Source organism: Microbacterium rhizophilum, from assembly GCF_039605615.1.
Taxonomy (GTDB): domain Bacteria; phylum Actinomycetota; class Actinomycetes; order Actinomycetales; family Microbacteriaceae; genus Microbacterium; species Microbacterium rhizophilus.
On record NZ_JBCNUN010000009.1, the window covers coordinates 1 to 52233 of the forward strand.

At 72.3% G+C, this 52233-nt stretch carries 43 protein-coding genes and 1 pseudogene; 20 read left to right on the plus strand and 24 right to left on the minus strand.

Annotated elements, in window-relative coordinates; genetic code table 11:
* Positions 1-128: 128 nt before the first annotated feature.
* Positions 129-857 (minus strand): LysR substrate-binding domain-containing protein, encoded by a 729-nt coding sequence (locus AAD528_RS13715; RefSeq protein WP_345752647.1) that lies wholly within the window; start codon positions 855-857, stop codon positions 129-131.
* A 114-nt stretch (positions 858-971) separates the two neighbouring features.
* Between AAD528_RS13715 and AAD528_RS13720 the strand changes: the two genes are divergently transcribed.
* Both AAD528_RS13720 and AAD528_RS13725 read left to right on the plus strand, forming a co-directional pair.
* Positions 972-1676 carry a hypothetical protein gene (locus AAD528_RS13720; RefSeq protein WP_345752648.1) on the plus strand — a complete coding sequence of 235 codons (705 nt, stop codon included), beginning with the start codon at positions 972-974 and terminating at the stop codon, positions 1674-1676.
* 153 nt (positions 1677-1829) lie between these two features.
* Positions 1830-3236, plus strand: coding sequence for a MinD/ParA family ATP-binding protein (locus AAD528_RS13725; RefSeq protein WP_345752649.1), 1407 nt, complete (start codon positions 1830-1832; stop codon positions 3234-3236).
* Positions 3237-3305: 69 nt separating this feature from the next.
* Here AAD528_RS13725 and AAD528_RS13730 read toward each other — a convergent pair whose 3' ends face one another.
* The 4 genes from AAD528_RS13730 to AAD528_RS13745 form a co-directional block, all read right to left on the minus strand.
* Positions 3306-4091, minus strand: coding sequence for an HpcH/HpaI aldolase family protein (locus AAD528_RS13730; RefSeq protein WP_345752650.1), 786 nt, complete (start codon positions 4089-4091; stop codon positions 3306-3308).
* On the minus strand, positions 4084-5403 hold the full coding sequence (locus AAD528_RS13735; protein WP_345752651.1) for an MFS transporter: 1320 nt from the start codon (positions 5401-5403) through the stop codon (positions 4084-4086). Before AAD528_RS13735 ends, AAD528_RS13730 begins: the two co-directional genes overlap by 8 nt.
* A 59-nt stretch (positions 5404-5462) precedes the next feature.
* Positions 5463-6557: a zinc-binding dehydrogenase gene (locus AAD528_RS13740; RefSeq protein ID WP_345752652.1), complete on the minus strand. Its 1095-nt coding sequence runs from the start codon at positions 6555-6557 to the stop codon at positions 5463-5465.
* A gap of 136 nt (positions 6558-6693) precedes the next feature.
* A complete protein-coding gene (locus AAD528_RS13745) occupies positions 6694-7470 on the minus strand; it encodes an IclR family transcriptional regulator (RefSeq protein WP_345752653.1) in 777 nt (258 codons plus the stop codon).
* Positions 7471-7552: 82 nt separating this feature from the next.
* On the opposite strand from AAD528_RS13745, the gene AAD528_RS13750 reads away from it, so the two are divergent.
* A complete protein-coding gene (locus AAD528_RS13750; protein ID WP_345752654.1) occupies positions 7553-9025 on the plus strand; it encodes an aldehyde dehydrogenase family protein in 1473 nt (490 codons plus the stop codon).
* Positions 9026-9102: 77 nt separating this feature from the next.
* On the opposite strand, the gene AAD528_RS13755 is transcribed toward AAD528_RS13750, so the two are convergent.
* Positions 9103-9513, minus strand: a complete 411-nt coding sequence (locus AAD528_RS13755; RefSeq protein ID WP_345752655.1) for an LbetaH domain-containing protein — start codon at positions 9511-9513, stop codon at positions 9103-9105.
* 162 nt (positions 9514-9675) lie between these two features.
* Here AAD528_RS13755 and AAD528_RS13760 point away from each other — a divergent pair, with 162 nt between their 5' ends.
* On the plus strand, positions 9676-10314 hold the full coding sequence (locus tag AAD528_RS13760) for a YitT family protein (protein WP_345752656.1): 639 nt from the start codon (positions 9676-9678) through the stop codon (positions 10312-10314).
* Positions 10315-10318: 4 nt separating this feature from the next.
* On the opposite strand, the gene AAD528_RS13765 is transcribed toward AAD528_RS13760, so the two are convergent.
* From AAD528_RS13765 to AAD528_RS13775, 3 genes are all read right to left on the minus strand, one after another.
* A complete protein-coding gene (locus tag AAD528_RS13765; protein ID WP_345752657.1) occupies positions 10319-11110 on the minus strand; it encodes a DNA-formamidopyrimidine glycosylase family protein in 792 nt (263 codons plus the stop codon).
* Positions 11103-15740 carry an ATP-dependent helicase gene (locus AAD528_RS13770; RefSeq protein WP_375339627.1) on the minus strand — a complete coding sequence of 1546 codons (4638 nt, stop codon included), beginning with the start codon at positions 15738-15740 and terminating at the stop codon, positions 11103-11105. Before AAD528_RS13770 ends, AAD528_RS13765 begins: the two co-directional genes overlap by 8 nt.
* A 175-nt stretch (positions 15741-15915) precedes the next feature.
* Positions 15916-16566 carry an alpha/beta hydrolase gene (locus AAD528_RS13775; protein WP_345752658.1) on the minus strand — a complete coding sequence of 217 codons (651 nt, stop codon included), beginning with the start codon at positions 16564-16566 and terminating at the stop codon, positions 15916-15918.
* A gap of 118 nt (positions 16567-16684) precedes the next feature.
* On the opposite strand from AAD528_RS13775, the gene AAD528_RS13780 reads away from it, so the two are divergent.
* Positions 16685-17308: an NUDIX hydrolase family protein gene (locus AAD528_RS13780; RefSeq protein WP_345752659.1), complete on the plus strand. Its 624-nt coding sequence runs from the start codon at positions 16685-16687 to the stop codon at positions 17306-17308.
* A gap of 30 nt (positions 17309-17338) precedes the next feature.
* Here the strand turns inward: AAD528_RS13780 and AAD528_RS13785 are convergent, their stop codons facing one another.
* From AAD528_RS13785 to AAD528_RS13795, 3 genes are all read right to left on the minus strand, one after another.
* Entirely contained in the window at positions 17339-17902 is a 564-nt protein-coding gene (locus AAD528_RS13785; RefSeq protein WP_345752660.1) for a TetR/AcrR family transcriptional regulator, read from the minus strand.
* A gap of 73 nt (positions 17903-17975) precedes the next feature.
* On the minus strand, positions 17976-18818 hold the full coding sequence (locus AAD528_RS13790) for an alpha/beta fold hydrolase (RefSeq protein ID WP_345752661.1): 843 nt from the start codon (positions 18816-18818) through the stop codon (positions 17976-17978).
* A gap of 139 nt (positions 18819-18957) precedes the next feature.
* Positions 18958-20028 (minus strand): threonine aldolase family protein, encoded by a 1071-nt coding sequence (locus AAD528_RS13795; protein WP_345752662.1) that lies wholly within the window; start codon positions 20026-20028, stop codon positions 18958-18960.
* A 229-nt stretch (positions 20029-20257) separates the two neighbouring features.
* Here AAD528_RS13795 and AAD528_RS13800 point away from each other — a divergent pair, with 229 nt between their 5' ends.
* Positions 20258-21478, plus strand: a complete 1221-nt coding sequence (locus AAD528_RS13800; RefSeq protein ID WP_345752663.1) for a sensor histidine kinase — start codon at positions 20258-20260, stop codon at positions 21476-21478.
* Complete coding sequence (locus AAD528_RS13805) at positions 21475-22131, plus strand: response regulator (protein WP_345752664.1); 657 nt, start codon at positions 21475-21477, stop codon at positions 22129-22131. Before AAD528_RS13800 ends, AAD528_RS13805 begins: the two co-directional genes overlap by 4 nt.
* Before the next feature lie 6 nt (positions 22132-22137).
* On the opposite strand, the gene AAD528_RS13810 is transcribed toward AAD528_RS13805, so the two are convergent.
* Positions 22138-23025, minus strand: a complete 888-nt coding sequence (locus tag AAD528_RS13810; RefSeq protein WP_345752665.1) for a LysR family transcriptional regulator — start codon at positions 23023-23025, stop codon at positions 22138-22140.
* Positions 23026-23097: 72 nt separating this feature from the next.
* On the opposite strand from AAD528_RS13810, the gene AAD528_RS13815 reads away from it, so the two are divergent.
* Positions 23098-24036, plus strand: a complete 939-nt coding sequence (locus AAD528_RS13815) for an EamA family transporter (protein WP_345752666.1) — start codon at positions 23098-23100, stop codon at positions 24034-24036.
* Between the two features lie 6 nt (positions 24037-24042).
* Here AAD528_RS13815 and katG read toward each other — a convergent pair whose 3' ends face one another.
* Together katG and AAD528_RS13825 are read right to left on the minus strand one after the other, a co-directional pair.
* Positions 24043-26277, minus strand: coding sequence for a catalase/peroxidase HPI (katG, locus tag AAD528_RS13820; protein WP_375339628.1), 2235 nt, complete (start codon positions 26275-26277; stop codon positions 24043-24045).
* 30 nt (positions 26278-26307) lie between these two features.
* Positions 26308-26769 (minus strand): Fur family transcriptional regulator, encoded by a 462-nt coding sequence (locus AAD528_RS13825; protein WP_345752667.1) that lies wholly within the window; start codon positions 26767-26769, stop codon positions 26308-26310.
* 163 nt (positions 26770-26932) lie between these two features.
* Between AAD528_RS13825 and AAD528_RS13830 the strand changes: the two genes are divergently transcribed.
* The gene (locus tag AAD528_RS13830; RefSeq protein WP_345752668.1) at positions 26933-27709 is read left to right on the plus strand and encodes an ABC transporter ATP-binding protein; all 777 of its coding nucleotides are present in this window, start codon (positions 26933-26935) and stop codon (positions 27707-27709) included.
* Positions 27706-29169: an ABC transporter permease gene (locus AAD528_RS13835; RefSeq protein WP_345752669.1), complete on the plus strand. Its 1464-nt coding sequence runs from the start codon at positions 27706-27708 to the stop codon at positions 29167-29169. The genes AAD528_RS13830 and AAD528_RS13835 overlap by 4 nt, the downstream gene beginning before the upstream one ends.
* Before the next feature lie 221 nt (positions 29170-29390).
* Here AAD528_RS13835 and AAD528_RS13840 read toward each other — a convergent pair whose 3' ends face one another.
* Entirely contained in the window at positions 29391-29918 is a 528-nt protein-coding gene (locus AAD528_RS13840; RefSeq protein ID WP_345752670.1) for a GNAT family N-acetyltransferase, read from the minus strand.
* Positions 29911-30423 carry a hypothetical protein gene (locus AAD528_RS13845; RefSeq protein WP_345752671.1) on the minus strand — a complete coding sequence of 171 codons (513 nt, stop codon included), beginning with the start codon at positions 30421-30423 and terminating at the stop codon, positions 29911-29913. Before AAD528_RS13845 ends, AAD528_RS13840 begins: the two co-directional genes overlap by 8 nt.
* Before the next feature lie 217 nt (positions 30424-30640).
* Here AAD528_RS13845 and AAD528_RS13850 point away from each other — a divergent pair, with 217 nt between their 5' ends.
* Complete coding sequence (locus tag AAD528_RS13850) at positions 30641-31273, plus strand: 2-phosphosulfolactate phosphatase (protein WP_345752672.1); 633 nt, start codon at positions 30641-30643, stop codon at positions 31271-31273.
* A 99-nt stretch (positions 31274-31372) separates the two neighbouring features.
* Here the strand turns inward: AAD528_RS13850 and AAD528_RS13855 are convergent, their stop codons facing one another.
* Complete coding sequence (locus AAD528_RS13855) at positions 31373-32770, minus strand: cation:dicarboxylate symporter family transporter (RefSeq protein ID WP_345752673.1); 1398 nt, start codon at positions 32768-32770, stop codon at positions 31373-31375.
* Between the two features lie 172 nt (positions 32771-32942).
* Here AAD528_RS13855 and AAD528_RS13860 point away from each other — a divergent pair, with 172 nt between their 5' ends.
* Together AAD528_RS13860 and AAD528_RS13865 are read left to right on the plus strand one after the other, a co-directional pair.
* Positions 32943-34646, plus strand: a complete 1704-nt coding sequence (locus tag AAD528_RS13860) for a sensor histidine kinase (protein WP_345752674.1) — start codon at positions 32943-32945, stop codon at positions 34644-34646.
* The gene (locus AAD528_RS13865; RefSeq protein WP_345752675.1) at positions 34643-35335 is read left to right on the plus strand and encodes a response regulator; all 693 of its coding nucleotides are present in this window, start codon (positions 34643-34645) and stop codon (positions 35333-35335) included. The genes AAD528_RS13860 and AAD528_RS13865 overlap by 4 nt, the downstream gene beginning before the upstream one ends.
* A gap of 34 nt (positions 35336-35369) precedes the next feature.
* On the opposite strand, the gene AAD528_RS13870 is transcribed toward AAD528_RS13865, so the two are convergent.
* From AAD528_RS13870 to AAD528_RS13890, 5 genes are all read right to left on the minus strand, one after another.
* On the minus strand, positions 35370-35858 hold the full coding sequence (locus AAD528_RS13870) for a SprT-like domain-containing protein (RefSeq protein ID WP_345752676.1): 489 nt from the start codon (positions 35856-35858) through the stop codon (positions 35370-35372).
* Positions 35859-35868: 10 nt separating this feature from the next.
* Positions 35869-37059 carry an MFS transporter gene (locus tag AAD528_RS13875; RefSeq protein ID WP_345752677.1) on the minus strand — a complete coding sequence of 397 codons (1191 nt, stop codon included), beginning with the start codon at positions 37057-37059 and terminating at the stop codon, positions 35869-35871.
* Positions 37060-37064: 5 nt separating this feature from the next.
* Positions 37065-37655, minus strand: coding sequence for an ArsR/SmtB family transcription factor (locus AAD528_RS13880; RefSeq protein WP_345752678.1), 591 nt, complete (start codon positions 37653-37655; stop codon positions 37065-37067).
* 159 nt (positions 37656-37814) lie between these two features.
* Positions 37815-38342 (minus strand): hypothetical protein, encoded by a 528-nt coding sequence (locus tag AAD528_RS13885; RefSeq protein WP_345752679.1) that lies wholly within the window; start codon positions 38340-38342, stop codon positions 37815-37817.
* 86 nt (positions 38343-38428) lie between these two features.
* Positions 38429-39289: a spermidine synthase gene (locus AAD528_RS13890; protein WP_345752680.1), complete on the minus strand. Its 861-nt coding sequence runs from the start codon at positions 39287-39289 to the stop codon at positions 38429-38431.
* Between the two features lie 87 nt (positions 39290-39376).
* Between AAD528_RS13890 and AAD528_RS13895 the strand changes: the two genes are divergently transcribed.
* Complete coding sequence (locus AAD528_RS13895; protein WP_345752681.1) at positions 39377-40522, plus strand: benzoate/H(+) symporter BenE family transporter; 1146 nt, start codon at positions 39377-39379, stop codon at positions 40520-40522.
* A gap of 5 nt (positions 40523-40527) precedes the next feature.
* Here AAD528_RS13895 and AAD528_RS13900 read toward each other — a convergent pair whose 3' ends face one another.
* A complete protein-coding gene (locus AAD528_RS13900; RefSeq protein WP_345752682.1) occupies positions 40528-41469 on the minus strand; it encodes a GNAT family N-acetyltransferase in 942 nt (313 codons plus the stop codon).
* Between the two features lie 419 nt (positions 41470-41888).
* Here AAD528_RS13900 and rpoB point away from each other — a divergent pair, with 419 nt between their 5' ends.
* The 6 genes and pseudogenes from rpoB to AAD528_RS13930 all read left to right on the plus strand — a co-directional run.
* The gene (gene rpoB, locus AAD528_RS13905; RefSeq protein ID WP_345752683.1) at positions 41889-45380 is read left to right on the plus strand and encodes a DNA-directed RNA polymerase subunit beta; all 3492 of its coding nucleotides are present in this window, start codon (positions 41889-41891) and stop codon (positions 45378-45380) included.
* A 36-nt stretch (positions 45381-45416) separates the two neighbouring features.
* Positions 45417-49292, plus strand: a complete 3876-nt coding sequence (locus AAD528_RS13910) for a DNA-directed RNA polymerase subunit beta' (RefSeq protein WP_345752684.1) — start codon at positions 45417-45419, stop codon at positions 49290-49292.
* A 149-nt stretch (positions 49293-49441) separates the two neighbouring features.
* Positions 49442-50533, plus strand: coding sequence for an acyltransferase family protein (locus AAD528_RS13915; RefSeq protein WP_345752685.1), 1092 nt, complete (start codon positions 49442-49444; stop codon positions 50531-50533).
* A gap of 74 nt (positions 50534-50607) precedes the next feature.
* Complete coding sequence (locus AAD528_RS13920) at positions 50608-51033, plus strand: DUF6121 family protein (RefSeq protein WP_345752686.1); 426 nt, start codon at positions 50608-50610, stop codon at positions 51031-51033.
* A gap of 26 nt (positions 51034-51059) precedes the next feature.
* A complete protein-coding gene (locus AAD528_RS13925) occupies positions 51060-51725 on the plus strand; it encodes a spermidine/putrescine ABC transporter substrate-binding protein (RefSeq protein WP_345752687.1) in 666 nt (221 codons plus the stop codon).
* Positions 51726-52020: 295 nt separating this feature from the next.
* Positions 52021-52233 (plus strand): annotated as a pseudogene (locus AAD528_RS13930) (30S ribosomal protein S12); the annotation flags it as partial.

Consider the following 52233-nt stretch of genomic DNA (forward strand, 5'->3'; position numbering starts at 1 on the left):
TGTCACCGATGTCCTGATGCAGGAACCGTCACCGATGTCCTGATGCAGTTCCGTCACCGATGTCCTGAGACATCACAAGCGCCGATTCCGCGTGTCCTCGCTGAGAACACGTGTTGTCGGCGGAGAGGTCAGCGGGACGAGTTGGAGGTGCGGCCGCGGACGATGCCCACGAAGGCGTCGACGTCGGGGGTGGTGCGGTCGGCGTGCCAGGCCAGGGCGACGGTCGAGACGGGGGCGCCGCGCAGCGGGCGCGACTCGACGTCGCGGCGGTGATGCAGGCGGGCCAGCGACATCGGCACGACCACGATGCCGACGCCGGCCGCGACCGTGGCGATCGCGTCGGCCGTGGTCTCGGGCGCGTCGAAGCGCGGCGGCTCGGTGCCCGGCAGATCGAGGGGCCCCAGGACGTCGTCGCGCGGCACGATCAGGATCTCGCCGGCCAGGTCATCCGGATCCAGCTCGTCGGCCGCGGTGAGCGCGGAGTCGGACGAGGCGACCACCACGGCGGTCTCGTCGTAGAGGCGGATGACGTGCAGGTCCGCGGCGTCGAGGGGAAGCCGGATCAGCGCGGCGTCGACGTCGCCGGACAGGATCGCGGCGCGCTGGGTCGCGACGTCGAGGGGCACGAGCTCGAGCGTCACGTGGGGCAGTCGCTCGCGCCACCGGTCGATCCACTTGCCCGGCGTCGCGCCGGGGACGGCCCCGAGCCGGAACGCGCGGGGCGCCTCGGGCGCCGACGCCTGCTCGGCGGCGGGACGGGCTCGCCGGGCGGGCGCGGCGCGCTGACTGGCACCGCGCTGGCCGGCCGCACCGCGCGGAGCGGTGGGGCGTCGCCCGGATCGACCCTTCTGCGCCATTCCGCCAGATTACGCGGATCTCCTGGGCAGCCCTGCCCCGGTGCGCGGCACGCGACGGCCAGTAGGGTTGCGCGGAAGGGGCCCAGCCCCTGCTGACAAGGCCTGGAGGATCGCATGGGTGTCACGGATTGGGTGAGGTCGCTGTTCGGGGGCGCGAAGAAGGTCGCGACCGAGGCGAGCGCCAACGTCAGGGAGTTCGTCCCCGAGGCGACCGAGAGGGTCAGGGACTTCGCCGGCGACGCGGCCGAGAAGGCCAAGGAGGTCGCGGCCGACGTGCGGGAGTTCGCGGGCGAGGCCGTCGAGAAGGCCAAGGACGTCACGGCCGACGTCACGGAGAAGGCGAAGGATGTCGCGGGGGACGTGACCGACCGGGTCAAGGACGCACTCGACCGCGACGAGCCGGACGGGGCACCGGCGGCGACGGCCGGGCTGATCGAGCCCATCGAGCCGTTCGAGCCACCCACCCCCGCGGAGCCCGCCGAGCCGGCCGCCGCGGCCGCGGGGACCGACCCCACGGCCCCGGATCCCGCCGACCCCACGGCCCCGGATCCCGCCGAGCCCGGGGCGCCGGTCCCGGCGGAGCCCACGGTGCCGACCCCTGACGAGCCCACGGTCCCCACGCCGGCGGAGCCGACGGTGCCCGTGCCCGCCGAGCCGGGCGTGCCGTCGGAGCCGGAGACCCCCGGCCCCGGGGAGCCGCCCGTGCCCACCGAGCCCGTGGGGCCGGCCGAGCCGGTGCAGCCGGGCGTCCCGACCGAGCCCGGGCAGCCCGTCGCCCCGTCCGCCGACGGCGAGACCGAGCGGTCCGCGACGGCGTGATGCGCTGATCCGGATGAGGCCGCTCCGCCCGGCGGGCGGCCCGTTCCGCGCGCGGCCCCCGTGCGCGCGCGGGTTACGGTTGAACCCGAGTTCCTCCGGCCCGTCCTTCCCGCGACGCGGAAACGACCGGTCGACACCATTGCAAGGAGACCAGTGACCGATCGCGAAGAGATCCCCGACCGGCCCCGCATCTCGGTCGTCACGAACGACGACGGCACCGGGACGGTGACCGTCGACGGGGCGACCCGCGCCGTCAAGGCCCGCGACGCCGCGGGTGCCCGCAAGGCCGTGCTCGCCCTCGTCGTCGAGGTCGCGCAGGAGTACGCCCGCCCGGTGCGCGTCGCGGCGAGCGGCAGCGACGGCGTGCGGATGCTCGTGGTCGCGCCGGACGGATCCGTCGAGGAGGGCGTCGGATCGCCCGCCGAAGCGCCCGCTCCCGTTGCCGTTCCCGAGGCCCCGGGCGCCCCGACGATCCTGCCGGACATCGTCACGAGCGTCCCCAAGTCGGCTCCGGGGGCGGATCCGGAGCCCGCTGCGCCCGCGCAGGCCGCCGCTCCGCTTCCGGCGCCGGCCGCCGCCGCGCCTGCGCCGCGCGCGGAGGCCGAGCCGTCGCTCACCCGCCGCGGCGCGCGCCTGCTGACCGCGCGCGACTTCGCCGAGTCGGCCAAGCCCGTGCTGCCCGTGACCGCGACCGAGGGGTTCCGCGGCGGGATGAACAGGCTCGGGTTCCGGATGAAGCCGGGCAAGGCCGAGCAGGCCAAGCGTGATCGGCGCGAGACCGTGCAGCGCGCGTTCTCCGGCCGCAAGACCATCGCCGTGATCGGCGAGAAGGGCGGCGTCGGCAAGACCACGACGACCTACCTGCTCGGCGCGACGCTCGGTCGCGTCCGCGGCGGCAGCGTGCTCGCGTGGGACAACAACGAGTTCAAGGGCACGCTCGGCATCCGCTCGCTGCCCTCGCCCGACCACGATCACACCGCGATCGACCTGCTCGGTCACGTGCAGTCCGTCGGCACGGGCGAGCTCAGCTCGGCCGACCTGATCGACTTCGTGCGCGCGCAGGGCGAGAACAAGTTCGACGTGCTCGCATCGCAGAGCCTCGACGGCGACAGCGACGTGATCGACGAGGAGGCGTTCGGGCTGCTGCACGAGACGCTCAGCCGCTCGTACCGCGTCATCATCGTCGACACCGGCAACAACTCGAAGGCCGGCACCTGGCAGTCGGCGGTGGCGGAGGCGGATGTCCTCGTGCTCACCACGATCGTCAAGGAGGACAGCGCCCGCACGCTCGCGTCCATGGCCGACACGCTCGTCGCGCACGGCCATGAGGCCAAGCTGCGCAACGCCGTGACGGTGATGAGCCACCCGTCGCCCACGAGCTATCCGGATCTCGAGCGCCGCCTGACGACTCACATGGGCCAGCTCACGCGCCAGGTCGTGTCGGTGCCGTTCGACCCCGCGCTCGATCGCGGCGACGTGATCGACTACGACGCGCTGTCGGATGAGTCGCGCGAGGCCTGGCTCGAGGTCACGGCCGCGGTGGCCGCGGGGCTGCGCTGACCCGAGCCCTGCTGCCACCCGCGGCAGCAGGGGCTCGGCGACCGACCTCTCCCTCGGAGGCGACGCGCGTCAGTACGCGCGCACCTGCGGAGCGGACCGCAGACCGCGCGCGAGCGCCAGCTGCGCCCCGACGTCCGCACGCAGCGAGGCGATGTCGGTCGCGGCGGTGATGAACGTGAAGCCCTGCGCGGCGCGCACGGCCGCCTGGGTGCCGTCGGCGCAGTGCACGCCGGCGATCTTCCCGCGCTCATGCGCGGCGACGGCGATCCGCCCGAGCGTGGCGTCGAGCTCGGGCAGGATCACCTCCTCGAACGGCATCGCCGCGCCCAGCGCGAGCGACAGATCGTATGGGCCGACATAGACGCCGTCGACGCCCTCCACGTCGAGGATCGCGTCGAGCTGCTCCAGCCCGCCGCGCGTCTCGATCATGGCGAGCACGGTGACGCCGGCGTCGGTGTCCGAGGGCGTCGCCCCGAAGTGCGGACCCAGGCGCATCGGGCCGTACGAGCGCCGACCCGCTGAAGTCGGGTAGCGCGCGGCCTCGGCCGCTGCCCTGGCCTCCTCGGCGGTGTCGATCAGCGGCACGATCACGCCGCGCGCGCCCGCGTCGAGGACGCGGCCGATCTCGGCGGCGCTGTTCTCGGAGACGCGTGCGAACGGCATCGACCCGCCCGCGGTGACCGCGATCAACGCGTTCAGCATGCCTTCGTAGCCGAGCAGCCCGTGCTGCCCGTCCACGCACACGTAGTCGAAGCCCGCCCGCGCGATCTGCTCGGTGGCGACGGGCGCATCGAGCGTGACCCAGGCGCCCACACGGGGCGCCTGGGCCTGCCCGGCGAAAGCCTGATCAGACATCGAGATCCTCATTGTGGCGCGCCTTCACGAACGACACCGCGATGAACGACAGCACTGCGCATACGACGACGAAGAGGGCCACTGGGATCCAGCTGCCCGAGAAGGCGGCCAGCAGAGCGGTCGCGATCAGCGGGGCGGGGCCGCCGACGACCGCCGCGCCGATCTGGTAGCCGAGCGAAGCGCCGGTGTACCGGATCTCGGGGGCGAAGTTCTCGGCGAGCACGGTGCCGATGAGCGAGCCGTAGGTGGGCCACACGATCGCGAACGAGATGATGATCGCGGCGCCGGCCAGTGCGATGTTCCCGCTCGAGAGCATCGCGAGGTATGGGAACACGAACACCGCCACCGCGATCGAGCCGCCGAGGAAGACCTTCTTGCGACCGATGCGATCGGACAGGCCGCCGTAGAACAGCATGCCGCCGATGCCGATGATCGAGCCGATCAGCACGAAAGTGAGGATTGCCGTGAAGTCGTAACCGAGGCTCGCGGCGTAGCTGACCGAGAACGTGGCGAAGATGAAGAACGTGCTCGTCTCGACGAACTTGGCGCCGGTCGAGATGAGCACCTCGCGCCAGTAGTCGCGGAATACCGTCGCGATCGGCAGCTTCTGGGTCGAGCCCTCGGCCTTCACCTTGCGGAACGACGGAGTCTCGTCGATCCTGCTGCGGATCCAGAGGCCCACGACGAGCAGCACGCCCGATAGCAGGAACGGAATGCGCCAGCCGAAGGTCTCGAAGGCGGCGGCGGGGAAGATCGCGCGGGCGAGGATGGTGACGATGTTGCCGAGCGCGAGACCCGCGAGCGCGCCGATCTGCGGAACGGCGCCATAGAAGCCGCGGCGGTTCTTCGGCGCGTACTCGACCGCGAGCAGCAAGCCGCCGCCCCACTCGCCACCGAGCGCCAGACCCTGGACCAAGCGCAGCAGCGTGAGCAGGATCGGCGCAGCGACGCCGATCGCGGCATACGTGGGCAGCACACCCATCAGCATCGTGCCGACGCCCATCAGCGTGAGGGTGATGACGAGCGTCTTCTTCCGTCCGATCCGGTCGCCGATGTGACTGAAGATCACGCCGCCTACGGGGCGGATCACGAATGCGAGGGCGAACGACGCGAACGCCAGCAGCGAGCTGACCACCGGATCTTCACTCGGGAAGAAGTGCGCGTTGAAGATGGCGGTCGCCATCGTGCCGTAGAGGAAGTAGTCGTACCACTCGATGGTGGACCCGACGGCGCTGCCCCAGAGGGCTCGGCGGCGGTCTCGAGCCGAGACGACGGGAACGGTGACGGCGGATTCGCCGACGGCTGAGGTCATGCTGATCTCCTTTGAAGAGCGGGTGGTGCCTGGTGAGATGGGTGAGAGGTTCGCCCTGCTCAGGGAACGAGGATCGGTCGGCCGATCGCCGCGCTGCGCAGGTGCTCGATCGCCTCGTTCGCCTCGGCGAGAGGGAACGTTTTGTCCAGCAGCTTGTCCAGCGGGATGCGGCCGGCGCGATACAGCCGCAGGATCTCGGGGAGCTGGAGGGGGGTGTTGGACGACCCGTAGAGCGCGCCGACGACGCGCCGGTCGCCTTGAACGAGCAGGTTGATCGGGATCGACAGCTCGTCGCCGACAGCGCCGAGGCCGACGACGATCTCGGTGCCGCGCGCGCGGAGCGCGTCGAAGCCGGCGCGGATGGTCGAACCGCGGCCGATCGCCTCGAGGACATAGTGCGCGCCGCCGCCGGTGATCTCGACCACGCGCGAGGCGAAGTCCTCCCTCGAGGAGTCGATCGTGTGGGTCGCGCCGAGCTCGCGCGCCTTCTCAAGGCGGGCCGGGACGACATCGGACACGATGATCTGGGCGGCGCCGACGAGCTGCGCGGCGATCACGGCGGACAGGCCGACGCCGCCGGCGCCGATGATCGCGATGCTCTTGCCCGCGGCGTCGGGCATCCGGTTCAGCACCGTGCCCATGCCGGTGATGACGGCGCAGCCGACGATAGCGGCGATCTCGGACGGCACCTCGGGGTCGATCTTCACGAGGGACTCCTGCGACACGACGGCGCGCTCGGCGAAGCACGAGTCGCCCATCAGATGGTGGTAACGGACGCCGTCCTTGCTCAGTCGGGTGCCTCCGCGCAGCAGCTCGTTGGTCTGCCCGTGCACGCGGCCGAGGGCGCACTGGGCGGGGACGCCGGAGAGGCAGTACTCGCACTCGCCGCACCGAGGACGCCACATCAGCACGACCTTGTCGCCGGGCCGGATGGCGGTGACGCCGTCGCCGATTTCCTCCACGATGCCGGCGCCTTCGTGGCCCAGCACGATGGGCGTGCGGGCGGGGAGGCCGCCGGTCAGATAGTGGACGTCGCTGTGGCACACGCCGGTCGCCTCGATCCGCACGAGCACCTCGCCGGGGCCGGGCGCGTCCAGCTCCAGATCCTCGAGCACGAGGGGCGCGTTCGTGTCGTACATGACCATCGCCTTCATGCGGGCCACTCCTTCGCGATTGTGTCCGCGGGCATCCCTGCGCGCGACTGCTGCGGTGTGCCCGACAGCGGGCGACCGCCACAAGCTACGGGTGGACGCCGCGAGCGCTCCAATATCGATCCGCTGAGCGGAACAGTCAGAGGCTGCTGAAGGCGGAGTTGGCGCGGATGCGCCGATTCAGGCCCAGCGCCGCGATCTTCACGGCGGGCGCGAGCTGCGCCATGTCGATCTGACCAGCGGGCCCGGTGACTGAGATCGCGGCGATCGGCGTGCCGTCGGCGCGCAGGATCGGGCACGCGGCGCAGGAGATGCCGGGGTTCGACTCCTCGGTCTCGTATGCGACGCCCTCGTCGCGCACGCGCGCGAGTTGGCGGCGCAACGCGGCAGGGTCGGTGATCGTGCCGGGGCCCAATGACATGAGCTCGCCGGCGAGCGCGCGATCCACGATGTCGGGGCCCGAGTGCGCGAGCACCGCTTTGCCGCCCGCCGTCGCGTAAGCGGGCACGCGGCCGCCGATCCGCGAGCGGATGTCCAGCTGTGCGCTGCGGCCCATCAGGATCTCGACGTAGACCTGGTCGGGAACCTTCAGCACGCTCAGCTGCACGGTTAGGCCCGTGGCCTGGCGCAGGTCCGCCATGGCACTGAGGGCGAGCTGGCGCAACTCCTTCGAACGCTGGGCGAGCTCGCCCAACTCGAACATGCGAATGCCGACGCGCACGCCCTGGTCGGCGCGCTCAAGGAAGTCCTCCGCGACGAGCTCGGATACGATCCGCGACGTGACTGACTTGGCAAGCCCTGCTCGCCGCGCGATGTCGGAGACGCGCAGCACGGGATGCTCGGGGCTGAACGCGCCGAGGACGGCGGATACCCGGGCGATCATGCCCGTCCGACTGTTCCGCTCATCGGATCGCATGGGAGCATCGTACGGCGCCCCGGGGTTTGAATGGGCGCGTCGCGGCATCGCCGTCGTGGCGAAGACATCGAGGAGCATCCGCATGACCGACACCACGTCCGCCGCGATCGTCGTCGAGGACGCGACCGAAGAGGCCGTGCTGGCCGTCGCCGCCGCATCCGAAGCCTGGGCGCGGACGTCCGCCGCCGAACGGGCCCGCGTGATCCACGTGATCGCCGATGCGCTCGACGCCGCGGCCGACGACCTGATCGCGATCGCGGAGGAGGAGAGCCGCCTGCCGCAGCCGCGCCTGACCGGCGAGCTGAAGCGCACCACGTTCCAGCTGCGCCTGTTCGCCGACGTGGCCCAGGAGGGCGCGTACCTCGACGCGCGCATCGACCGTCCGGCTGCCGACTGGCCGATGGGCGCGCCGCGGCCAGACCTGCGACGCATGCTCGTGCCGATCGGCCCCGTGCTCGTGTTCTCGGCCAGCAACTTCCCGTTCGCGTTCTCGGTGGCCGGCGGCGACACCGCCGCCGCGCTCGCGGCGGGCAATGCCGTGCTCGTCAAGGCGCACTCCGGCCACCCCCGCCTGTCCGACGCGACCGCGGCCGAGATCGCCGCCGCCGTCCGTGCGGCCGGCGGACCCGCGGATCTGCTGCGCGTGATCCATGGCACGGACAATGGTGTGGCCGCGCTGCGCCACCCCGCGATCAAGGCCGCGTCCTTCACTGGCTCGATCCCCGGCGGGCGGGCCCTGTTCGACATCGCGAACGGCCGCACTGAGCCGATCCCGTTCTACGGCGAGCTCGGGAGCGTGAACCCGGCGTTCGTGGCGCCGTCCGCATCGCGGCGGCGCGCCGCCGAGATCGCCGAGGGCTACCTCGCCTCGCTCACCGGCAGCCAGGGCCAGCTGTGCACCAAGCCCGGCGTGCTGTTCGTGCCGGAGGGGTCGCCAATCCTCGATGAGTTGAGCGCGAAGCCGGTGCCGGGGCCGGCACCGATGCTCAACGAGCGCATTCAGGCCGGCTTCGTCGACGCGTTGCAGGCGCTGCGCGCGCACAAGGGCGTCGACGTGCTGCGCGACAGCGAGTGGAGCCTCGCCGACCCGCCCGAGATCACCCTGCTGTGCACCACGATCGACGAGGTGCTCGCGGCCCCCGACGCCCTCATCACCGAGGTCTTCGGCCCGGCCGGTCTCGTTGTGACCTACACGGATGCGGCGTCGCTCCCCGGCGTGGCGCGCGCGCTCAACGGGCAGCTCACGGCCACGATCGTGGCGGATGACGGTGCGGAAGACGACGTGGATGTGGCGCGCCGACTCGTGCCGATTCTCACCGAGAAGGCGGGTCGGCTGCTGTGGAACCAGTGGCCGACTGGCGTGTCCGTGACGTATGCGCAGCAACACGGCGGCCCGTACCCCGCGACGACCTCGCCCGGCACCACGGCGGTCGGCACGGCGTCGATCACACGATTCGTCCGCCCGGTCGCGTACCAGAACTTCCCGGACGCTCTGCTGCCCGACCCCCTGCGCGACGCCAATCCGCTCGGCGTGCCTCAGCGAATCGACGGCTGAGCGCAGGAAGCCGACGGAATGTCGCGACAGCGTCCGTGACCGCGGGCCCGGCGCCTCAGCATCTGCCGAGCGGTGGCTCAAGCTGCCAGGTGCAGGGTCCCGCGGGCGTCGGTGACGACCGTGCCACCGTCGGGGATCGTCTCGTCGTCGCCGATCTTGGCGTTCTTGGCGACGCGGGCTCCGACGCCGACGCGCGTGCGGACGCCCACGTGGGCGCGGGCGCCGATCGCGGCCTTCGGGCTGATGTGCGCGTTCGCGTCGATGTAGGCGTCGGGACCGACCACGGCTTCCGACTCGATCCAGGCCCCGCGCGCGATGGTCGCTCCCGCGGCGACCTGCGCCCCGGGCTCGACGTACGCGCCCACCTCGACGCGCGCATCCGGATGCACCTTCGCGCCGTGCGCGACGAGGCCGCGCCCGTTCACGTGCTTGCGGTAGCGCAGCGTCTCGCCGTGATCGTTCTCGATGTCGACGTAGTTCTTGCCCACGATGCCTTTCCGCGGCCCCGGTTGAGGCCGGACACCAACATCAACGGGAGGGCCGCGCGTGATATTCCCGGCCTTGGAGCCATCAGATGTCGCGCGTGTTTCGCTCGGCTATGAGCAGAGTGCATCAGCAAAGGCCCATCCGCTTCTCGTATCGTTGTGGGTGTGACGAACGAGACCGCCGCCCGATCCCTGGTGTTCGACTGGGAGCAGACCCGGCACACCGTGGCCGAGGACGTGCAGGGCATCGTGATCGGCACGTTCGTCGCCGCGCTCGGCCTGTATCTGCTGAAGTCCGCGGGCGCGGTGACCGGCGGCACGGCGGGCCTCGCGCTGCTGCTCGATCAGGCCACCGAGCTGCCGTTCTGGCTCATCTTCGCGCTCGTGAACCTGCCGTTCGCGATCCTGGCGCTGTGGAAGAAGGGCCTGCGGTTCACGATCCTGACGTGCATCTGCATCGCCGGCGTCGCGGGTCTGACCGTCGTGAACGCCGCGCTGCTTCCCGTGACCGGACTGGATCCGATCTACAGCGTCTTCGCCGGCAACCTGCTCGCGGGCGTCGGCCTGCTCATCCTGTTCCGCCACGGCGCGAGCGTCGGCGGCGTGAACATCGTCGCGCTGCTGCTGCAGGAGAAGACGGGCTTCCGCGCTGGCTGGACTCAGATGACGCTCGACGTCCTCGTCGTCCTGAGCTCGCTGTTCGTGCTGCCGTGGCCGACCGTGATCCTGAGCGCGCTCGGCGCGGTGGTGATGAGCGTGGTGCTCGCCATGAACCACCGCGAGGGCCGCTACATCGGGCGCTGACGGATCACGTCGACTGGCAGCGCGGGCACCAGTAGACGACGCGCTCCCTCGTCGGGTCGGCTCCCAGCGCGGAGCGCAGGATCGGCGTGCCGCACCGGTGGCACGGGCGGCGGTCGCGGCCGTAGACCCAGCGGTCCTGACCGCGCCGGCTGTCGCCCGTGAAGTTGCGCACCGGGAGCTCGACGTTGCGCCGGATCGTCCGGACGCCGAGATCGAGCAGCGCGGGCACGTCGACCTCGGGCGCGGGGCGCTCGGGATGCACGCCCCGCAGGAACAGCAGCTCGCTGGCGTACTCGTTGCCGAACCCGGCGACGCTGCGCTGATCCTGCAGCGCGACGTGGATCGGGCGCGGATCGGCCGCCACGCGGCGCGCGGCCTCGGCGGCGTCCCAGTCGTCGCCGAGCGGATCCGGCCCCAGGTGACCCACGACGCGCGCCTCGTCGCGCGTGGGGAGCACCTCGACCATCGCGATGTCGAAGCCGACCGTCTCCCAGTCGCGCGTGCCGACGATGGCGCGGGCCTTGAAGGCGGGCTTCCGCCAGCGTGCTGCGTCCCCGTTCGCCGGGGTGCGGTACGCATGCCACTCGCCCTCCATCTTGAGGTGCGAGTGCAGGGTCAGGTCATCGAAGCGGTGCAGCAGGTGCTTGCCGCGCGCGGCGACCTCGCGCACGGTCTGCCCCCGGGCGTCGGCGTTCGCGCTGCCCGGGACGCGGATGTCGAAGCGGATCACCTCGTGGCCGGCGAGCACGGCGTTCAGCCGCCGCGCGGTGCGGTGGACGGTGTCGCCCTCAGGCACGTGCCGCCGCCCCCGCGGTGAGCTTGCGCAGGGTCAGGCCCTTGGTCGATTCCACGAAGCCGGCCTCGCGCAGCGCCCGACCCACGACGAATCCGTAGCCGTCACGGCCGTACACGAACTCGCCGTTCACCTGCTCGACCGTGAGCGTCTCGAGGCGCCGGTCGCGCGCGGTGCGGGCCAGGTCGGCGGCGGCCGCGGCGAGCACCGGCTCGTCGTCCGTGAAGGCCAGCGCGGTGCGCCCGCCCCGCTCGAGGTAGAGCGCGAGCGCGCCGTCGACCAGCACGACCAGTCCGCCGGCCTTGCGGCCCGGGCGATGCTTCACGGCGTCCAGAGCGGGCCAGGCGAGCGCCGCGCCGTACGGATTGGCGGGGTCGGTGGCCGCGAGCGTCGCGGCGCGCAGGGGAGCCGGATCGGCGAGCCCGGCGAACTGCCGCAGCCGGTCGATCGTGGGGGACGTCGCGAACTGCGCGGCGCCGAGCTTCTCGATGAGGTACCCGCGGCGGCAGTGGCCCGCCTGCTCGAGGCTCGCGAGCACCCGGTACGCCTGCGCGAACCCGCCGGGCACGCCCTCGTTCTGCACGGCGCCGCGCGTGACGACGCCGTATCGGTCGAGCAGCAGCGACGCCGTCGCGGTGTGCCGCACGGCGGCATCCGGCTCGGGATCCGGCAGCAGCGACCAGCGTCCGCCCGACGCCTGAGGCCGCGGCGCGGGCGTCGCGCCGCCGGAGAAGGTCGGACGGGCGCCGCGGTACAGCCGCGCCCGGGGCGTGCGGCGCGCGGACCGGTGCGCCTGCGATCCGGCGCCCAGGAGCGAGCGGATCGGGGCGAACGTGTCGTTCGTGACGCGGCCGGCCCAGACGAGGTTCCACAGCGCCTCGACCGTGCCGATCTCGGTCTCGCCCTGCGCCAGCTCTCGCAGCTGGGGCGCGAAGTACGCGCCGCCGCCGGCCAGCGCCGACAGCAGGCGGGCCTCGAGGGAGCCCGGCGCGATCTCGATCTCCGACGGCGGGATGGTGAGCGGCGCCGCGTCCGCGGGATGCAGCGCGATCCAGCCGTCGCGTCCCGGCAGGGAGCCGTGGCCCGACCACACCACCTCGCCCGTCGCGGTGAGCTCGTCGAGCATGCCGGGCGTGTAGTCGCGCACGCGCGACGGCAGGATCAGCGATTCCCACGCGCTGGCGGGGATCGGCACGCCCGCGAGCTGGTCGACCGCGGCCAGGACGCCGTCGATGCCGTCGAGCGGACGCGTGACGTGCTGCCAGTCGGGCAGGAACCGCGCGTACGCGTCGGGCGAGACGGGCTCGACGCTGCCGCGCAGGGCGGCGAGCGAGCGCATCCGGATCCGGCGCAGCGCCTCGGCGTCGCACCACTCGGGCTCGTCGGAGACCCCCGCGTCGGCGAGGAAGAAGCCGCTGACGAGGCGCCCCTGGCCCTCGAGGCGCTGCAGGGCGTGGCGCGCGACGGCGGGCCCGATGCCCAGGCGCTCGGCGACGGACGCGGTGGTGAACGGGCCGTGCGTGCGCGCGTAGCGCGACACGACGTCGCCCAGCGGATCCGGCAGCGGCTCGAGGAACGCGACCGGCACGCCGACGGGCAGCGCGACGCCGAGCGCGTCGCGCAGGCGGCCGGCGTCCTCGATCGCGGCGAACCGGTCGGCGCCGGCGATCGACACGCGGATCGCGCGCCGCGCGTCGACCAGGGCGTCGAGGTGGGCCGCGGCCGGCTCCGGCTCCTCGAGCCGCTCGGCCACCTCCTCGACCGACAGGGGCCCGAGGACGCGCAGCAGGTCGGCTGTGCCCTCGACGCCGCGCGCGCGGCGATCCGGGGCGAGGCGCTGCGCCTCGGCCTCGAACTGCGCGATGACCTCGGGATCGAGGAGCTCGCGCATCTCGACCTTGCCGAGCAACTCGCTCAGCAGCGACGGATCGACCGACAGCGCGGCCGCGCGGCGCTCGGCCAGCGGCGAGTCGCCCTCGTACATGAACGCGCCGACGTAGCCGAACAGCAGGTCGCGCGCGTACGGAGAGGGCTGCGCGGGCTCGGTCTCGACGAGCCGGATGCGCCGCTCGCCGATCGAGCGGACGATGCGCAGCAGCGCGGGCAGGTCGTAGACGTCCTGCAGCACCTCGCGCAGCGTCTCGAGGATGATCGGGAACGTCGGATGGCGCCGGGCGACCTCCAGCAGCTGCGCCGAACGCTGACGCTGCTGCCACAGCGGGCTGCGCTTGCCGGGGTTCTGTCGCGGCATCAGCAGCGCGCGGGCGGCGCACTCCCGGAAGCGCGAGGCGAACAGCGCGGATCCGCCCACCTCGTCCGTCACGATGCGCTCGAGCTCGTCCGGATCGAACACGAACAGCTCGGCGCCGGGCGGCTCGGATTCGGCGTCGGGGATGCGCGCGATGATGCCGTCGTCGCTCGCGACGGCGGATCCCTCGACGCCGAGGCGCTCGCGGATCCGCGCGTTCACGGCCAGCGCCCACGGGGCGTGCACGTGCATGCCGTACGGGGAATGCAGGATGATCCGCCAGTCGCCGACCTCGTCGCGGCCGCGCTCGACCGTGAGCGTGCGGTCGGTCGGCAGGCTGCCGGTGGCCTCCTTCTGCTCGGCGAGGTAGCCGAGCAGGTTCTGCCGCGCGAAGTCGTCCAGGCCCGCGTCGATCAGCCGCTGCTCGGCCTTGGGCGGGGCGAGCGCGCTGAGCTCGCGCGCGAACCGCCCCAGCGCCTCGCCGAGCTCGGCCGGGCGGCCGAGCCCGTCGCCGTGCCAGAACGGCACCTTGCCGGGCTGCCCGAACGCGGGCACGACGTTCACGCGGTCGTGCGTGATCTCGACGATCTTCCAGCTCGTGGTGCCGAGCGTGAAGACGTCGTTCACGCGCGACTCGTAGACCATCTCCTCGTCGAGCTCGCCGACGCGGGCGTTGCGGGTCTCGCCGGCGATGAACACGCCGAACAGCCCGCGATCCGGGATCGTCCCGCCGCTGGTGACGGCCAGACGCTGCGCGCCCGGCCGTCCCTCGATCGTGCCGGCGTCGCGATCCCACACCAGGCGCGGGCGCAGCTCGGCGAACTCGTCGGACGGATAGCGGCCGGCGAGCAGGTCGAGCGTCGCCTCGAACGCGCTGCGCGGCAGCGAGCGGAACGGGGCGCTGCGCCGCACCGTCTCGAACCAGCCCTCGACCTCGATCGATCCGAGCGCGGTGGCCGCGACGGTCTGCTGCGCCAGGATGTCGAGCGGATTCTGCGGCACCGCGATCGCCTCGATCTGGCCCGCGAGCATCCGCTCGGTCACGATCGCGGTGTGCAGCACGTCGCTGCGGTGCTTGGGGAACAGCGCGGCCTTGGAGATCTCGCCGACCTGGTGCCCCGCGCGTCCGACGCGCTGCAGGCCGCTGGCCGCGCTCGGCGGCGCCTCGACCTGGATCACGAGGTCGACCGCGCCCATGTCGATGCCGAGCTCGAGGCTGCTGGTCGCCACGACGCAGCGCAGCTCGCCGGACTTCAGCTGCTCCTCGACGATCGCCCGCTGCTCCTTCGAGACCGAGCCGTGGTGCGCCTTCGCGAGCACGGGATCCGCCCCCGCCGTCTGCCCCGCCTGCGCCATCATCGCCGCCGGGATCGCCGGATCCGGCAGGTCCAGCCCCAGCCGCTCGCTGTAGATCTCGTTCAGCCGCGCGGTCAGGCGCTCGGCGAGGCGCCGCGAGTTGGAGAACACGATGGTCGACTTCGCCCCCAGGATGCGATCGACGATCGCCTCCTCGACGTGCGGCCAGATCGATCCGGTCGCCTCCGGCGTATCGGGCTGGAACCAGTCGTCGGGGTCGCCCGTCTCGGCCGCCGGCGTCGCCCCCGCCGCGGGCGGCGGGTTCTGCATGTCGGCGATCGGCACGGTCACCCGCAGCTCGAACGTCTTCGACGCGCGCGGCGCGACGATGTCGACCGGCGCGGCGCCGCCGAGGAACCGCGCGACCTCGTCGATCGGCCGGACGGTGGCCGACAGTCCGATGCGCTGCGCGGGCTTCTCCAGCAGGTCGTCGAGGCGTTCGAGGCTGACGGCCAGGTGCGCGCCGCGCTTGGTCGCGGCCACGGCGTGCACCTCGTCGACGATCACGGTGTGCACCTCGCGCAGCGTCTCGCGCGCCTGGCTCGTGAGCATCAGATACAGCGACTCCGGCGTCGTGATCAGGATGTCCGGCGGATGCCGCACCAGCCGCTGACGGTCGCTCGAGGGCGTGTCGCCCGAGCGCACGCCGACCGACACGTCCGGCGCGGACTCGCCCCGTCGCCGCGCGGCCTGCGAGATGCCGACGAGCGGCGAGCGCAGGTTCCGCTCGACGTCCACGCCGAGCGCCTTCAGCGGCGAGACGTACAGGATCCTGGTCCGTTCCGATCCCCTGCGCTCGGGCGCCGCGTGATCCTTCTCGCGGAACACCCGGTCGATGGCCCACAGGAACGCGGACAGCGTCTTGCCGGATCCGGTCGGCGCGACGACGAGGGCGTGGCGGCCCTGCGAGATCGCGTCCCATGCCCCGGCCTGCGCGTCGGTGGGCGCCTTGAACGCGCCGCGGAACCACTCCCGCGTCGCGGGAGCGAACCGATCGAGCACATCCACCCGACCATCCTGCATTCTCATAGCGCGCTTCGCGCGCGTCTCGCACGCTTCGGGGCCGCGAGCGGCGCCCTCGCGCACGAGGGCTCGCGCTCCGCGCTCGCCGGCGTGCGCTCCGCGCCCGCATTGGTCGCTGCGCTCCACGCTCGCTCTGCTCGCACGGGGGTCCAGCCCTCGACGACCGGCCTGCGCCCGCCGCTCAACGGCCCGGGACGTCCAGCTGCTTCTCCAGGAACACGCGGACGTCGGCGAGCTCCTGCTCGGAGACCGCGTGGCGGAGGTTCGGGTAGATGCGGCCGACCAGGTCGCTGTGGCCCGGCAGCCAGTCGGTCGTGTGCAGCACGAGCTGCATCGGGATCACCTCGTCGAGCACCCCGCGCCCCCAGAACACGGGCGGACGCAGCTCGGTGAGGTCGGCGTCGCGCGGCAGCTCGCCGGGCATCGCGTACCCGGAGAGGTTCGCGACGAACGCGATCCGCTCGGGGTCCAGGCGCAGCGCCTGCAGGGCCACGGCGCCGCCCTGCGAGAATCCCAGCAGCCCGACGGCGGTGGCCTCGCCGGCGACGATCTCGAGCCACGCCAGGACGGCCTCGGCCGCGCGCGTGACGTGCACCGGATCGCGGCTCTCGAGTCCCTCGATCGGATACCAGGATCGTCCCGGCGTCGGGAACGGCGGCTCGAGCGGCGCGCGCAGCGCCGCGACCGCGAACTCGGACGGCAGGTGCGGCGTCAGCGCGAACAGGTCGTGCTCGTCGGCGCCGTAGCCGTGCAGCAGCACGAGAAGCGGGCGGCCCGCCGGGTCGCCCGACCACAGCACCGCGGCCTCGTCGATGGGGGGAGTGTCGGACACCCGTCCATACTGCCGCGGGTGGCCGACGTTCCTCCACGGGGCGGCGGGATCCGGCCGCGCCCGGGCAGGACGGCCCCGCCCAGGTGGCGATCCGGCCGCCGCCGGGTATACAGGAGGTATGGCCGTGCGCACTCCCGATCCGGATCCCGAAGAGCAGCCCTCCGACGACGCCGACTTCGGCGCGGTGGGCGCGGCCGGATTCGGCGGCGTGCCCGGCGGAGGCGCGAATCCCGCGTGGCTCACGGATGTCGAGCTCGCCGAGATCCGTCGGCGCATGCCGATGCTGTACGTCGAGGCGGTCCCGGTGCGCACGGACGGGACGGGCGCGGTGACGCAGGTGGGCATCCTGCTGCGCGCCACGCCGGTCGGCGAGATCACCCGCACGATCGTGTCGGGGCGCGTGCGCTACGGCGAGACCGTGCGCGACGCGCTGTTCCGCCACCTCGAGAACGACCTCGGGCCGATGGCGTTCCCGCTGCTGCCGCCGTCGCCCGTGCCGTTCACGGTCGCCGAGTACTTCCCCATCCCGGGTGTCAGCGCGTACCACGACGATCGCCAGCACGCGGTGTCGCTCGCGTTCGTCGTGCCGGTGACGGGCACGTGCGAGCCGCGGCAGGATGCGCTCGAGGTCACTTGGATGACGCCCGAGGAGGCGTCGTCCGAGTCGCTCGCGGCCGAGATGGAGGGCGGCCGCTCGACGCTCGTGCGCACCGCGCTCGCCAGCGTCGGCGCCCTGCGCTGATCGGGCCTTCGCCGACCGGGCGGGCGCCGATCAGGCCCGCGCGGTCGCGGCGTCGATGAGGGTCGCGGCGGCCTCGCGCGCGACGCCGGCCGACTCGGACGTGCCGATGATCGCGGCGGTGGTCTGCGCGCCCTCCGCGAGGATCGCGAGCTGCGGTCCGAGCGCGGGTGGCGCTCCGGCCTCGGCGACGAGGCGGTCGACGTAGTCCTGGAACGACACCTTGTGCGCGCGCACGGCCTCCGCGACCGCGGGGCTCGTGGCCCCCAGCTCGCCGAAGGCGTTGATGAAGCCGCACCCGCGGAAGTCGTCGTCGTCGAACCAGTTCGCGAGGTGGTCGTACACGGCGAGCAGCCGGTCCCGGGCGCTGCCGGCCCGCGCGACGGCGCCGTCGATGCCCCGCGTCCACAGCGCGTGGCGGTGCGCCAGCACGCCGAGCACGAGCTGCTCCTTGGACGGGAACTGCCGGTAGATGGTCTTGAGCGACACCCCGGCCGCGTCGCGCACGGCGTCCATCCCGACCGTGCCGATGCCCCGTCCGTAGAACAGGCGGTCGGCGGCCTCCACGATCTGCTCGCGCACATCCACGTCGGTCATGTCGTCTCCTTCCCGATAGATGCTATCGGGGGCGGAGAACCGCAGTTCTCCGCCCCGCGATCCCGCGTGCGGCTCAGGACCGCACGAACGGCAGCAGCGCGGCGTTGACCTCGTCGGCGTGCGTCCACAGCAGGCCGTGCGGGGCGCCCTCGATCTCGACGTACTGCGCCGCCGGAACGGCGTCGTGGAAGCGGCGGCCGGTGGCGTCGATCGGCAGGATGTTGTCCTTCGTGCCGTGCAGGATGAGCGTGGGCAGGCCCGCATCGCGCACGGCCGCGACGTCGGCGCGGAAGTCCTCGATCCAGGAGTCCACGACCGCGTAGGCGGCGACGGGTGCGCTGCCCACGGCCGTGTTCCAGTTGGCGCGCACGACCTCTTCGCTGATGCGCGAGCCCAGCGTCTCGTCGAGGTTGTAGAAGTCCTTGTAGAACTGCGTGAACCACGCATAGCGGTCGCTCTTGGCGGCGTTCACGATGCCGTCGAACACGCTCTGCGGCACGCCGTCGGGGTTGTCGTCGCGCTGGACGAGGAACGGCTCGAGTGAGGCGAGGAACGCGAGCTTCGCGACCCGCTCGGTGCCGTAGAGGCGGGTGTAGCGGGCGAGCTCGCCCGTGCCCATCGAGAAGCCGACCAGGATCACATCGCGCAGGTCGAGCGTCTCGAGCACCGTGTCGAGGTCGGCGGCGAACGTGTCGTAGTCGTAGCCGGCGCCGACCTTCGACGAGGCGCCGAAGCCGCGACGGTCGTACGTGATGACGCGGTAGCCGGCGGCCAGCAGCTCGCGGGTCTGCTTCTCCCAGCTGTCGCCGTCGAGCGGGTAGCCGTGGATCAGCACGACCGGCTGCCCGGCGCCTTGGTCCTGGTAGTGCAGTTCGATCGGGGCCGAGTTCTCGGTGCCGACGGTGATGGAGCCCATGATGTCCTGCTCTCTGTTCGGAGAGAACGTGCGTTCTCGCTTGATCACAGAATAGGGGAACGAGCGTTCTCCGCGCAAGTGCGGATCTGAAACGCATCCGCCGCGCGGATCGTGAGAGCGCCAGGGGCGCCGCGCTCGGTCAGCCCGCGGCGGTCGCGGCGGCGGCGATCGCGGCGACGAACGCGTCGACGTCGGCCTCGGTCGTGTCGAAGCTCGTGAGCCAGCGCACCTCGCCCGTGGCCTCGTTCCAGTCGTAGAACCGGAAGGTCTCGCGGATCCGGTCGGCGGCGCCGGGCGGCAGGGTCGCGAAGACGCCGTTGGTCTGCGTCGGCTGCGTGAACGCGAAGCCGCGGATGGAGCCGTCGGCCAGGCCCGCCTCGATGCCCGATCGCAGGCGCGCGGCCATCGCATTGGCGTGCGCGCCGCTGCGCAGCCAGAGGTCGTCGGTCAGCAGGGCGACGAGCTGCGCCGAGACGAAGCGCATCTTCGACGCGAGCTGCATGGCCGACTTGCGGAGGAAGTCGATCCCGTCCACGGCCTCCGGATCCATCACCACGACCGCCTCGGCGCCGATCGCGCCGTTCTTCGTGCCGCCGAAGCTCAGGACGTCCACGCCCGCGTCGCGCGTGAAGGCGCGCAGCGGGACCCCGAGCGCCGCCGCCGCGTTCGCGATCCGGGCGCCGTCCATGTGCACCTTCAGGCCCAGCGCGTGGGCGGCGTCGGCGATCGCGGCGATCTCCGCCACCGTGTACAGCGTGCCGAGCTCGGTCGACTGCGTGATCGAGACCACCTGCGGCACCGCCTGGTGCACGCCGCGCGACCCCGCGACGGCGCAGATCATGTCGGGCGTGAGCTTCGCGTCGGGCGTCGCGACCGGCACGAGCTTGAAGCCGCCGACCTTCTCGGGAGCGGCGCCCTCGTCGGTGTTGATGTGCGCGAGCGCGGGCGTGATCACGGCGCCCCAGCGCGTCAGCATCGCCTGCAGGCCGACCACGTTGGCGCCCGTGCCGTTGAACACCGGGAACGCCTCGACGCCCTCGCCGAGCAGCCCGGCGAACAGCTCCTGCAGGCGCGCGGTGTACGGGTCCTCGCCGTACGAGACGGCGTGGCCGCCGTTCGCGGCGGCGATCGCGGCGATCACCTCGGGGTGTGCGCCCGCGTAGTTGTCGGACGCGAAGTGACGGCGGGACGCATCGTGCAGGGGATCCACCGGATCAGCCTACGGCGGGGGATGCGCGCGTCGACGCGGGCTGCACGACGCAGGACGCGGTGTGACGGATGGGGCCGCCGGCCGCGCGTGGGGACGGATCCGGCGCCCGCGTCCTGCGTTCTGCAGACGGACGCGACGCAGAGGCCCGGCCGGCCGTCCATCGCCCGACGGACCGGGATACATCCGGCGACGGATGTGACCGGGCCGCGCGGACCGTACGGTGAAGGGGATGGACGATCGCAGCACCCCCGGAACCGCCCCCGACGTCTGGCCACCGCGACTCGCAGGGCTCTTCCGCGAGGTGTCGCCGACACAGTGGGCGATCGACGGCGTCGTCGGCATCGTCTTCGCCGCGGTCTCCCTCCTCTCGATGCGGGCGATCGGCTCCTCGAGCCTCCTCGTCCTGATCCCGACCGTGATCCTGATGATCGCGGCGCTCATGCTGAGCCGGCTCTCCCCGCCGCTCGCGCTCGCGGCGGCCTGGTTCGGCGCGCTGTGGCAGATGGGCACGCAGCAGCAGCCGATGCCCGCGAACGTCGCGATCTTCGTGGTGCTGTTCGCGACGGCGGCCTACGGATCCCGGCTCGTGTACTGGGCGGGCTTCGCATCGGCCTTCCTCGGCGCGGCCGTGATCGCGGGATACCTCGTCGTGATCCCGCAGATCTGGCGGGGCTTCGCGACGTCGCTGACGGAATCGGCCACCACGGCCGCCCTGACCTTCATCGCGGCGCTGTTCGCGCTGCTGCTGTCGTGGACGGCGGGCGCGCTGTTCCGGTCGATCCTGCGCGGCCGCGAGGTGCGGCGCGCCCAGCGCGACGCGGAGGAGCGCGCCAGCGCAGAGGAGGAGCGCGGCCGCATCGCCCGCGACATGCACGACGTGGTCGCGCACTCGCTCGCCGTGGTGATCGCGCAGGCCGACGGCGCGCGCTACGCGGCGGCGGCGGATCCGGATGCCGCGACCGCCGCGCTCGCGACCATCAGCCAGACCTCGCGCGCCGCTCTCGCCGACGTGCGTCTGCTGCTCACGCAGCTGCGTCACCGGCAGAGCGCCGGTCCGCAGCCCACGCTGGCCGACCTCGAGCAGCTCTACGCGCAGGTGCGCGCGGCGGGCGTGGACCTGCGCGTGGACATGGACCCGGCCCCGGTCGGCGCCGCGCCCGCCGCGGTGCAGCTGGCGGTGTACCGGATCCTGCAGGAGGCCCTCACGAACGCGCTGCGGCACGGCGACGGCGGGCCCGTGGACGTCGGGCTCGCGTGGCATCCGGAGCGCGTCGACCTGCACGTCGGCAACCGGATCGGAGTCGAGGGCCGGCCGTCGGAGCCGGGCGGGCACGGCGTGATCGGCATGCGCGAGCGCGCCCAGCTGGCCGGCGGCCGCCTCGATGCCGGCGCGGAGGGCGACGCGTGGGTCGTCCGCGCCGAGATCCCGATCCGGGCGGTGGCGGCGTGATCCGCGTGGTGCTGGTGGACGACCAGGCGCTGTTCCGCGCCGGCATCCGCATGCTCGTGGCCTCGCAGCCCGACCTCGACGTGGTGGGCGAGGCGGGCGACGGGCGCGAGGCGCTCGGTGTGATCGCCGAGACCCGCCCCGACGTCGTGCTCATGGACATCCGGATGCCCGTCATGGACGGTCTGGCGGCGACCGCCGAGCTGCTGACCCAGCCGGATGCGCCGAAGGTCGTCATGCTCACGACGTTCGATCTCGACGAGGCGGCCGCGCGGGCGATCCGGCAGGGCGCATCCGGCTTCCTGCTGAAGGACGCGGATCCGGAGTTCCTGCTGGCCGCGATCCGCACGGTCCACGCCGGATCGTCCGTGATCGCCGCGAGCGCGACGCGCGACCTGTTCGCCCATGTCTTCGGTGGACGAGGTGCCGAGGCGCCGCGCCCGGTGCCGCCGTCCTACGCGGATCTCACCGAGCGCGAGCGCGAGATCTTCGCGCTCGCCGCGCGCGGCCTCAGCAACGCCGAGATCGCGGCGCGCGAGTTCCTCAGCGAGGCGACGGTCAAGACGCACATCAGCCGCATCCTGACCAAGCTCGCCCTGCGCGACCGCGTGCAGCTCGTGGTCTTCGCGTTCGAGCACGGGCTGGGCTCGCTCTAGCGTCCCTCAGTCGGCGAGGGCGTCCAGGACCGCGGCGATCGCGGGGGAGGGCGCCATGGAGCGCCGGTGCACCGCGATGATCGCGCGCGTCGGCTCCGGGTCGCGCACGGGCACCGCGACGAGATCGTCGCCGAGCGCCGCGCGGCCGAGCCGAGGCACCAGCGCGATGCCGAGGCCCGCGCGGGCGAGCGCGAGGTGGCTGTCGAACTCCATCGCGACGTGCGCGATGCGGGGCCGGCGGCCGGTGCCGTCATGCATCCGGCTCAGCCACTGCCGGCAGATCGAGCCCGCGGGCGTCGCGATCCACTGCTCGTCCACGAGGTCGTGCGGCGTCAGGGACTTCCGGCCGGCGAGCGGATGGCCGCGGTGCAGGATCACGTCGGCCGCGTCGTGCGCCACGGTGGTCGCGACGAGGTGATCGGGGATGTCGATCGGCACGTCGCCCCACGTGTGCACGATGCCGACGTCGCACTGGCCGGAGGCGACGAGGTCGACCGTGTCCCACGGCTCGCGCTCGGCCAGCGACAGCGAGAGATCCGGATGCGCGTCCAGCAGCGCGCGGGCACGCGGGCCGACGAGGCCGCGCATCGCGGTGGAGAACGCGGTGAGCCGTATCGTGCCGGCCACGGCGCCGGCCTGGAGCCGCAGGCCCGCCTGGACCTGCTCGATGTCGGCGAGGAGGCGGGCGCCCTCCTCGACCAGGTATCGACCGTGGTGCGTCAGCATCACGCCGCGGCCCACGCGCTCCAGCAGCGGGGTGCCGGTCTGGCGCTCGAGGCGCTTGATCTGCTGGGAGACGGCGCTCGGCGTCAGGGCCAGGGTCTCGGCGGCGGCGCTGACCGTGCCCATGGCGGCGACGGCGCGCAGGGCGGTGAGGGCATCGAGATCGATCATGCACGAACGCTACCGAGTCCTGTGCAGAAGTCATCGCTGGTGCTGCACGATCGTTCCCGCGAGGGTGGGGGCATGTCCCGTCGCGATGCCCTCCTGGCCGCCCTCGTCGCGCTGATCTGGGGCGTGAACTTCGTCGTGATCGATGTCGGGATGGCCGGCATCCCGCCGCTGACGTTCCTGGCGGTCCGGTTCGCGCTCGTCGTCGCCGTCGCGATCTGGTTCGTGCCGCGCCCGCGGGTCGCGTGGTGGAAGGTCGCGGGGGTGGGCGTGTTCATGTCGCTCGGCCAGTTCGGCTTCCTCTACGCGAGCCTGGCGGCCGGCATGCCGGCGGGCCTCGCCTCACTCGTGCTGCAGGCGCAGGTGGCGCTGACGATCCTGATCGCGGCGGGCGCGCTGCGCGAGCTGCCGACCGGAACCCAGCTCGCGGGCGTGCTGCTCGGCTGCGTCGGCCTGGTGATCGTCGGCGCGGGCCGGGGCGGGCACGTGCCGCTGCAGGCGCTGCTGCTCTGCCTCGGCGGCGCGCTGTCGTGGGCCGTCGGCAACGTGATCGCGCGGGCCGCCCGGGTCGGCGGCGGGCTGTCGCTCACGGTCTGGTCGGGCCTCGTCGTGCCGGTGCCGGCGATTCTGCTGTCGCTGGTGATCGACGGTCCCGCGGCGATCGGCGCGGGCCTGGCCTCGTTCGGCGTCCCCGCGCTGCTGTCCACGGTGTACACGGCGGGGGCCGCGACCCTGGTCGGATACGGGATCTACAACGGGCTGCTCGCGCGGAACCCCGCCTCGGCGGTCTCGCCGTGGATCCTGCTCGCCCCCGTGTTCGGCATCCTGTCGGCCTGGCTCGTGCTGAACGAGGTGCCCAACGCCGCGGAGCACGCCGGCGGCGCCCTGCTCGTGGTGGGCGTGCTGGTCGCCGGCCGCCGTCGTCGACCGGTGCCCCGTGCGAGCGCAGCGACCGTGCACTACCGACAAGAAGACACAGCGGGCGAGGGGATGAACCCCCCGCCCGCTGTGTGAGCCGGCCTACTTCTTCAGGTCGAAGCGGTCGTTCTCCATGACCTTGACCCAGGCGGCGACGAAGTCCGTGACGAACTTGCCCTTCGCGTCGTCCGAGGCGTAGACCTCGGCGAGGGCGCGCAGCTCGCTGTTGGCGCCGAAGACCAGGTCCACGCGAGAGCCCGTGAGGCCCGTGTTCGACGTGTAGGTCTGCTGGTCGTCCGCGGGCGTCCACTCGATGCCGAGCTCGAGCAGGTTCACGAAGAAGTCGTTCGTGAGCGCGCCCGGCGTCTCCGTGAAGACGCCGACGTTCGAGCCGTCCCAGTTGTTGCCCAGCACGCGCAGGCCGCCGACCAGCACGGTCGCCTGCGGCGCCGAGACGCCGAGGTGGTTCGCGCGGTCGAGGAACAGGTACTCGCTCGGCAGCTTCAGGTAGCCGCTGTCGTAGTTGCGGAAGCCGTCGGCCACCGGCTCGAGCCACGCGAACTGCTCGAGGTCGGTCTGCTCCTGCGTCGCGTCGACGCGACCCGGGGTGAAGGGCACCTCGATCTCGACGCCGGCGGCCTTGGCCGCCTGCTCGACGCCCACACCACCGGCGAGCACCACCACGTCGGCGAACGACAGGCCCGACTCGGCGGCGATCGTCTCGAGGTGCGCGATGACCGGCTTCAGCTGCTCGGGCTGGTTCACGCGCCACGACACCTGCGGCTCGAGGCGGATGCGTCCGCCGTTCGCGCCGCCGCGCTTGTCGGACGAGCGGAACGTCGCCGCCGCCTTCCACGCGGTCGACACGAGCTGCTGCACCGTCAGGCCGGAGTCCAGGATCAGCTGCTTGGCCTTCGCGACGTCGGCCGGCAGGGTCGAGGCGGGAGCGAGAGGCAGCGGGTCCTGCCAGATCAGGTCCTCGGCGGGCACCTCGGGGCCGAGGTAGCGCGCCTTCGGGCCCATGTCGCGGTGGGTCAGCTTGAACCAGGCGCGGGCGAACGCGTCGGTGAACGCGGCCTGGTCGTCGCGGAAGCGACGCGAGATCGCGTCGTAGGCGGGGTCGAAGCGCAGCGCCAGGTCGCTGGTCAGCAGGCGCGGCTCGCGCTTGCCGTCCGAGTGCGACATCGGCACCATGTCGGCGCCGGCGCCGTCCTTCGGGCGCCACTGGTTCGCGCCGGCGGGCGACTGGAACAGCTCCCACTCGTACGCGTACAGGATGTGGAAGAACTCGTTGTCCCAGCGGGTCGGGTGGTAGGTCCACGTGACCTCGAGGCCCGACGTGACGGTGTCCTCGCCGTGGCCCGTGCCGTACGCGTTCTTCCAGCCGAAGCCCTGCTCCTCGAGCGCGGCGGCCTCCGGGTCGGCGCCGAGACGGTCGTCCTTGTGGGCGCCGTGCGTCTTGCCGAACGTGTGGCCGCCGGCGATCAGGGCGACGGTCTCCTCGTCGTCCATGCCCATGCGGCGGAACGTCTCGCGGATGTCGCGGGCGGACGCGATCGGGTCGGGGTTGCCGTTCGGACCCTCGGGGTTGACGTAGATGAGGCCCATCTGGACCGCGGCCAGCGGTGCCTCGAGGTCCCGCTCGCCCGTGTAGCGCTCGTCGTCCAGCCAGACCTGCTCGGGGCCCCAGTACACGTCGTCGTCGGCCTCCCACACGTCGGGGCGGCCGCCGGCGAAGCCGAAGGTGGGGAAGCCCATGGTCTCGAGCGCGACGTTGCCGGCCAGGATGTAGAGGTCGGCCCACGAGATCTTCTGGCCGTACTTCTTCTTGACGGGCCACAGCAGGCGGCGCGCCTTGTCGAGGTTGACGTTGTCGGGCCACGAGTTCAGGGGGGCGAAGCGCTGCATGCCCGCGCCGCCGCCGCCGCGGCCGTCGTGCGAGCGGTACGTGCCGGCCGAGTGCCACGCCATGCGGATCATGAACGGCCCGTAGTGGCCGAAGTCCGCGGGCCACCAGTCCTTGGACTCGGTCATGACCGCGGCGAGGTCGGCCTTGACGGCCGCGAGGTCGAGGCTGTTGAACGCCTCGGTGTAGTCGAACTCCTCGCCCAGCGGGTTCGCGACCGCGGGGTTCTTGGCGAGGATCTTGAGGTTCAGCTTGTTCGGCCACCACTCGGTGTTGGCCGAACCCATCGTGGGGTGGACGCGCTTGCCGGGCGACGCGTCGACGTGCGCCTCGGTGCCGGGGAGGGCGGGTTCGCTGTCGACGGACGCGGGCTGCGCAGAGCCGGCCGGGGAGTCGTAGCCGAACGGGCAGGAGCCGGAGTTCTCGGTCATCTTCGCCTTTCGTAGGGGATGGGACGGGGGTCAGGATGCCGCCGGCGCGGCGACGTCGCCCGCCTGGCAGTCGGGGCACAGGCCCCAGAAGATGAGCTCGGCCTCGTCGACGGCGAAGCCGCGCGGGTCGGCGGGCCGGATGCACGGCGCCTCGCCGTGCACGCACGCGACGTCGACGATCAGGTCGCACGAGCGGCACACCAGGTGGTGGTGGTTGTCGCCGACGCGCGACTCGTACCGCGCGACGAGCCCGTGCGGCTGGATGCGGCGCATCAGCCCGGCCTCGGTGAGCGCGTGCAGCGAGTCGTACACGGCCTGGTGCGACACCGCGGGCAGCTCCTCGCGCACGGCGCGGATGATCGTCTCGGTGTCGGCGTGCGCGTGCCGGCGCACGGCGTCCAGCGTGGCGACGCGCGGGCCCGTGACGCGCAGCGCGGCCGCGCGCAGCAGCTGCTCGGCACGCGTCTCGTGCGCGTCGTGGGAGTGGGTCACCGGAGATCCGATCGATTCAAAGAACTGAACGATTCCAACCTAGCCGACGCCTCCGACGACGTCGAATGACCGGCGCGTCGCGATCCGGATCATCCTTCCGATGTACGCGGATGCGTCCCGCGGGCGATCCGGAGGAGGGGGCCGGATCCGTAGCGTCGCCGGTATGGAGATCACGACCACCGACATGGGCCTCGCCGCCCGCGTGCAGAGCCTCACCAAGACCTACGGATCGGGCGACGGCGAGGTGCGGGCGCTCGACGACGTCACCGTCGGCATCCGCCGTGGGCAGTTCACCGCGATCATGGGCCCGAGCGGCTCGGGCAAGTCCACGCTGATGCACATCATGGCCGGCCTCGACGCGCCCACGGCAGGGCGGGCCTGGATCGGCGACACCGACATCACGGGCCTGCGCGACACCGACCTGACGCTGCTGCGCCGCCGCCGCGTCGGCTTCGTGTTCCAGGCGTTCAACCTGGTGCCGACGCTCGACGTGCGCGGCAACATCCTGCTGCCCTTCGACCTCGACGGCCGCCGCCCCGACGCGCACGAGAAGGCGCGCATCGACGGCCTGATCGACTCCCTGGGGCTCGGGCCGCGCCTCGGCCACCGCCCGCACGAGCTGAGCGGCGGCCAGCAGCAGCGCGTCGCGATCGCGCGCGCGCTCGCCACGGCGCCCGACCTCGTGTTCGCCGACGAGCCGACGGGTAACCTCGACTCCCGCACCGGACGCGAGGTGCTCGCGCTGCTCGCCGCCGCGAGCCGCGACCACGGCCAGTCGATCGCGATGGTCACGCACGACCCGATCGCCGCGAGCCACGCGGACCGCGTGCTGTTCCTGGCGGACGGCCGGATCGCCGCCGACAAACCCCGCCAGACCGCCGAGCAGATCTCGGCGCACATGCTGGCCGCCGACGACGCCCCCGCGCAGGTGACGGCGTGACCGCCGTGCTCGACGCGGTCGTCCCGGACACCTCCGGCACCGCCTCGTGGTGGTCGCGCCTGGCGTTCCTGCGCGAGCGCGGCATGGGCGCCAGCATCCTCGTCGCGGCCCTGTCGAGCGCGTTCGGCGTGCTGCTGCTGAGCGCGACCGGCTACATCGGCGCGCTGATCGCGGCGGATCCCTACCTCGGCGACTCCGGCCTCGCGGTCGCCGTCATCTCCATCCTGGGCGGCATCCTGCTGCTGCTCGCGCTGTACGTCGCCGCGATCGTGACGGCCAACACGTTCTCGACCATCGTGGCCGGCCGCACGCGCCGGATCGCGCTGATGCGCCTGATCGGCGCGACCGCGCGCTCGCAGCGCGCCGAGGTCGCGACGCAGGGCCTGGTCGTGGGCGCGGTCGGCGCAGCGGCGGGCCTGATCGCGGGACTCGGGATCGCCGCCGCGGGCGTCGCGATCGGCTCGCGCGCCCTGGGCGACGTCGGCTACGACGTGGCGCAGGCGTCGCTGCTCGTCCCGGCCGCGGTCGTGGTGCTGACCACGTGGGTCGCGGCGTGGGTCGGATCGCGTCGCGTGCTGACCGTGACGCCGCTGCAGGCGATCGGCGGATCCGTCGAGCGCCAGCACGGCGAGTTCGCCCGCCCCGCGCGCAGCGTCGCGGCGGTCGTCCTGATCGCGCTGGGCGTGATCCTGCTCGGCCTCGGCGCGCTGATCGGCATGGCGAGCCCGATGGGGGTCCTGCCGGCCTTCGTCGGCGGCCTGGTGTCGTTCACGGGCCTCGTGATCGGATCCACCGCGATCATGCCGCCGCTGCTGCGGCTCGTGGGACGGGCGTTCGGCGGGTCCGCCGTCGCGCGCCTCGCGTCGGAGAACGCGCTGCGCTACCCCGAGCGGTCCAGCCGCATGGCGATCGGCGTCGTGATCGGCGTCACGCTCGTGACGATGTTCGCGGTGGCCGCCGAGACCGCCCAGGCGCTGATGATCTCCACCGCGGACGCCGCCGGCTACCCCCAGGAGCGGATGGCCGTGCTCGACAACTTCGCGATCGTCATGATGGTGCTGGTCGGCGTCTCGGCCGTGATCGCCGCCGTCGGCCTGGTCAACCTGCTCACGATCGGCATCGTGCAGCGCCGCCGCGAACTCGGCCTGCTGCGCGCGCTGGGGCTCTCGAACGACCAGATCCGCCGGATGGTGCTGCTCGAGGCCGCGCACATCACGCTCACGTCGCTCGTGTTCGGGCTCGTGCTGGGCGTCGCGTACGGCTGGGCCGGCGCGCAGTCGGTGCTCGGATCCGTGCCGCTGCAGCTGGGGATCTCGGCCTTCGTCGTCACCCCGGCGATCCCGTGGCTCACGATCGGCGGGATCGTCGCCGCCGCCGCGGTGCTCACGCTCGTGGCCGCCGTCACGCCCACGCGCCTCGCGACGCGCGTGGCGCCGGTCGAGGCGCTCGCGGGGGACTGATCTTCTCGGCCGCGCGTGATCGATCGCTCGGCCGACGCTTCGCGCCGGCGCTCGCGATCGATGGCTGTCGCTTCGCTCCATCCACGCGCTGGTCGGCCGCATCCGCGGCACGCTCGCTTCGCTCGCACGGGGGCACGTGCCCACGCACTCAGCGCCCGTCGGGATACGGCAGATCCCGGCTGCTGAGCGAGCGAAGCGACCGACCGCGATCGCATCCCGCGTCAGATCCCGCGCACCATCCGGCGCTCGTGCAGCGTGACCCCGCCCGTGCGCTCGTCCTTCGTGACGCCGTCGAACGCGAAGCCGATCTTCTCGTAGAACCGGATGGCGCGGTCGTTGCCGTCCAGCACCCACAGGAACGCGGGCAGCTCGCCGATCGCGGCGTCGGCCAGCATCGCGCCGGCGCCGCTGCCGTGGCGGCGCGGGTGCACGTACAGCGCCCACAGCTCGAGCGGCCACGGCGGGTCGTCGCCGCGGGCCGGGCCCGACGAGCTGAAGCCGATCAGGTCCTCGCCCTCGAGCGCGACCCAGGTCCGGCCCGCCGCCTTCGGGTTCTCGAGCGTCGTCCGCCAGCGGGCGGCCCGCGCGACGATGTCGAGCGAGTCGAGCACGGCCTGCGGGATGAGCCCCGCGTACGCGATCTGCCACGTCCGCACGTGCACCTCGCTCAGGCGATCGGCGTCCTCCGGCACCGCCCGCCGGATCGTCAGCTCGGTCCTCGCGGCCTCGGTCGTCGGCATCTCAGTCATCGGCGGCCGGCTCCCGCTCGGGTTCGAAGGCCCAGGTCGGAGCGAGGCGCCGCAGCCGCGTCCCGCGCCACTGCCATACGGCCCACAGCGGCCCCCACAGCGCGGGTGCCGCGAGCCCGCCGATCACGAGCCGCTCGCGCCACAGCGTGCGGGACGGGTCGCCCGGCGCGGGAGCCACGGCCATCTGGTGGTCCCAGACGTCCAGGCTCGCGAGCGGGCCGGTGAGCGGGATCCCGCAGTCGCGCAGGATGCGCACGTCGCCGTGCGCATCCGTCCGCTGCCGGTCGTGCACCGAGATGAGGTGGGCGCCGAGGCCCAGCCCGAACGTGCTGTAGCGGACGGGCGCGTCGGCGCCGTCCGTCCACCGCGTCGGCAGGCCGCCCGTGGCCATCGACTCGACGTGCAGCAGCGGCCCGTACAGCTCGGCGAGCGCGGCCGGCGAGTGCAGTGCGCGCCACGCCGCGTCGGCGTCGATGTCCAGCACGAGCTTCTGCAGGATCCGCATGCCGCCACTCTGTCACTCGCGCGCCGCTTCGCGGCACCCTCTTGCGCGGGCCGCCCGCACTCGGGCATGTCCCACTTCGCGCCGCTCACACCCCGACCGTGTCCCACTTGGCGCCGGAATGGCGCGGCAGAAGGGCGGCAAGTGGGACACGACGGCGGATGACGCCCGGTGACGCCGCCGGACGGGGGCCGGATGAGCGCCGCCGTACGCTGATCCGGTGAGTTCGCCGTTCGATCAGTCCACGTACCAGGTCCGTCTCGACTGGGGCGTCGCGGGTCTGCGGCGCCTCGCGCCCGCCGACGTCTACGTCGTGGTCGACGTGATCCGGTTCTCGTCGAACGTCGCCGCCACCGTCGCGGACGGCGGATCCGTCGCGCTCGCGGACGCCGCGGCGCACTCGATCAACGGCGCCGCGCTCGCGAAGGCCGCCGGCGAGCTGCCGCACGGCCCCCTGGTCCTGGCGGGAGCGCTGCGCAACGCGTCGGCCGTGGCCCGGGCGATCAAGGCCGAGCAGGAGCGCCGCAGCGCACGCACCAGCGTGGCGATCATCGCGGCCGGCGAGCTGACGCCCGAGGGAGACCTCCGCTTCGCGGTCGAGGATCAGCTCGGCGCGGGGGCGGTCGTCGACGCGCTCACGCCGCTCGGCATCGACCACTCCTCGCCCGAGGCGGTCGCGGCCGCCGAGTCCTTCGCCGCGCTGCGCCGCGCGGTCAAGCACCTGCTCACCTCGAGCGGATCCGGCCGCGAGCTGGAGGGCGACCCGCGCCACGCGCAGGTCCACGCCGCCGCGAAGGTCGACGACATCGACGTCGTCCCCGTCCTCCGCGACGGCGCGTTCACCTCCCTCTAGAAGCGGTCGCCGCTGCGCGGCACGCTCGCTTCGCTCGCACAGGGGGCGGGCTGACTGGCGAACGGCCCGACCCCGGGGGGCGGGCCGTTCGCAGGCGCCTCAGCGCCGCGAGCTCGTCGGGATCACCGAGGAGATCGGGGAGGGCCCCTGGCCGTCCGCGGGCAGCTCCGGCAGCGGCTCGTCCGCGTGGGCGTCGCCCACCATGGTGCGCTCGTCGAACGGGAGGTCGCCGCGCAGGACCTCGACGGCGCGGTCGCGGTCGAACTCCTTCGTCCACGCGCCGATCACGATCGAGGCGACGGCATTGCCCGTGAAGTTCGTCAGCGCGCGCGCCTCCGACATGAAGCGGTCGATGCCCGTGATCAGGCCGATGCCGTCGACGAGATCGGGGCGGTAGGTCTGCAGGCCGCCGGCGAGGGTCGCAAGCCCCGCGCCGGTGACGCCCGCGGCGCCCTTGGACGCCAGGATCATGAACACCAGCAGGCCGATCTGCTCGGGGATCGTGAGCGGGTCGCCCATCACGGTCGCGATGAACAGCGACGCCATCGTGAGGTAGATGGCCGTGCCGTCCAGGTTGAACGAGTAGCCGGTCGGCACAGTGATGCCCGCGACGGGCTTCGAGACGCCGACGTGCTCCATCTTCGCGATGAGCCGCGGCAGCGCCGACTCGCTCGACGACGTCGAGACGATCAGCAGGTACTCGCGGCCGAGGTACTTCATGAGCGAGAGGATGTTGATCCGCGCCGCGAACCACAGCACGGCGCCGAGCACGACGCCGATGAACAGGATGCACGTGAGGTAGAAGCCGATCATGAGCGTCGCGAGCGAGACGACCGCGCCCCAACCGGTCTCGCCGACGACGCCCGCGATGGCACCGAAGGCGCCGATGGGCGCCACCCACAGCACCATGGTGAGCACGCGGAACACGACGATCTGCACGGCGCGCACGCCGTCCAGGATCGGCTCGCCGCGCGAGCCCAGCTGCTGGATCGCGAAGCCGACGAGCAGCGCCACGAACAGCACCTGCAGCACCGAGTCGCCCACGAGCGGCGAGAACAGCGTGGTCGGGATGACGCCCAGGATGAAGTCGGTCGCCGACTCAGCCCCGCCCTCCACCTCGTAGCCGGCGTCGGGGATCCGCAGCCCCTCGCCCGGGTGCAGGACGTTGCCGACGACGAGGCCGATCAGCAGCGCGAAGGTCGACATCACCAGGAAGTAGCCGAGCGCGAGCCCGCCGACCTTGCCGACCGTCGCGGCCTTGGCGATGGATCCGATCCCCAGCACGATCGTGCAGAAGATCACGGGCGCGATCATCATCTTGATGAGCGCGACGAATCCCTGGCCGATCCAGGCGAGGGACGAGCCGAACTCGGGCGCCGCGAGGCCGACCGCGACGCCCGCGATCACGGCGACGATCACCGCGATGTAGAGCCAGTGCTGCTTGTCGAGACCGCGTCTCCGCGCGGTCGATCCGGGTGCATATGGCGTCGTCGCCATGGGGGTCTCCTCGTGCCGGGGCGCCCGCCCGCGCCTCGGGAGAGGCGGAGCCACAGCGCCGTCGATGTGCGTCCCGATCCTGTCCGTCGCCGCGGGTGCGGCGACATTAACGTGCATAGTGTTCGCGCTCATCGGCGCTCGCGGCGGGCGCGCGGCGGCGACAATGGGGGACATGCGACGCGAGGATGCGCCCCCGGGCACGGCCGCCGACGCGCATCCCATCCGGGAGCGTCGGCGGTCCATCGCGCGACGCTTCCTGATCGAGCTCGGGCTCGTGCTGTGCGCCGGCGTGGTGGTCGTGTTCATCGGCCTCGCGTACGACGCGCACGCGTCCGCACACGACCGGGCGGGGCAGACCAGCACGGATCTCGCGACGACGCTCGCGATCGACCCGACGGTCGTGCAGGCGGTCGCGCAGGCGCACGCGGAGGCCGGATCGGATCGCGACGGCTCCGTCACCCGCGCCGCCGCGCGCCTGCAGCCGTACGTCGAGGGCATCCTGCGCACGACCGACGTCGACTACGTCACGATCATGGACACGGATCGCACGCGCTACACGCATCCGGATCCCGCCCGCATCGGCGGGGAGTTCCTGGGCACGATCGAGCCCGCGCTGGCGGGCGAGACCTTCACGGAGGTGTACGAGGGCACGCTCGGGCCGTCCGTGCGCGCCGTGACGCCGATCCGCGTGAGCGGCGAGGTCGTCGGGCTGGTGTCGGCCGGTGTGACGCTGCAGAGCGTGACCGCGTCGATCCTGACCCGGCTGCAGATCGTCGGCGTCTTCACGGTCGTGGTGCTCGGTCTCGGCGCGCTCGCCGCGTGGGGGCTGTTCCGCCGCCTGAACCGGGTGACCGACGGCCGCGACGCCGACGAGCTCGCGCGCCTCTTCGCGGCGCACGAGGCCGTGCTGCACTCGCTCGAGGAGGGCCTGCTGCTGATCGAGCGGCGCACCGGCGAGGCCGGGCGCGTGGTGCTCGCGAACGACCAGGCGGCGCGCATGCTCGGCATCGACCGCCCGCCGCCGTTCGCGGTCGACGCCGCGTGGCTGCCGGAGGACGTGCGCGCGCTGCTCGAGGCGGACGACCGGGAGGGCGTCGAGCGGATCGGCGGCCGGGACCTGCTGATCGCGCGAGACGACGCGGAGTTCGGCGGGCTGACCGGCCGCGGCGCGCTCATCCTGACCCTGCGCGATCGCACCGAGCTGCGCCGGATCACGGGCGAGCTGTCGTCCGTGCACACGATCTCCGACGCCCTGCGCGCGCAGGCGCACGAGTTCGACAACCGGCTGCACACGATCGCGACGCTGATCGAGCTCGGCCGCGCGGACGAGGCGCTGAAGTTCGCCGCATCCGAGCGCGACCTCGGGCAGCGCCTGGCCGACCGCGTGCTGCACGCGGTGGACGAGCCCGTGATCGCGGCGCTCATGCTCGGCAAGGCGGCGCAGGCCCACGAGCGCGCGGTCGAGATGCACTTCGAGACGCACCTCGCGCCCGGCACGCAGGGACTGCATCCGGCGGACGTGGTGACGATCCTCGGGAACCTGATCGACAACGCGACGGATGCCGCGGCCGCACGCGCGGCCCGCACGCGATCGACCGACGCGTGGGTCGAGGTGTACCTCGCGTCGACGGACGACGGATCCCTCGTGTTCCAGGTCACCGACAGCGGCGACGGCATCGCCGAGGCGGATCGCGAGCGCGTGTTCCGCCGCGGCTACTCGACCAAGGACGCCGGATCGCAGGCGCACGGCTACGGGCTGACGCTCGTGCGGCAGGTGGTCGCGGGGCTCGGCGGCGCGATCGAGGTCTCGGCGGCGCCCGGCGGGGGAGCGGTGTTCACGGCGATCCTGCCGGCGCCCGTGGGGGTGTCCGGATGATCCGCGTCCTGGTGGTCGAGGACGACGCGCGCACGGCGGCCGCGCACGCCGAGTTCGTGCGGCGCCTCGACGGCTTCGAGCCCGCGGGCGTGGCGCACACGCTGAGCGCCGCGCGTCGCGCCCTGCGCGACGCCGTGGAGCGGGACGAGCGCATCCACCTGCTGCTGCTCGACCTCAACCTGCCCGACGGGCACGGCCTCGACCTGTGCCGGGAGCTGCGCGCATCCGGGCTGATCGTCGACGTGATCGCGGTGACCGCGGTGCGCGAGCTCGAGGCCGTGCGCCGCGCCGTGGCGGTGGGCGTCGTGCAGTACCTGATCAAGCCGTTCGTGTTCGAGGTGTTCGCCGAGAAGCTCGCCGCGTACAAGGACTTCTTCGACCGGATGCGGGCACCCGTCTCGACGCTCAGCCAGCGCGAGGTCGACACGGCGTTCGCGGCGCTGCGCACGTCGAACGCGCCGGGCCTGCCGAAGGGCCTGTCGGAGGAGACGCTCGACGCGGTGTCGCAGCTGCTGTCCGCCTCGGCCTCGCCCCGGTCGGCCTCGGAGGTGGCGGAGGACCTCGGACTCTCCCGCGTCACGGCCCGCCGGTACCTCGAGCACCTCGCCGACCGCGGCGTCGCCGTCCGCGCCCCGCGCCATGGCTCCCGGGGTCGCCCCGAGCTCGAGTACTTCCGTCCCCGCGGCTGACACGCGGCCGAGTCGGACGCGCCGACCCCGACCCCTATCGCGGGGTCGCCGCCGCCAGGCGCGCCGCGGCGGTGATCTCGCGGTGCTGCCAGTGGAACTGGTGGCGCGGGTCGAAGCGCGGCGCGCACTTCACGCACGACATCGGCCGCGTCGGCCGCCGGTGCCGATACGCCGTGTGCCCGGCGGGGCACACGCCCACCCAGGGCGCGAGCTCGTTCGCGGTCTCGCCGCGGTGCGTTGCGCCGCCGACGTACCCCAGCTCCCGTGCGACGCGCTTCCACGCCGGTCCGTGCCCGGCGGCGGGGCCGGCGAGCGCGTGCGCGACCTCGTGCAGCAGCGTCTGGTGGTTGGTGTCGTCGTCGTACCGGGCCGTCAGGTAGCGCGACACCGTGATGCGCTTGCGCGTGTAGTCGCACAGACCCGCGCGGCGCTTGGCGTTGTCGAAGCCGAACGTCCACGACGGATCCAGATGGAGGTCGAGGAGGGCCTGCGCCCACACCCGAACGCGATTCAGATCCGACACCCGAGACACGCTAGTCGCGGCCACCGACATCCTGCGGCGTCGACGCGGCCACCACGGTCGCGGCCACGCACATCGCGATGCCGCAGCCCACGATCACGCGCGCGTCGACGACGCCCAGCGCCGCGGCGCCGGCGGCGGTGATCACGACGCTCGGCAGCTGCAGCAGCATGTTGACGGACGTCCCGACCCGGCCCTGCAGGCGCGACGGCGTGGACACGTGCGACTCGGTGACGTACGCGATGACCGCGGCCGTCACGCCGAACCCGAGCACCGCGAGCCCCGCGGCGAGCAGCCACACGCCGTCGCCCAGCATGGGCGCGACCCCGACGACCATGATCCCCGCGCCGGCGGCGAGCACGCGCGGCCGCCCGATCCGCCGCATGAGCCACGCGGCCGAGACCCCCGCGAGCAGCCCGCCGAGCCCCGACATCGCCTCGATCGGCCCCATCCACGCGGGCTCGACGCCCATCCGCTCCAGCACCGCGAACCCGACCGAGCTCGTGAACGCGGCCGTGCTCGACAGCAGCACCAGCACCACGGTCATCCGGTTCAGCGGGCGCGTGCGCGCCACGTGGCGGAACCCCGCGGTCACGGAGCGCCAGAACGGATCGTCGTCGTCCTCCACGGGCGACTCCGCGAAGCGGAGGCTCGCGAACACGATGGCGGCGCCCGCGAATCCGGCGATGGCCGCCGCGACGATCGGCAGCGGCCCTGTCCAGAGGTACACGCCGGCCGCCGCGAAGGGCAGCCCGAGCCGCAGCACCTGATCGATGGTCTGCAGGATCGAGTTCGCCGACCCGAGGTCCTCGTCCGCGAGCAGATCGCGCAGGATGCCGCCGCGGCATCCCGCCGTGCCGTACGAGACGCCCGCGTACAGCACGGTCGCGGCGAAGATCCACCACGCCTGCGACGCGTCGCGCACGAGCAGCAGCGGTGCGAGCCCCGCGGCGCCGATCACGTACGTGACCCACAGCATCCGGCGGCGGGACACCCGGTCGGCGAGCCGCCCGAGCAGCGGCGAGAACAGCGCGGGGACCCCGAACACCGCGAACAGCAGCCCGCCGAGGGCCGCCTCGCCCGTGAGCTCGACCACCCACACCGCCAGGATGACCGCGAGCAGCGAGTCGGCGACGTTCGCGAGCGCCCATCCGGCGACGATCCACGCGAACAGCGGCGTGCGCAGGCCTGTCCGGGTCGCCACGGGGCTCATGATCCCGCCGGGTCCGTCCACGTGGCGGCGAGCAGGCGCACGTGCCGGGATCCCTCCGGCCGCGCGGAGGGATCCTCGAAGCGTCCCTGGAACGGCTCGGTGAGCGCGCTGATCCGGTCGCCCAGCTCGAGCAGCTCCTCCGGCGTCGCCCAGAAGGTCTGGAATCGCTGAGTGGACGCCTTCGTCCATGCGGGATCGTCGTCGCCCGCCCGCGCGTACCAGGCGTTCAGCCGGTCGACGGCGTCGGCGAGGAACGCGGATCCCGCCGCGACGACCGCGGAGAAGGCCTCGCGATCCGACGGATCGGCGTCGAGCGTGATGCCGCGCTCCCGCATCCCCCGCCAGGGCCGCTCGCGGCCGCGCGCCTCGCCGCGCTCCAGATAGCCGTACTTCGCGAGCTGCCGCAGGTGGAACGAGCAGCTCGCGACGGACTCGCCGGTCGCCTCCGCGCACTGTGTCGCGGTCAGCTCGCCGCCGCCCCGGAACAGGTCGATCAGCCGGATCCGCAGCGGGTGCGTGAGCGCCTTGATCTGCTCGGTCTGCGAAACGATCCGCGTGCCGTCGCGGTGCCGCCGGTGCTCGTCCATGCGCTCACCGTAGATCCTAAAGAAACCTTTAGCAAGAGTCCTTTAGGATTGATGCCGAGTCACCGCCCTCGTGCGGGCTCGCCCGCCGCGAGACAGGCTCATCCGTCCCGCCACGTCACTCGCGTCACTTCGAGCCTGCGCGCGGGCGCACGCGACTTCTCAGCTGGCGATGGTCGACCGGTGGCGCCGGCGGTCGGCGGCCTCGACGCACTGCATCGTGGGCTCGAGCTCTGCGTCGGTCGCGCCGGCGTCCTGGCGCAGGAAGAGGGTCTGCTTGAAGTCGGCGCGCGCGCCGTTGATGTCGCCGGCGTCGTAGCGGGTCTTGCCGCGGTGCTGCAGCGCGAAGGCCGCGATCGAGCTCCAGCCCTGGCCCTCCGCCTCGTCCGCGCACGTCGACAGCTCGTACTCCGCCGCCGCGTGCGCCCCGCGCCAGTGCTGCACGGAGGCGTGCAGGATGCGCGCGCGCAGCAGGTCCTTGCGGGTGCCGGACATGCGCGCCAGGCGCACGGCCTGCTCCGACAGCGTGAGCGCCTCGTCGAGCTCGCCCAGCACCTTCAGCAGCCACACGCGCTCGAGCAGGGCGGGGAGGCTCCGCTGGCGGCCGATCTCATCGAGGCGGCGACGGCACTCGGTGGAGTCGACGATCTCGCGCAGCGTCTCGGGGTCGTACCCGTGGATGTAGCTCACTCGCGCAGCTCCCTTCCCGCCGTGGCCCGTCCAGTGTGCCCCGGTGCCCGCGGATCCGGCGCAGGGCACGCCCAGACGACGCGGATCTACCGCTCGAACAGGATCTCGCTGGGCTTGGGCGAATCGGTCGCGTCGCCGTCCACGGCGGGCCGCGCGCCCTGCACGAACGCGTCGATCTCCGAGCCCTGCGCCACCTTCGCCGGGTGGGGGCCCGCGGCCATCAGCCGCGGCAGCCAGTCGACCGGCAGCGGAGCGGCCGAGGCTGCGATCACGAGGTTGCCGAACCGGCGGCCCTTGAGCACCTGCACCTCGGCGACCACGACCACCTCCGACAGCGCCTCGCGGATCGTCGCGACCTGCCGCCGCGCGAACGCGAGCCCGGATCCGTCCGCCACGTTCACGAGCAGCACGCCCGCGGGTGCGAGCAGCGCGGCCGCCGCCCGGTAGAACTCCACGGTCGTCAGGTGCGCGGGCGTCTGCGCCCCCGAGTACACGTCCGACACCAGCAGGTCGACGGATCCGGCCATGGCGGCGGGAAGCCGCGCGAGCCCGTCGCGGGCGTCGCCGATCCGGATCCGGATGCTCGCGCCGCGCGGCAGCGGCAGGCTCTCGCGCACCAGCTCGACGAGCGCCTGCTCGATCTCGATCACCTGCTGCCGCGATCCGGGCCGCGTCGCCTCGACATACCGCGGGATCGTCAGCCCGCCCGCACCGAGGTGCACGGCCGTGAGCGGCCCCTCGGGCAGCTGGTCGATGACCGCGCCCATGCGCGCCACGTACTCGAAGTGCAGGTGCGTCGGATCGGCCGGGTCGACGTGCGACTGCGGCGTCCCGTCGACGTCGACCTCGAACCCGTTCGCGTACCGGCTCGGCAGGATCCGCGCGGTCCGCCCGTCCGACAGCCGCGCGCTCGGCGTCTCCGCCTCGTCCCGCCGCTGCCGCCCCATGCCCCCAAGGCTACGACCGCGAGACCGCCGCACACGGATGTCTTCTCGTGGCGCGGATGAGGTCTCGCGGCTCAATACGCTGAGCGGATGGATCGGGGACGGATCGCGCTCGCGGGAGTCACGACGGCGCTCGTGGGGTTCGCGAGCTCGTCGGCCGTGGTGCTCGCGGGGCTGCAGGCGGCGGGCGCGACCGGGGCGCAGGCCGCGTCGGGCCTCGTGGCGCTGTGCCTCGCCCAGGCGCTCGGGATGCTGTGGCTCGCGCAGCGCACGCGGCTGCCGGTCGTGCTGGCGTGGTCGACGCCGGGCGCGGCGCTCCTGGCGGCGGGCGCGCCGCCGGAGGGCGGCTGGCCCGCGGCGCTCGGCGCCTTCGCGATCGCCGGCGCGCTCATCGTGCTCACGGGGCTGTGGCCGGGGCTGTCCCGGACGGTCGCCGCGATCCCGGCACCGATCGCGCAGGCCATGCTCGCGGGAGTGCTGGTCGGCCTGTGCCTCGCTCCCGTCCGCGCCCTCGTCGACCGGCCGGCGGAGATCCTGCCGATCGTGGTCGTCTGGCTCGTGCTGATCCGGCTGGCCCCCACGTGGGCCTCCCCCGCCGCGTTCGCCGTCGGGCTGATCGTGCTCGGCGTCGAGGCGGCGCTGCACGGCGGGGTCGGCGGTCCGGTCCTGCCCGTGCTCGAGCCGGTGCTGCCCGCCTTCACGTGGCCCGCCGCGGTGGGCATCGCCCTTCCGCTCTACATCGTGACGATGGCGTCGCAGAACGTGCCCGGATCGGCGGTGCTCGCGTCGTACGGATACCGCGCGCCGTGGCGGGAGAGCATGGTCGTGACGGGCCTCGGCACCATCGCGGGCGCCCCGTTCGGGGGCCATGCCGTCAACCTCGCGGCCATCACGGCGGCGCTCGCCGCCTCGCCCGACGCCCATCCGGATCCGGCGCAGCGCTGGCGGGCCGTGCGCGTCTCGGCGCTCCTCTACGTCGTGCTCGCGGCGCTGTCGACGGCGCTCACGTCCCTGGTGGGCGTCGCCCCCGGCGTGCTGGCCGCGGTCGCCGGCGTCGCCCTGCTGCCGACGCTGGGCTCGTCGCTGCGCGCGGCGATGGCGGAGGATCACGATCGCATCCCCGCGGTGATCGCGTTCGTCGTCGCCGCCAGCGGGATCACGGTGCTCGGCATCGGCGCCGCGTTCTGGGCGCTCGTCGCGGGCCTCGTCGCCCACGCGCTGCTGCGCCGCCGCTGACCGCGTCAGAGGTCCTTCGCGAGCAGCACCTCCGCCTCGCGGTAGCCGAGGCCGGCGTACAGCGCGCGGGCGGGGGCGTTCGAGCCGAACGCGTGCAGGCCGATGGAGTCGGCGCCGACGCGGCGCGCCTCGTCCTCGGCCGCGCGCATCATCGCGGTGCCGAAGCCGCGCCGACGGTGGCCGGCCTCGACGCGCAGCTCGAGCACGAACGCGTGCGGGCCGGTCGAGCGGCGCATGACCGACAGCCACAGGATGCCCACGGGCTCGGCGACGCCGTCGGTGCGCGCCACGAACAGCAGCTCGTCCTCGGTGTCGAGGCCGTCGGGCAGGGCCTCGGCCGTCTGCCGCTCGGACTCGGCGCGCGCCGTCTCGGGAGTGTGCAGGCCCTCGTTCACGAGGTCGGCCGCGAACTCGGCGATGAGCCGCTCCTCGAAGCGCGCGTACTGTGCGGCCGTCATGCGCTCCAGTCGCACGGCGCCGGCCGGCCGCGGCGCGGGCAGAGGAGCCAGCAGCATCTGCACGTCGGTGGCCCGGTATCCGCGCCCGTCGATCGCGGCCCAACCCGCGGCATCCTGCGCGAACAGGTCGATCCGGAGCACGGTCGCCCCGGCCGCGCGCGCCGCGGTCTCGAGGAGCCCCATCGCCGCCGCGGCGACCACGGGATCCTCCGTCTCCAGGGCGTACAGCATCGCGTGCGGCGGATCCGCGCGGACCTCGAGCCACGCGGTCCCCACCGCGCGCTCGCCGTCGCGGAGCTCGAGGACGCGCTGCCCGGCGGATCCGATCCCCTCGGGGAACCGCCGGGACAGGATGCCGTCCGCCTCGTCCCGCGCCTCGGCCGGCGGGCGCATCCCCGACCCGATCCGCAGCTCTCCGAGCTGGGCCGCGGTCGCCGCCCGCCACGCGTCGAACCGCTCGGCGGGCATCGTCTCCAGGCGCAGCGTCACGCGCCAGACCCTACCGAGCCTGCACCGCCCCACCGAACCTGCACCGCCCCGCCGAGGCTGCACCGCCCCGCCGAACCTGCACCGGCCCACCGAACCTGCACGGCCCCGCCGAGACTGCGCGGGGTCACTGCGGTCTCGGCGGGGCGCTGCAGTCTCGCGGCATCTCGGCCGCAGCGAAGCTGGGTCTATACCCGAGGTTCAAGCACTCGTCAAGGAACCGCTGGACAACGCGTGTCGTGCGGCCTATAGTAGGTACTTGCGCCTCGTGGATCCCCCATGCCTTCATATGGTGGTCGGCTGGTGCTCTCGATCCCCGCAGATAGCGGCGCGGGTCGCGGCACACGGGGACTGATCCAGGCGCACCTCACCTGTCGACAAGGAACTTATGGCCCCCGCCCGGGCTCATGGAGGTTATCCCCTTGGCTGCTGCGCGCAACGCATCCACCACCACCCCCAAGAACGGCCGCGGAGCATCCCGCCTCTCGTTCGCCAAGATCTCTGACACGCTGACGGTCCCCGACCTTCTCGCGCTGCAGACCGAGTCCTTCGACTGGCTCGTCGGAAACGACGCCTGGAAGGCCCGCCTCGCCGAGGCGGAGGCCGCCGGTCGCACCGACATCGCCGTGAAGAGCGGCCTCGAGGAGATCTTCGAGGAGATCTCGCCGATCGAGGACCTGAGCGAGACCATGCAGCTCTCGTTCACGAACCCGTACCTCGAGCCGGAGAAGTACTCGATCGAGGAGTGCAAGGACCGCGGCAAGACCTACGCGGCCCCGCTCTACGTCGAGGCCGAGTTCATGAACCACCAGACGGGTGAGATCAAGACCCAGACGGTGTTCATGGGCGACTTCCCGCTGCAGACCGACAAGGGCACGTTCATCATCAACGGCACCGAGCGTGTCGTGGTGTCGCAGCTCGTGCGCTCGCCCGGCGTCTACTTCGACAAGACCCCCGACAAGACGTCCGACAAGGACATCGTCTCGGCGCGCGTCATCCCGAGCCGCGGCGCGTGGCTCGAGTTCGAGATCGACAAGCGCGACCAGGTCGGCGTCCGCATCGACCGCAAGCGCAAGCAGTCGGTCACGGTCTTCCTCAAGGCCCTCGGCCTGACCAGCGAGGACATCCTCGCCGAGTTCGCCGGCATCGAGTCGATCGAGGAGACGCTCGCGAAGGACACGATCCTCACCAAGGAGGACGCGCTCCGCGACATCTACCGCAAGCTCCGTCCGGGCGAGCAGGTGGCCGCCGAGGCCGCCCGCGCGCTGCTCGACAACTTCTACTTCAACTCGAAGCGCTACGACCTGGCCAAGGTGGGTCGCTACAAGATCAACCAGAAGCTCGGGATCGACCGCCCGCTGAGCGACTCGGTGCTGACCGTCGACGACATCGTCGCGACGATCAAGTACCTCGTCCGCCTGCACCGCGGCGACGAGACCTTCACGGGGCTTCGCAACGGCCAGGAGGCCGAGCTGCGCCTGTCGGTCGACGACATCGACAACTTCGGCAACCGTCGCATCCGCGCGGTGGGCGAGCTCATCCAGAACCAGGTCCGCACCGGTCTGTCGCGCATGGAGCGCGTCGTCCGCGAGCGCATGACCACGCAGGACATCGAGGCGATCACGCCGCAGACCCTGATCAACGTGCGCCCCGTCGTGGCCGCGATCAAGGAGTTCTTCGGCACGTCGCAGCTGTCGCAGTTCATGGACCAGAACAACCCGCTCGCGGGCCTGACCCACAAGCGCCGCCTGTCGGCGCTGGGCCCCGGCGGTCTGTCGCGTGAGCGCGCCGGCGTCGAGGTCCGCGACGTCCACCCGTCGCACTACGGCCGCATGTGCCCGATCGAGACGCCGGAAGGCCCGAACATCGGTCTGATCGGCTCGCTCGCCTCGTTCGCGCGGATCAACTCGTTCGGCTTCATCGAGACGCCGTACCGCCGTGTCGTCAACGGCAAGGTCACGGACGACATCGACTACCTCACCGCCGCGGAGGAGGAGGCGTTCATCGTCGCCCAGGCCAACGCGCCGCTGAAGAAGGACGGCTCCTTCGCCGAGGACCGCGTGCTCGCACGTCAGGTCGGCGGCGAGGTCGACCTGGTCCCCGCCGAGGAGATCGGCTACATGGACGTCTCGCCGCGCCAGATGGTGTCGGTCGGCACGTCGCTCATCCCGTTCCTCGAGCACGACGACGCGAACCGCGCCCTCATGGGTGCGAACATGCAGCGCCAGGCCGTGCCGCTGCTCCGCTCGGACTCGCCGCTCGTCGGCACCGGCATGGAGAACTACGCGGCGATCGACGCGGGTGACGCGATCATCGCCGACAAGGCCGGCGTGGTCGCCGAGGTCTCGGCCGACTTCGTCCGCCTGCAGCTCGACGAGGGCGGCACGCGCGACTACTTCCTGCGCAAGTTCGACCGCTCGAACCAGGGCAACAACTACAACCAGCGCGTGATCGTCGACGCCGGTGAGCGCGTCGAGGTCGGCGAGGTCATCGCGGATGGCCCCGCCACCGAGAACGGCGAGCTCGCGCTCGGCAAGAACCTCCTCGTGGCCTTCATGAACTGGGAGGGCTACAACTACGAGGACGCCATCATCCTCAGCCAGAACCTGGTGAAGGACGACACCCTCACCTCGATCCACATCGAGGAGTACGAGGTCGACGCCCGCGACACCAAGCTGGGCAAGGAGGAGATCACGCGTGACCTCCCCAACGTCAGCCCCGAGCTGCTGAAGGACCTGGACGAGCGCGGCATCATCCGCATCGGCGCCGAGGTCCGCCCCGGCGACATCCTCGTCGGCAAGGTCACGCCCAAGGGCGAGACCGAGCTGTCGGCCGAGGAGCGCCTGCTCCGCGCGATCTTCAACGAGAAGAGCCGCGAGGTGCGCGACACGTCGCTCAAGGTGCCTCACGGCGAGCAGGGCACGATCATCGCGGTGAAGGAGTTCAACGCCGAGGAGGGCGACGACGAGCTCGGCTCGGGCGTCAACCGCCGCGTCGTGGTCTACATCGCCCAGAAGCGCAAGATCACCGAGGGCGACAAGCTCGCCGGCCGCCACGGCAACAAGGGCGTCATCTCGAAGATCCTGCCGGTCGAGGACATGCCGTTCCTCGCGGACGGCACGCCGGTCGACATCATCCTGAACCCGCTCGGCGTCCCCGGTCGAATGAACTTCGGCCAGGTGCTCGAGCTGCACCTCGGATGGATCGCCGCGCAGGGCTGGAAGATCGAGGGCTCGCCCGACTGGGCCGCCCGCCTGGCGGACGCGGCTCGCGAGGCCGCTCCCCGCACCAAGGTCGCCACGCCGGTGTTCGACGGCGCCGCGGAGTCGGAGCTCGCGGGTCTGCTCGACTCGACGCTGCCGAACCGCGACGGCGACCGGCTCATCGACAGCTCGGGCAAGACCCAGCTGTTCGACGGCCGCTCGGGTGAGCCGTACCCGTACCCGATCTCGGTCGGCTACATGTACATCCTGAAGCTGCACCACCTCGTCGACGACAAGATCCACGCGCGCTCGACGGGCCCGTACTCGATGATCACGCAGCAGCCGCTGGGTGGTAAGGCGCAGTTCGGTGGCCAGCGCTTCGGCGAGATGGAGGTGTGGGCCCTCGAGGCCTACGGCGCCGCGTACGCGCTGCAGGAGCTCCTGACCGTCAAGTCGGACGACATCCTCGGTCGCGTGAAGGTGTACGAGGCGATCGTCAAGGGCGAGAACATCCCCGAGCCCGGCATCCCCGAGTCGTTCAAGGTGCTCATGAAGGAGATGCAGTCGCTCTGCCTGAACGTCGAGGTCCTCTCGGCCGACGGCACGGCGGTCAACCTCCGCGACACCGACGACGAGGCCTTCCGCGCGGCGGAGGAGCTCGGCATCAACATCTCGTCCCGCTTCGAGTCCGCCTCGATCGACGAGATCTAAGCCCGGCCGATACAGATTTCCAAACAGGAGAATCAATTGCTCGACGCAACAACTTTCGATGAGCTTCGCATCGGCCTGGCCACCGCCGACGACATCCGTCGCTGGTCCTTCGGTGAGGTCAAGAAGCCCGAGACCATCAACTACCGCACCCTGAAGCCGGAGAAGGACGGTCTGTTCGGTGAGCAGATCTTCGGCCCCTCCCGCGACTGGGAGTGCGCCTGCGGCAAGTACAAGCGGGTGCGCTTCAAGGGCATCGTCTGCGAGCGCTGCGGTGTCGAGGTCACCAAGTCCTCGGTCCGTCGCGAGCGCATGGGCCACATCGAGCTCGCCGCGCCCGTCACGCACATCTGGTACTTCAAGGGCGTGCCCTCGCGCCTCGGCTACCTGCTCGACATGGCGCCGAAGGACCTCGAGAAGGTCATCTACTTCGCCGCCTACATGGTGATCTCGGTGGACGCCGACGCGCGTCACCGTGACATGCCGACGCACGAGAACAACCTGCGTCTCGAGATCAAGAACATCGGCGACCGCCGCGACGCGCGCGTCGCGGCCCGCCTCCAGCAGCTGGAGGAGGAGCTCGCCGCGCTTGAGGCCGAGGACGCCAAGGCCGACCAGAAGAAGAAGGTCAAGGACGCCGCCGAGAAGGAGATGGCGACGATCCGCAAGCGCGCGGACGAGCAGGTCGCCAAGCTCGAGCGCATGTGGGACGAGTTCCGCAACCTCGAGGTCGGCCAGCTCAAGGCGGAGGACGACGTCTTCCAGGAGCTGCAGGACCGCTTCGGTCAGTACTTCGAGGCCCACATGGGCGCGGAGTCGATCCAGCGTCGCCTGGCCGAGTTCGACCTGGCCGCCGAGGCCGAGTCGCTGCGCCTGCAGATCACCGAGGGCAAGGGTCAGCGCAAGATCCGCGCGATCAAGCGCCTGAAGGTCGTCTCGTCGTTCCTGTCGACGGGCATGTCGCCGGCCGCGATGGTCCTGGACGTCGTCCCGGTCATCCCGCCGGAGCTGCGCCCGATGGTCCAGCTGGACGGTGGCCGCTTCGCGACCAGCGACCTGAACGACCTGTACCGCCGCGTGATCAACCGCAACAACCGCCTCCGTCGCCTGATCGACCTCGGTGCCCCCGAGATCATCGTGAACAACGAGAAGCGCATGCTGCAGGAGGCCGTCGACGCGCTGTTCGACAACGGCCGCCGCGGTCGTCCCGTCACCGGCACCGGCAACCGCGCCCTGAAGTCCCTGAGCGACATGCTCAAGGGCAAGCAGGGTCGCTTCCGTCAGAACCTGCTCGGCAAGCGCGTCGACTACTCGGGCCGTTCGGTCATCGTGGTCGGCCCGCAGCTGAAGCTGCACCAGTGCGGTCTGCCCAAGCAGATGGCCCTGGAACTGTTCAAGCCGTTCGTGATCAAGCGCCTGATCGACCTCGGCCACTCGCAGAACATCAAGGCCGCCAAGCGCTCGGTCGAGCGCACGCGTCCCGAGGTCTGGGACGTGCTCGAGGAGATCATCCGCGAGCGCCCCGTGCTGCTCAACCGCGCCCCCACGCTGCACCGTCTGGGCATCCAGGCCTTCGAGCCGCAGCTCGTGGAGGGCAAGGCCATCCAGCTGCACCCGCTCGTGTGCGCGGCGTTCAACGCCGACTTCGACGGCGACCAGATGGCCGTGCACCTCCCCCTCTCGGTGGAGGCGCAGGCCGAGGCGCGCATCCTGATGCTCGCGTCGAACAACATCCTGAAGCCGTCGGACGGCCGCCCCGTGACCCTGCCCGCGCAGGACATGATCATCGGTCTGCACCACCTGACGACGCTGAAGGACGGCGCGAAGGGCGAGGGCCGCGTGTTCGGCTCGGTCGCGGAGGCCACGCTCGCGAAGGACGAGGGCACCCTCGACCTGCAGGCGAAGATCCGCATCCGCATCCCCGGCATGACCTTCCTCGAGGGTCAGGCGCCCGAGGACTACGAGACCAAGCACCTCGTGGACACCTCGCTCGGCCAGGCGATCTTCAACGACCAGATGCCCAAGGGCTACCCGTTCGTGCGCGAGCAGGCCGACAAGGGCAAGCTGTCGCAGATCGTCAACAAGCTGGCCGAGGAGTACCCGAAGACCGAGGTCGCGGCCACGCTGGACCGCGTCAAGGACGCCGGCTACTACTGGGCTACGCGCTCGGGCATCACGGTGGCGCTCAGCGACATCCTGACCCCCTCGAACAAGGGCGAGATCATCGCCAAGTACGAGAAGCAGGCCGCCAAGGTCACCTCGCAGTACGAGAAGGGCCTCACGACCGACGTCGAGCGTCGCCAGGAGCTCATCAAGATCTGGACCGAGGCGACCGACGAGGTCCAGAAGGAGATGCGCGCCGCGTTCCCCGAGGACAACACCATCAACCGCATGGTGTCGTCGGGTGCGCGTGGTAACTGGCTGCAGATCCGGAACATCGCCGGTATGCGCGGTCTGGTGAACAACCCGAAGGGCGAGATCATCCCCCGCCCGATCATCTCCTCGTACCGCGAGGGTCTGTCTGTGGCGGAGTACTTCATCGCGACGCACGGTGCCCGCAAGGGTCTGGCCGACACGGCCCTCCGCACGGCCGACTCGGGTTACCTCACGCGTCGTCTCGTGGACGTCTCGCAGGATGTCATCATCCGCGAGGAGGACTGCGGCACGTCGAAGGGCCTCGAGTACCCGATCGCGGCGTTCGACTCGACCGGCACGCTGGTCAAGGACGCGAACGTCGAGAACGCCGTGTTCGCCCGCACCCTCGCGGTCGACGTGGTGGGCGAGGACGGCACCGTCCTGGCCGCCGCCGGATCGGACGTGGGCGACGTGCTCATCGACAAGCTGGTCGAGGCGGGTGTCGAGTCGATCAAGGTCCGCTCGGTGCTGACCTGCGACTCGGCGGTCGGCGTGTGCGCGAACTGCTACGGCCGTTCGCTCGCGACCGGCAAGCTCGTGGACATCGGCGAGGCCGTCGGCATCATCGCGGCCCAGTCGATCGGCGAGCCCGGCACGCAGCTGACGATGCGCACGTTCCACACCGGTGGTTCGGCGTCGGCGGATGACATCACGCAGGGTCTGCCCCGCGTGCAGGAGCTCTTCGAGGCCCGCACCCCCAAGGGCGCGTCGCCGATCGCCGAGGCCGCCGGCCGCGTCACGATCGACGAGACCGAGAAGGCCAAGAAGATCATCATCACGCCCGACAGCGGCGACGAGCCCGTCGTCTACCCGGTGCTGAAGCGTGCGACGCTCCTCGTCGAGGACGGCCAGCACGTCGAGGTCGGTCAGCCCCTCCAGGTCGGCACGCTCGACCCGAAGGAGATCATGCGCGTGCAGGGTGCCCGCGAGGTGCAGAAGTACCTCGTCGGCGGCGTGCAGGGCGTGTACCGCTCGCAGGGTGTGCCGATCCACGACAAGCACATCGAGGTCATCGTGCGCCAGATGCTGCGGAAGGTCACCGTGGTCGACCACGGCGAGACCGACCTGCTGCCCGGCGAGATGGTCGACCTGCGCCGCTACCAGGACATCAACCGCGCGGCCGTCGGCGAGGGCAAGCGCCCCGCCTCGGGTCGTCCGGAGCTGATGGGTATCACGAAGGCGTCGCTCGCGACGGAGTCGTGGCTGTCGGCCGCCTCGTTCCAGGAGACGACGCGCGTCCTCACCGAGGCCGCCATGCAGGGCAAGCGCGACCCGCTCGTCGGCCTCAAGGAGAACGTGATCATCGGAAAGCTGATCCCCGCCGGCACGGGCCTTGCGAAGTACCGCAACGTCACGGTCGAGGCGACGGACGAGGCGAAGAGCGAGCGGTACCCCAACCGCATCTTCGCGTCGGACGGCGCGTTCGCGGAGGGCGACTACAGCTACGTCGACTTCGACGCGTTCTCGACGGACGACTTCACGCCCGGCACGTACAACTGAGCGTGACGCAGTAGAAGAGGGCCCCGGCATCGCGCCGGGGCCCTCTTCTCGTTGTCGGGGCACCGCGGCGAGGCTCCGCCGGCGGGCGTGAGTCGCGGGGTACTCTCTGGCAGGGCAGGGGACGGTCCTCTGCGTGAGGAGTGCTTCGGATGAGTGACGCCAAGGGACCCAGCAGCGAGCCCCGCGACGGCGAGCCCATCGAGGGCGACACGAACCTCGTTCCGGCTCCCGCGGAGCCCGGGACCGCCGAGGGCGACACGGGGGACATCCCCGCGACGCGCCGCGAGGCGCGCGTGACCACGGGCGCGACCGACATCGTCGCGACACCCGAGGACGACGCCCCGGTGACGCGTCCGTCGGCCGACGAGCCGGTGGCGGATGAGCCCGCCGACCGCCCCGCGACCGCCCCCGCGGCCGAGCAGCCCGCCGCGGAGGAGCCCGACTACGCCGCGCTCGCGGCCGACCTCGACGACCTCGAGAACCGCGGCGCGAGCACCACGGTCACCACGCGCGCGGCCGACGCCGAGCGCAAGCCCGACCCGTGGTTCGAGCCCGCCGACAAGACCCAGACGTTCACCGCGAGCGACGCGTACGACGCCCCCGCAGCACCGCCCGCCGTCACCGCCAGCGAGCCCGTCGCGCCCGAGCCGTCCGCCGCGCCGACGGCGCCGCCCGCGCAGCTGCCGATCTTCGTGCAGGCCCCCGAGCCGCCGCGCATGCGGGGCAACCGCGGCGCGGCCGGCGCGATCGGCGTCCTCGCCGCGCTCGTGTTCGCCGTGCTCTACTTCGCCGCGAAGCTCGGCTTCGGCGCCGTCAACGGCGAGGTGTCCCTCGACAACCTCGCGGACGCCGCGCTGCAGACCGCGACGTCGCTGGGGTTCTGGACCACGGTGGTCGTGTTCTTCCTCGGCTTCTGGCTGCTCGGCGCGCTCGTGAACCGCTCGCGCTGGGCGGCGTGGGTGCTGCTGGGCGTCTTCGTCGGCGCGATCGCTTACGCCGGGCACATCCTGGGCGCGCTCGTGGACGTGCCGTTCTGGACGCTCACCGCGAGCGAGGGCGCCGAGGAGGTCGGACGGCAGCTGCTGTCGCCGCTCGCGATCGCCGCGTTCGTGTTCGCGCGCGAGATCACCATCTGGTTCGGCGCGTGGGCGGCCCGCCGCGGCGCCCGCGTCACCGAGCGCAACGCCGACGCGCAGGCCGAGTACGAGCGCACGCTCGAGGCCGGCCCCCGGCTCGCCTGAGGTCCGCCGCGGACACGCAGTCATCGCCGGGAGCGCCCGGGAGGTTCCCTCCCGCGGCGCTCCTCGCGTTCGCCGTGGCGGGGTTCGTCGCGCTCGTCGTGTTCGGATCCGGCATGCTCAGCCTGGCGACGGATCGCGATGTGATCGCGACGCCGGGGATGGGTCTCGTGCCGGGGCCGCTCGCGTTCGGCGCGGCGGCGCTCGCGTTCGCCGGCGCGCTGTGGCCCGCGCTGCGCGCCGAGCGGCCGCGCTACACCGCCGTGATCGCCGTCGCCCTGATCAGCGCGCTCGTGCATCTGGCCGCGCTGTGGATCCTCGCGCTCGTGTTCGGCGCGGACGTCGTCACGGCGACCGCCGCGGTGGGGGAGGCGGCCACGACCTGGACGTCGGCGGTCGTCGCGGGGTCCGCCGCGGTGACCGGATGGGCGGCCATCGCGGTGCGTCGCACGGCGGCGCACCGCCCGCAGTGGCCGTGGGAGCGCGACGAAGACGAGGAATAGCCCCGGGCGACCTCTACGCTGGTCTCGTGGAGCGGTCGCTCGAGACGCAGGTGAGCCAGGCGGTGGACGCCTGGCTGCGCTGGGTGCCCCGCTGGGAGCCGGCGACGCACCGCGGCCGGGTCGCTCCGTGCCGGCGCTGTCTCGGGTCGCCGATCCTGTCGGCCGCGGGGCTCGGATCCGATGTGCCGCACGGCGTGCAGCACGGTCTGTCCACGCGCATCAAGACGATCGTCGATCACGCCGTCGCCGACTACACGTCGCGGAACCTGCCGATGCTGCAGGCCGAGCTCGACCAGCAGGCGGCGCGCAACCGCGCGCGTGGCTACCGGCCGGCCGAGGGCCTCGCCCCCGAGTTCGAGGGGCTTCCGCTGGATCCGGATCCCGTTCCGGGCCAGCCGTTCCTGTTCACGCTCACGGGCCTCGCCAGCGAGGAGGAGGCGCAGGTGCCGAGCCTGCCTCCGCTGTCGGAGGACGCGAAGATCGCGCTGCGGCGCGAGGTGGCCCTCGCGGACGAGTACGCGAACCTCATCGGCCGCGAGGTGTGCGGCATCCTGCTGCACCACAGGCTGCGCATCCACGCGGCGATCGTGGAGTACGTCGAGCCCCAGGTCGAGGCGATGCTCTCGGAGCTCTCCCAGGCTCTCGACGCGCCCTTCGATCCGCGCGACGCGGGCGACGGGCTGGGCATCTGAGCCCTTGCACCTGGAGGGCGCAGAACCCGGCACGACACGCCGCCTCCCCACCGGATGCGCTATCATGATTTCGTGTGCGTACACGCGCGCCCGCTTGCGTGCGCCGTGACCGACACGATCCGGGACTGACCTGCGAACAGGTCACCCCCACGGCATATCCACCACATCAAACGTCCGGCACATCGTGCCGCCCGGGTGGGTCATCGTGAAACCCGCATCGCGACACCGAGCATCACGTCGCGGCGCGGGGGAATCCACCGCTGTCACCGTGCAGCACAAGAAGAGAAGGAAACCAGTGCCTACTATTCAGCAGCTGGTTCGCAAGGGCCGGTCGCCCAAGGTCTCGAAGACCAAGGCGCCCGCTCTCAAGGCGAACCCGCAGCAGGCGGGTGTCTGCACCCGCGTGTACACGACCACGCCCAAGAAGCCGAACTCGGCGATGCGCAAGGTCGCCCGTGTGAAGCTCCGCAACGGCACCGAGGTCACCGCCTACATCCCGGGCGAGGGC

Excerpts from the sequence above, each read along its gene's own strand:
- AAD528_RS13715 (WP_345752647.1), bottom strand. The coding sequence starts at position 857 with ATGGCGCAGAAGGGTCGATCCGGGCGACGCCCCACCGCTCCGCGCGGT.
- AAD528_RS13720 (WP_345752648.1), top strand. The coding sequence starts at position 972 with ATGGGTGTCACGGATTGGGTGAGGTCGCTGTTCGGGGGCGCGAAGAAG.
- AAD528_RS13730 (WP_345752650.1), bottom strand. The coding sequence starts at position 4,091 with ATGTCTGATCAGGCTTTCGCCGGGCAGGCCCAGGCGCCCCGTGTGGGC.
- AAD528_RS13735 (WP_345752651.1), bottom strand. The coding sequence starts at position 5,403 with ATGACCTCAGCCGTCGGCGAATCCGCCGTCACCGTTCCCGTCGTCTCG.
- AAD528_RS13740 (WP_345752652.1), bottom strand. The coding sequence starts at position 6,557 with ATGAAGGCGATGGTCATGTACGACACGAACGCGCCCCTCGTGCTCGAG.
- AAD528_RS13745 (WP_345752653.1), bottom strand. The coding sequence starts at position 7,470 with ATGCGATCCGATGAGCGGAACAGTCGGACGGGCATGATCGCCCGGGTA.
- AAD528_RS13750 (WP_345752654.1), top strand. The coding sequence starts at position 7,553 with ATGACCGACACCACGTCCGCCGCGATCGTCGTCGAGGACGCGACCGAA.
- AAD528_RS13770 (WP_375339627.1), bottom strand. The coding sequence starts at position 15,740 with ATGAGAATGCAGGATGGTCGGGTGGATGTGCTCGATCGGTTCGCTCCC.
- AAD528_RS13780 (WP_345752659.1), top strand. The coding sequence starts at position 16,685 with ATGGCCGTGCGCACTCCCGATCCGGATCCCGAAGAGCAGCCCTCCGAC.
- AAD528_RS13785 (WP_345752660.1), bottom strand. The coding sequence starts at position 17,902 with ATGACCGACGTGGATGTGCGCGAGCAGATCGTGGAGGCCGCCGACCGC.
- AAD528_RS13790 (WP_345752661.1), bottom strand. The coding sequence starts at position 18,818 with ATGGGCTCCATCACCGTCGGCACCGAGAACTCGGCCCCGATCGAACTG.
- AAD528_RS13800 (WP_345752663.1), top strand. The coding sequence starts at position 20,258 with ATGGACGATCGCAGCACCCCCGGAACCGCCCCCGACGTCTGGCCACCG.
- AAD528_RS13810 (WP_345752665.1), bottom strand. The coding sequence starts at position 23,025 with ATGATCGATCTCGATGCCCTCACCGCCCTGCGCGCCGTCGCCGCCATG.
- AAD528_RS13815 (WP_345752666.1), top strand. The coding sequence starts at position 23,098 with ATGTCCCGTCGCGATGCCCTCCTGGCCGCCCTCGTCGCGCTGATCTGG.
- katG (WP_375339628.1), bottom strand. The coding sequence starts at position 26,277 with ATGACCGAGAACTCCGGCTCCTGCCCGTTCGGCTACGACTCCCCGGCC.
- AAD528_RS13830 (WP_345752668.1), top strand. The coding sequence starts at position 26,933 with ATGGAGATCACGACCACCGACATGGGCCTCGCCGCCCGCGTGCAGAGC.
- AAD528_RS13840 (WP_345752670.1), bottom strand. The coding sequence starts at position 29,918 with ATGACTGAGATGCCGACGACCGAGGCCGCGAGGACCGAGCTGACGATC.
- AAD528_RS13845 (WP_345752671.1), bottom strand. The coding sequence starts at position 30,423 with ATGCGGATCCTGCAGAAGCTCGTGCTGGACATCGACGCCGACGCGGCG.
- AAD528_RS13855 (WP_345752673.1), bottom strand. The coding sequence starts at position 32,770 with ATGGCGACGACGCCATATGCACCCGGATCGACCGCGCGGAGACGCGGT.
- AAD528_RS13860 (WP_345752674.1), top strand. The coding sequence starts at position 32,943 with ATGCGACGCGAGGATGCGCCCCCGGGCACGGCCGCCGACGCGCATCCC.
- AAD528_RS13865 (WP_345752675.1), top strand. The coding sequence starts at position 34,643 with ATGATCCGCGTCCTGGTGGTCGAGGACGACGCGCGCACGGCGGCCGCG.
- AAD528_RS13880 (WP_345752678.1), bottom strand. The coding sequence starts at position 37,655 with ATGGACGAGCACCGGCGGCACCGCGACGGCACGCGGATCGTTTCGCAG.
- AAD528_RS13890 (WP_345752680.1), bottom strand. The coding sequence starts at position 39,289 with ATGGGGCGGCAGCGGCGGGACGAGGCGGAGACGCCGAGCGCGCGGCTG.
- AAD528_RS13895 (WP_345752681.1), top strand. The coding sequence starts at position 39,377 with ATGGATCGGGGACGGATCGCGCTCGCGGGAGTCACGACGGCGCTCGTG.
- AAD528_RS13915 (WP_345752685.1), top strand. The coding sequence starts at position 49,442 with ATGAGTGACGCCAAGGGACCCAGCAGCGAGCCCCGCGACGGCGAGCCC.